The sequence below is a fragment of the Streptomyces sp. 5-10 genome, from assembly GCF_014712245.1.
Lineage (GTDB): Bacteria > Actinomycetota > Actinomycetes > Streptomycetales > Streptomycetaceae > Streptomyces > Streptomyces violaceusniger.
On the sequence record NZ_JACVYG010000051.1, the window covers coordinates 1 to 55,728 of the forward strand.

The following is a 55,728-nucleotide window of genomic DNA, read 5'->3' on the forward strand; positions in this document are numbered from 1 at the left end:
CCGGACCGGGGCGGCGCGGGGCCGGACCGGGCGCCGGTCTAGCCGAGCCCGGCGCCCAGGAGGATGCCGCCGTCCACCACCAGCGTCTGGCCGGTGACCCACGCCGACTGGTCGGAGGTGAGGAACGCGGCCGCGCCCCCGATGTCCTCCGGCACGCCGAGCCGCTTCAGCGGATAGGCCGCGGCGGCCTCCTCCTCCCGTCCCTCGTACAGGGCGGTGGCGAACTTGGTCTTCACCACCGCCGGCGATATGGCGTTGACCCGCACCCGCGGGGCGAACTCCTGGGCGAGCTGCACCGTGAGGTTGATCATGGCGGCCTTGCTGACGCCGTACGCCGCGATGAACGGCGAGGACGACATTCCGGCGAGCGAGGCGATGTTGACGATCGTGCCGCCGTTCTCCCGCTGCCAGGCCTTCCAGGTCCGCTGGGCGAAGCCCAGCGCCGAGACGACATTGGTCTCGAAGACCTTGCGGATCACATCGAGGTCGAGATCGGCGATGGGCGAGTAGACCGGGTTGGTGCCGGCGTTGTTCACCAGGTGGTCGACGCGTCCGAACGCCTCCATCGCCCGCTCGACGGCGGCCGCCTGGTGCGCCTGGTCATGGGCCTTCCCGGCGACGTAGACCGCGCGGTCGGCCCCGAGCCGCTCCACGGCCTCCTTGAGCGCGTCCTCGTTGCGCCCGGTGATGCACACCTTGTCGCCACGGGCCACCATCGCCTCGGCGATGGCGTAGCCGATCCCCCGGCTCGCCCCGGTGATGAGCGCGGCCTTGCCGCTGTCCTGTATCTGCGCGGTCATGTGGTGCGTGACTCCTGATCAGTTGAGCGGGCCGCCGGCCACGTACAGGACCTGGCCGGAGACGAAACCGGCCGCCTCGCCGGTGAAGAAGGCGATCGCGTTGGCGATGTCGGCGGGCTCCCCGACGCGCTGGACCGGGATCTGGCTCGCGGCCGCCTTCTGGAAGTCCTCGAAGCCCATGCCGACGCGCTCGGCGGTCGCGGCGGTCATGTCGGTGGCGATGAAGCCGGGCGCCACGGCGTTGGCGGTGACCCCGAACTTGCCGAGCTCGATGGCGAGGGTCTTGGTGAAGCCCTGCATGCCGGCCTTGGCCGCGGAGTAGTTGACCTGGCCGCGGTTGCCCAGCGCCGAGCTGCTGGAGAGGTTGACGATCCGGCCGAAGCCCGCGTCCACCATGTGCTTCTGGCAGGCGCGCGACATCAGGAACGCGCCGCGCAGATGCACGTTCAGCACGGTGTCCCAGTCGGACTCGCTCATCTTGAACAGCAGGTTGTCGCGGAGCACACCCGCGTTGTTGACCAGGATCGTCGGCGCGCCGAGCTCCTCGGCGACGCGCGCGACGGCGGCCTCGACCTGTTCGGCGTCCGACACATCGCAGCCCACGGCGATGGCCTTGCCGCCCGCCTCGGTGATCTTCTCCACGGTGGCCGCACAGGCCCCCTCGTCGAGGTCGAGCACGGCGACGACGCGGCCCTCCTCGGCCAGGCGCACGGCGGTCGCCGCGCCGATGCCGCGGGCCGCGCCGGTCACGATGGCAACGCGCTGCTCGGTGGTGGACATGCGGGTTCTCCCTCGCATCGATGGCGGCTCACGGTCCCGGCCCCGGGAGTGAGCAACCGCTTAGTCTCTCCTGCGCACGAGACGCTATGAGGCCCGCCACCGCCTGTCAACGACCGCCCTTATGTACTCGCTCACCTCCGCGTGCTGTGAGCCGGATGCGTCATCGCACCAGCAGGTCGAGCAACCGCTCGACCTCCGCCTCCGCGTCCGCCGTCAGCCCCGTGTGCACCGGCCCCGGCTGGACGACCGTGGAGCGCGGCGCCACGAGCCAGCGGAAGCGCCTCCCCGCGTCCTCCCCGGCCGCCTGACCGGCCCGCTCCCCCCCGCCGCAGACGCACTCCACCGCGCGCAGCGCGGCCCGTACCGCGGGCACGTCCGCTTCAGGGTCCAGGGCGCGCAGCCGGTCCTCGTCCAGATGGACCCGGGCCGCCACGAAGGACGTGGCGCGGCAGTAGACGACCACGCCCGCGTTGATCTGCTCGCCCCGCTCGACCCGGGGGACGACCCGCAGCACGGCGTATTCGAAGACATCCCGGCCGTTGTGGAACCCGCTCACTGCGACGCCTTTCCGTCGACCCACACCCGCAGCCACTCCGGGGCCTTGGACGGGGCCTTGGACGGGGCCTTGGACGGCCCCTCACCGGTGCGCTCCCCGAGCGTGATCCTCTGCTCCACCGTGGCCGCCCGCTCCAGCAGCACCTCGACATAGGCGCGGCGCACCGCGTCCGGGCCGTCGAAGCCCGGCTCGTCGGTCAGCCATTCGTCGGGGACGTCCGCCACCACCTCGGTGAGCAGCTCCTCGGTGATCCGCGGCGCCAGGGCCCGGCCGGCCGCGGCGATGTCCGGCGCGAACGGCGCGAGGACGTGGTCGGAGGCGTCGTACGCCTTGGTGGCGGCCTTGTCCAGCCCGCGCCAGCCGTGGTGCCAGATCATCGTGGCGCCGTGGTCGATGAGCCACAACTGTCCGTGCCAGACCAGCATGTTGGGGTTGCGCCAGGAGCGGTCCACATTGCCGATGAGCGCGTCGAACCACACGACCCGCCCGGCCTCCTCCGCGCCCACCTCGAAGGCGAGCGGGTCGAAGCCGAGCGACCCGGGGAGGTAGTCCATGCCGAGGTTGAGCCCGCCACTGGCCTTGAGCAGCTCCTGCACCTCCTGGTCCGGTTCGCTCAGACCGATCACCGGGTCCAGCTGGATCCGCACCAGATCCGGCACCCGCAGCCCCAGCCGGCGGCCCAGCTGACCGCAGACGACCTCGGCGACGAGGGTCTTGCGGCCCTGCCCGGCGCCGGTGAACTTCATGACGTAGGTGCCCAGATCGTCGGCCTCGACGATGCCCGGCAGCGATCCGCCCTCACGCAAGGGCGTGACATAGCGGATCGCGGTGACTTCGGTCAACATTTTCTCAGGCTATCGGACTTACTGACCTTGCAATCCTGCTGGTGAACGGGCCGGGCCGGGCGACGTCGAGCGCCCGAAGGCGCGGCGCATCCCGGTGGACCGCCGCCCCTGGGCCCGCTCGCGGGCCCAGGGGCCCGTCACGTGGGGTTCGTCATGAAGGCCGGGAACACGTCGGAGCCGCGCCGCTCCGGCGGGCCGACTCGGCGATCCGATCGGCCGCCGCCGGCTGCTCTTGCTGATCACCCGCTGATCGAGGGGCGCGAGCTCGGCTGGCCGTTCTAACCAGCCTGTACGTCCTGACCTTGCTGCTCGTCGGGCTCCTGCCCACACACTCCCAGCAGGCCCAGGAGTGAACCCCGGCCCGCCCCAGAAGCCCAAGGCGTGTGGTGTGATCGCCGTCACTGGGACGAGGGGCGCCGAGCGGACAGGGCCGTGTCGTGGAACTTTCCCTACGTGACCGGATACGGGCCGGTGACCCGGCGGCGTTCGCCGAGCTGTTCGGCGCGCATGCCCGAGCCGTGTACAGCCACGCCGCCCGGCTGACCGGAGACCGGGGCGCAGCGGAGGACGTGGTGTCCCTGACCTTCCTGGAGGCATGGCGGCTGCGGGAGAAGCTGAGACCCGATGCCGCACCCCTCGAAGGAGAGGCCGAGGGCGACGGGCTGCGGCCCTGGCTCTACGGCATCGCCGGCAACGTCCTGCGCAACACCCGCCGGGCCGCTCGCCGCCACAGCGCCGCACTCGCCCGGCTCCCGGACCGCCCGGCCGTCCACGAGACCGTGCCCGACTTCGCGGATGAACTCGTCGGCCGCATGGAGACCGCCGACCGGCTCGCCGCCGCCCGCACCGCGCTCGGCCGGCTCCGCAGGTCCGAGCGGGAGGTGTTCGCGCTGTGCGTCTGGTCGGGGCTGAGTTACGCGGCGGCGGGCGAGGCCCTGGGCGTACCGGCCAGCACTGTACGGTCGCGGCTCGCCCGGGCCAGGCAGCGCCTGCGGCGCTTGGCGGAGGCGGAGTTGGCCCGGCGCGCGACCGGCGGGCGGCCACCCGGCGGCCGGGGCGGCCCAGGTGCCCCCGGACCGGCGGGGATCCCACTCAATCCGGAAAAGCCGAGACTCGTCCCTCGCACCGGACAGGTACCGGGTGGCCGCCCCCAAGCGGCCCGGTCGACACAGGAGAAGCACCGATGAACCCCGAAGAGCGCGAAGCACTGGCCAGGCTGCTGCCGAGCCCGGGTGAACCGATCCTGCGGAACGACCGCCATGACCTGCTGCAGGAGCATCTGATGCGAGAGTTCACCCAGGAAGCACGGGAAGTACGGGACGCACTGGAAGCACGGGACGCGCTGGAAGCACGGGACGCACGGCGGACCCGCGAGGCGGCCACGGCGCCCGGGGCGCGCGGGCCCGCCCCCCGTCGCCGGTTCGCCCTGATCGCCGTGCCCCTCGCCACGGCCACAGCGGTCACCGCCGCGATCGTCATCGGCACCGCCGGATCCGAGCCTCCCGCTCCCGATCGAGAGGCGGTCGACCTTCTGAACCGCATTGCCACGGTCGCCGCCGAGAAGAAGCCCGTGCCCGTCCGCGACGACCAGTACGTCTGCGTCAGCACCCAGGGCTCCCAGGAGATCGAGGGCGCCGGAGCGGACGGCGGGACCCAGACCTTCCGCCGCTCGGACTGGACCGCCGTCAACGGCAAGCGCCCAGGGCTGGCCCGGATCACCAGGCTGTCGGGTCCGCCCCTGCCGGGGCATGACGCCCCCAAGGGCACCCCGGAGGACATGACGCTCTCCGCCGATCCGAACGTCACCACGTACCGCGAGCTGGAGGCACTGCCCACCGACCCCGAAGCGCTGCTCAAGAAGGTCTACGCCGATACGGGGGACGAGGGCTCGGTCAACCGGGGTCAGGCGCTGGAGCGGATCGGTGAGATGCTCGCCGACGCGACGCTCCTGCCCGAGGTGAACGCCGCGCTCTACCGAGCCGCGGCGAAGATCCCGGGCGTCTCGGTGGTCGAGAACGCCAAGGACTTCGCGGGCCGCCCCGGCATCGGCCTGAGCTTCGAGGACCGGGACGACCGCGACACATGGGTCTTCGACAAGAAGTCCCTCCACTACCTGGGCTCGGACGAGGTGGCCCTGCTCGGCGTCGGAGTCGTGGACGAGGTCGGTCAGACACCGGGCGGCTGAGGGGCGTAGCGGCTCGGCCCCGGGCGGGCCGGGCACGGGTTCAGGACCGGGCGGTCAGGCGGAGCGTGGTGGCGCGGGCCTGCTCGGCGACCATGGGCTCGACGTAACCGCTGTAGCGGCCGTACTTGACCCGGTAGGCGCCGTCCACGCGGTCGTTGACCGCCGCGTCGTCCACGGGGGTGAAGGTGACATCGGCTTCTACCCCGCCGGCGCTGATGTGCCCGGCCCGGTGGGTGCGGGCGGTGTTCCACCAGGTGCCGGCCGTGCCGCGCCAGGAGCGGATGTACAGGTCGTCGCCGTCGCGTACGACCCAGATGGTGGTCGGCTCGCGCAGCGTTCCGTCGCCGCGGCGGGGCGCGATGCGCAGCTCGTCGGCGTCGGCGATCCGCTCCAGCGCCTCAGGACTCCAGGTGGCCATGGGCGCTCTCCTTCCTGTGGGGGTGTGTACAGGCTCTGCTCCGACACCACTCCCATGAAGTTACGGGAGGCGGCGGCGTTCCGCGCGGCGGCGGGGGCGCGGCGGCGAGGGTGGCGAGGGCCTTCGGGCGAGGTCGGGGCCGGTGTCAGTCCGTGGGCGGAGCGGCGGCGTACTCGTCGTCCGTGACGGGGGTCAGCCAGTGCACGACGTCGTGGTCGGCATCGGCTTCGTTGATGGCCAGGTGGACCATCAGCCGGTTCGGCGCGGCGCCGTGCCAGTGCTCCTCGTCGGCCTCGAACAGGACGCGGTCGCCGGGGCGGATGACCTCGATGGGTCCACCGCGGCGCTGGCACAGGCCGATCCCCTCGGTGACGAAGACGGTCTGGCCCAGCGGATGGCGGTGCCAGTGGGTGCGGGCCCCGGGCATGAAGTGCACCAGGGCGGCGCTGACCCGGGACGGGGCAGGGGCCGCGGCGACGGCGTCGATGTAGACCTCGCCGGTGAACCAGTCGGCGGGCCCCTTGACGGTGTTGATCGAACTTCGGGTGATCTGCACGGTCGTTTCCTTCTCCGGTAGGTGTCGGGCTCGCGTCAGGGCTTGAGGAGGGTCTTGATGGCGCGGCGTTCGTCCATGGCCCGGTAGCCCTCGGCGACCTGGTCCAGGGGCAGGGTGAGGTCGAAGACCTTGCCCGGGTCGATCCGTCCGGTCAGCACGCGCTCGATCAGGTCGGGCAGGTACCGGCGCACGGGGGCGGGCCCGCCGCGCAGGCCGACGTGGGAGAAGAACAGCTCCCGGCCGTCGACGGCCACCTCGTGCGGGACGCCGACGAAGCCGACGCCGCCGCCGGGCCGGGCCGAGTGCAGCGCCTGCCGCATGGCCTGGGCGGTGCCCACGCACTCCAGGACCGAGTCCGCGCCGATCCCGTTCGTCAGCTCCTTGATCCGGGCCACGCCCTCCTCGCCGCGCTCCGTGACGATGTCGGTGGCGCCGAACTCGCGGGCGAGCTTCTGCCGGGGCTCGTGGCGGGACATGACGATGATCCGCTCCGCGCCCATCTCCTTGGCCGCGATCACCGCGCACAGGCCGACCGCGCCGTCGCCGACGACGACGGCGGTGGAGCCGGGCCTGACCTCGGCGGCCTCGGCGGCCCACCAGCCGGTGCCCATGACGTCGGAGACGGCCAGCAGGCCGGGCCAGAACTTCTCGTCGGGCGTCCCGTCGGTGGCGACCAGGGTGCCCTGGGCGTTGGGGATGCGTACGTACTCGGCCTGGCAGGTGCTCATGAACTCACGGTTCAGACAGCTCGACGGGAAGCCGTTGCGGCAGTTCGCGCAGGTGTTGTCCGAGGTGGCGAACGAACCGACGACGAACTGGCCCGGCTCGACCGCGGTGACCTCGGCTCCTACCTCTTCCACGAAGCCGACGTACTCGTGCCCCATGGGATGCGCCTGCTCGGTCGGCTCCGCGCCGCGATACGGCCACAGGTCCGATCCGCACACGCAGGTGACGGCGGTGCGGATGACCGCGTCGGTCGGCTTGAGGATCTTCGCGTCGTCCACGGTCTCGAAACGCATGTCGCCGGGGGCGTGAATCACTGCTCCACGCATGAAATGAGGCTCCTTGCCTGCTGAGGCCTCCGGTACCGGGGTGCACCGGACGCCGCTGTGTGATGGCGGTCCCGGCGCGGCGACGAAGCCGCGGCCCGGGACCGAGCGCCGTGCCTGCCCGCTCCCACGGGCCGGCGTCGAGCGCCACGTCCCCCAGGAGAACCCCATCTCGCGCGGGCAACGAGTCACCAGTGAGGGGTGTACTGCTGGTACATCGCTCCGGTGGCGTGCGCGTCGTACGGTCGGAGGCATGGACCACCGTGAGGAGGCCCGCGAGTTCCTGACCTCGCGGCGAGCGAAGATCACCCCGGAGCGGGCCGGCCTGCCCGCCGGGTCCCGGCGGCGCGTGCCGGGGCTGCGCAGGAGCGAGGTCGCCGCGCTGGCCGACATGAGCGTCGAGTACTACGCGAAACTGGAGCGCGGCAACCTCGCCGGCGTCTCCCCGGCCGTCCTCGAAGCCGTCGCCCGCGCGCTGCAGCTGGACGACGCCGAACGCGCCCATCTCCTGCACCTGGCCCAGGCCGCCGACGGCTCCGACGCCCTCACCCGCCCCCGGCGCCGCACCACCCGGCAGTCGACCTTGCACCGCAGCCTGCAATGGACCCTGGACGCGATCACGGCGGGGCCCGCGGTCGTGACCAACGGCCGGATGGACATCCTGGCCGCCAACCCCCTCGCCCGCGCCTTCTACACCGATCTCTTCGCCAACGCGGACAACCAGCGGAACCTGGCCCGCTTCAACTTCCTCGACCCGGCCTCCCGCCGGTTCTACCCCGACTGGGAGCTGTTCGGGGACATGGCGGTGGCCATCCTGCGCCGCGAGGCCGGCCGTGACGCCCACGACAAGGATCTGCAGGACCTCGTCGGGGAGCTGTCCACCCGCAGCGAGGACTTCCGCACCCGCTGGGGCGCCCACGACGTGCGACGCCACGGGACCGGCACCAAGCGGTTCCGCCACCCCGCGGTCGGCGACCTCACCCTCGCCTACGAGGCCCTGGACCTGGCCGCCGAGCCCGGGCTCCACATGACCATCTACACCGCCGAACCCGGCTCCCCCTCGGAAGAGGGACTGCGCCTCCTCGCCTCCTGGGCCGCCACCGAAGACGTCAGCCCGCCGGCCCGGCACCCCATGGGCTGAAGCCACCGCCTCACCGGGTCACCGCGCCACCATCGGGTAGTCCCCGATAGCCATCCGATCACTCCCGTCGTACCATTTCAGACCGAGGCCAAGCGGACATTACGGGCAGACCGAACGGTCCGCGAGCGGACACACCGCCGGTCGGAGTGCCCGGGCAGCCGCGCCTCACACCTGCCGCGACGCGACTGAGGAGAGGGAAACGGGGTACCCGGCAGGGCACCGAGCACGATCGGAAGGGAAGGGCAGACGGCATGGGCGTACGCACATGGATCGCCTCCTGGCCGGTCTACCGCCAGCTCACGGGGACGGACCCGCTGGGCCGCGGGGCCGCCGCCACGAGCGCCGGTGCGCGGCCCACCGCCCGGACCGCCTCGGCGGACCGGGTGGTGAAGTCCGTCTGCCCGTACTGCGCGGTGGGCTGCGGCCAGAACGTGTACGTCGAGGACGACCGCGTCACCCAGATCGAGGGCGACCCCGACTCCCCCGTCTCCCGCGGCCGGCTGTGCCCCAAGGGCTCGGCCAGCCTCCAGCTCACCACCGGCGGCGCCCGCGAGCACCACGTGCTCTACCGGCGCCCGCACGGCACCGCGTGGGAGCGCCTGGACCTCGACACGGCCATGGACATGATCGCCGACCGGGTGCTCGAGGCGCGCCGGGCGGGCTGGCAGTGGGAGGTCGACGAGACCCGCACCCGGCGCACGCTCGGCTTCGCCAGCCTGGGCGGGGCCACGCTCGACAACGAAGAGAACTACCTGATCAAGAAGCTGTTCACCGCCCTGGGAGCCGTGCAGATCGAGAACCAGGCGCGGGTTTGACACTCCTCCACCGTTCCCGGTCTGGGAACCTCGTTCGGCCGCGGCGGCGCGACCACCTTCCAGCAGGACCTCCAGAACTCCGACTGCATCGTCATCCAGGGCTCGAACATGGCCGAGTGCCATCCGGTCGGGTTCCAGTGGGTGATGGAGGCCAAGGCCCGTGGCGCGAAGGTGATCCACGTCGACCCGCGCTTCACCCGCACCAGCGCGCTGGCCGATCTGCACGTGCCGCTGCGCGCGGGCTCGGACATCGCCTTCCTCGGCGGGATCATCAACCACGTCCTGCGGAACGACGCGTACTTCCGCGACTACGTCGTGGCGTACACCAACGGCCCCGTCGTGCTGCGCGAGGACTTCCGCGACACCGAGGACCTCGACGGCGTCTTCTCCGGCCTCGACCCCGAAACCCGCGCCTACGACAACGGCAGCTGGAGTTACGAGGGCATGGAGGTGCAGTCGGCCTCCGGTGAGCGCGACCAGGAGTACGCCAAGCGCACCGGCCGCGGACGGACGGTGACCGAGGCCGCGCGCGGTGAGGCGCACGGCGCCGGTGGCGCCGAGGTCGGCGAGGGCGAACCCGAGCGGGACGAGACGCTCAGCCATCCGCGCTGCGTCTTCCAGGTCCTCAAGCGGCACTACGCCCGCTACACGCCCGAGGTGGTGGAGCGGATCTGCGGCGTCCCGCGGGACCTCTTCCACCAGGTGTGCGAGCTCGTCACGGAGAACTCCGGACGCGACCGCACCACCGCCTTCGCCTACGCGGTCGGGTGGACCCAGCACACGGTGGGCGTGCAGTACATCCGCGCGGCCTCCGTCCTGCAGAGCCTGCTCGGCAACATCGGCCGGCCCGGCGGCGGCATCCTCGCCCTGCGGGGACACGCCTCCATCCAGGGCTCGACGGACATCCCCACCCTGTTCAACCTGCTGCCCGGCTACATCCCGATGCCGCACGCCCACCAGAGGCAGGACCTGGACACCTTCGTCCAGGTCGAGGCGGCCCGCAAGGGCTACTGGGGGAACATGCGGTCCTATCTGGTCAGCCTGCTCAAGGCCTACTGGGGCGAGGCCGCGCGGCCGGAGAACGACTTCTGCTTCGACTACCTGCCCCGGCTGACCGGCTCCCACTCCACCTACGAGACGGTCATGGCCCAGCTGGAGGGGGTCTGCAAGGGCTACTTCCTGATGGGCGAGAACCCCGCCGTGGGCTCGGCCAACACCAAGATGCAGCGGCTGGGCATGGCCAACCTGGACTGGCTGGTGGTCCGCGACTTCTCCCTCATCGAGTCCGCCACCTGGTGGAAGGACGGCCCGGAGATCGAGACCGGCGAGCTGCGCACCGAGGACATCGCCACCGAGGTGTTCTTCCTGCCGGCCGCCGCGCACACCGAGAAGGACGGCAGCTTCACCAACACCCAGCGGCTGCTGCAGTGGCACCACCAGGCCGTCGAACCGCCCGGCGAGGCGCGCAGCGACCTGTGGTTCATGTACCACCTGGGCCGCAGGATCCGGGCGAAGCTGGCCGGGTCGGCCGATCCGATGGACCGGCCGGTGCTCGACCTGACCTGGGACTACCCCACCAGGGGCGAGCACGCCGAACCGGAGGCGGAGGCGGTCCTCGCCGAGATCAACGGCCACGACGCCGAGGGCGCCCCGCTCTCGTCGTACGAGCAGCTGGCCGGGGACGGCTCCACGTCCTGCGGCTGCTGGATCTACTGCGGCGTCTACGCCGACGGCGTCAACCAGGCCGCCCGCCGCGAGCCCGGCACCCGGCAGAACTGGGTGGCGGCCGAGTGGGGCTGGGCCTGGCCCGCCAACCGCCGCATCCTGTACAACCGGGCCTCGGCCGACCCGGACGGCAGGCCGTGGAGCGAACGCAAGGCCCTGGTGTGGTGGGACGAGGAGCGGGCCCGGTGGTCCGGCCATGACGTGCCCGACTTCCCGCCCGGCAAGGCGCCTTCGTACCGGCCGCCGCCGGACGCGACGGCCGGGGCGGCGCTGTCGGGCACCGACCCGTTCATCATGCAGGCCGACGGAAAGGCGTGGCTGTACGTGCCGTCCGGCCTCACCGACGGCCCCTTGCCCACCCACTACGAGCCGCAGGACTCGCCCTTCCCCAACCTGCTGTACGGCCAGTGGCGCAACCCGGTACGGCACCTGATGCCGTCACGCCCGGACAACCGCTACCAGCCCGGCGGCGGCGAACCCGGCTCGGAGGTGTTCCCGTTCGTCGCCACCACCTACCGGCTCACCGAACACCACACCGCGGGCGGCATGTCCCGCTGGCAGCCCTACCTGGCGGAGCTCCAGCCCGAGTTCTTCTGCGAGGTCTCCCCCGAACTCGCCGCCGAGCGCGGCCTCGAGCACACCGGCTGGGCGACGATCGTCAGCGCCCGCGGGGTGATCGAGGCGCGGGTCCTGGTCACCGACCGGGTACCGCCCCTGACCGTGCACGGGCGCACCCTGCACCAGGTCGGCCTGCCGTACCACTGGGGGCCGAACGGCTACAGCACGGGGGACGCGGCCAACGAGTTGCTGCACATGTCCCTCGACCCCAACACCCACATCCAGGAGACCAAGGCGTTCGCCGTCGACATCCGGCTGGGCCGCCGGCCCAGGGGCCCGGCCGCCGTGGAGCTGGTGCGGGCCTACCGGACGCGGGCGGGCATCGACGACCGCACCGGTACGGAACTGTGAGCCACCCCCGGGGTTCACCAGAGGGCGGTCTCACCTCAGGACGAGGGAGTGCTCCCCCTTCGGGACCAGTTCTCCCACCACCGGCGCTCCGGGCACCTCCCCCGCCACGAGCAGCCCACCGGAGGTCTGGGCGTCGGCCAGGAGCAGCCTGGTCCCGGGGTCGGTGTCCCCGAAGTCGGTGAACGGCGCCACCCACTCCAGGTTCCGCCGGGTGCCGCCGCTGACGTACCCGTCCCGGACCGCCTCCCGCGCGCCGTCCAGGTACGGCACGGCGGCGGTGTCGACCACCGCGGTCACCGCCGAGGCCCGCGCCAGCTTGTGCAGATGGCCGAGGAGGCCGAAGCCGGTGATGTCGGTGGCGCAGGTGGCACCGGCCTCCAGGGCCGCGGCCGACGCGTCCCGGTTGAGCGCCACCATCGTGGCCACCGCCTGCTCGAACCGTTCGCCGGTGGCCTTGTGGCGGTTGTTCAGCACCCCCAGCCCGAGGGGCTTGGTCAGTGACAGCGGCATGCCCGGCCGGCCGGCGTCGTTGCGCAGCAGGCGCGCCGGATCGGCGAGGCCGGTGACGGCCATGCCGTACTTGGGCTCGGGATCGTCCACGCTGTGGCCACCGCCCACGTGGCAGCCCGCCTCGGCGGCGATGTCGAGCCCGCCGCGCAGCACCTCGCGGGCCAGGTCGAACGGCAGCACATCGCGCGGCCAGGCCAGGAGGTTGACGGCGAGCACCGGGCGGCCGCCCATCGCGTACACGTCCGACAGGGCGTTGGCCGCGGCGATGCGCCCCCAGTCGTACGGGTCGTCCACGACGGGTGTGAAGAAGTCCGCGGTGGACACCACCGCCCGGGCCGGGCCGCCGGCCGGGGCGGGCAGGGCGACCACGGCGGCGTCGTCCCCGGTGGCCAGCCCGACGAGCAGCGGGCTGTCGCTCGCGGCCGTCGTCGGCCCGGCCAGTCCGCTGAGCACGTCCTCCAGCTCACCGGGCGGAATCTTGCAGGCGCAGCCGCCGCCGTGGGCGAACTGCGTGAGCCGTACGGGCGTTTCGCGGGTCGTGGTCATGCCGGTCCTCTCGGTCGATGGTGGTCGGCGGCGGGTAGCCTTGAGCGGGCGAGGGAGGCGTGTGGGTGCCTGGTGGCCCTCCCGGTCTTCAAAACCGAGGTGCCCGAGGATCTCGGGCAGGCGGGTTCGATTCCCGTCCGCCTCCGCTCTCCGTACCGGCCCGGCAGCGACGGTGCTGGTCGTCCACGCGTTCGGTGAGCCCCTGGGCATCGAGGTACTCCAGCAGCGGTACGGCCACCCGGCGTGTCGTGTCGAGGGCCCGGCGCGCCTGGCTGAGCGTGAACGGCTGTGGGAGTTCGCGGAGCACGGCCGCGGCCCGGGCGTCCGCGCCCGGAAGCAGCAGGATGCCGTCGCCGACCCGCAGCAGCGCGCCCGCAGCGACGGCGGCGGCCACCGTCCTGCGCGTCAGCCCCAGTTCGGTCAGCCGGTCGGCCTCGGGGGCGCGGAACGGCGCCCGCAGCAGGTCTCGCCGCACGTCGTCCACGGCCGCCTGGACGGGCGGCGGCAGGGTGGGCCGGGCGTCCGCGCCGCCGTACAGCCGCCCCTGGTCGCCGTGCACCTTCTCCGAGGTCTCGGCGAGGGCGTCGACCAGGGACCGGTCGGGCAGGCCGAGCAGGCGGCGGGCCGCCTCCGGGGGCAGGCCGGGCTCCAGCGGGTGACGCGCCGCATGGCGTTCGACCTCGGCCTCCAGGCGGTCCCGCAGCGCCGCCCAGTGGGCCGCGTCGGCCAGCCAGTCCCCGGCCACCGGCGCGGTGGGGGCGGGCAGCCCCATGGCCGCCAGCTCCGAGCGGCGGACGAGTCCGCGCCGCCGCAGTTCCGCCGCGCCGTCGGGCGCGCCGGTCAGGTCCGCCAGCTCGGCCGCCCTCGCCCGGGCCGCCCCGCGCCGGGTCAGCCGGGGCGGCCGTACGTCCAGGACGGTCACCCCGCACGGCGGGCGCCGCCCGCCCGGTTCCCGCAGGACCGCCCGGTCGCCCACCCGCAGCGGCAGCTCCCGGGGCAGGGTCAGCCTGGCCGTGTCCTCGCCCAGCGGGCGGACGGTCACCGGCACCGCGGCGGTGCCGATGTGGAGGGTGACCGTCCGGGGCAGGTCCCGGGCCGGCGCGCCGCGGACCCGGACGTCGATCAGGCCGGTGAGCAGCCAGCGGCCCGGCGTCAGCAGCACCTGGCCCCGGCCCAGCACACCGTCGGGCGCGCCGTGCACATTGACCGCCACCCGCGCCACGCCGCTGACCGCGGACCGGTCCTCCCGCAGGCACTGCAGCCCGCGCACCCGCAGCGCGGTCCTGCCGTCCCCCGCCACCAGCCGGTCGCCTGCGCGCAGGGTGCCCGCCCCCAGGGTGCCGGTGACGACCGTGCCCTGGCCGCGCACGGTGAAGGCGCGGTCCAGCCACAGCCGTACGTCCGCACCGGCGGGCGGAACGGGCAGCGAGCGGCCCAACCGGGCCAGTTTCCGGCGCAGTTCGGCAAGCCCCGCGCCGGTCACCGCGCTCACGGCGACGGACGGCACGGTGCCGAGGGACGTGGCCGCCATGCGCTCGACGGCGTCCGCCCGTACGGGCTCGGGGTCGGCCAGGTCACCGCGGCTCACCGCGAGCACGGCGTGCCGCACCCCGAGCGCGTCCAGGATCTCCAGGTGCTCCTGCGACTGCGGCTGCCAGCCCTGGTCGGCGGCCACCACGAACAGAACGGCGGGCACGGGCCCGACACCGGCCAGCATGGTGGCGACGAAGCGCTCGTGTCCGGGCACGTCCACGAAGGCGATGTGCTCGCCGCCGGGGCCGCCGTGTCCGTCCGGGCCTCCCTCCGGGTTTGCGCCCGTGTCTCCGTCCGGTCCCAGGCGGGTCCAGACGAACCCGAGGTCGAGGGTCAGACCGCGGCGCCGCTCCTCCTCGAAACGGTCGGGCTCCATCCCGGTCAGCGCCCGCACCAGCGTCGACTTGCCGTGGTCGACATGCCCGGCGGTGGCCAGTACCCGCATGCCCCGCCCCTACCTTTCCGCGGCCGGATCCACGGTGGCCGGATCCACGGCCGACCGCACGGCATCCGCCAGCCGCTCGTCGTCCTCCCGTGGCACCGCCCGCAGGTCGAGCAGGCACCGGCCCGCCTCCAGCCGCCCCACCACGGGGACCGGGCCGGTCCGCAGGGCCGCGGCGTACCGCTCGGGCAGCGACAGCGCGGCGCTGGGCAGCTCCACCCCGGGGGCGCCGCCACCGCCCACCGACGCGGCGCTCTCGACGGCCCGGGCATCGATGCCGTCGGCGCCCAGGGCGGAGGCGAGCCGCTCGGCACGGTGGAGGAGCCCCGCCGGGTCGACGGCCAGTGCCGCGGCGGTCGGAGTCTCGGGCCCGGTCAGCGTCGCCTCCAACGCGGCCAGGGTCAGCTTGTCCACGCGCAGCGCACGGGCGAGCGGATGCCGGGACACGGTCCGCACCAGCTCCTCCTCCCCGAGCAGCAGTCCGCACTGCGGTCCGCCGAGCAGCTTGTCGCCGCTCGCGGTGACCAGCGACGCTCCGGCCCGGAGCCGGGTCTCGGCGTCGGGCTCGTCCGGCAGCAGCGGATGCGGGGCGAGCAGCCCGGAGCCGATGTCGACGACCACCGGAACGCCGAGCGCCGCCAGTTCCCCGGTCTCCGCGGCGCGGGTGAACCCCGTGACGCGGAAGTTGGAGGGGTGCACCTTCAGCACGAAGGCCGTCTCCGGGCCGATCGCGGCCGCGTAGTCGGCGACGGACGTGCGGTTGGTCGTTCCCACCTCGCGCAGCCGGGCTCCGGTGGACACCAGCAGGTCCGGCAGGCGGAAGCCGTCCCCGATCTCCACCATCTCGCCCCGGCTGATGACGATCTCCTTCCCCGCGGCGAGCGCCGTCGCCACCAGGACCAGCGCCGCCGCGCCGTTGTTCACCACATGCGCGGCGGCGGCCGAGGGCACCCGCTCGCGCAGCGCGGCCAGTGCGGTCCGCCCGCGGCGGGCCCGGACCCCGGTGCGCAGGTCCAGCTCGACGTCCGTCGGCCCGGCGGCCTCCCGCACCGCCCTCCGGGCCGCCGCCGACAGCGACGCCCGGCCGAGGTTGGTGTGCAGCACCACCCCGGTGGCGTTGATGACCGGCCGCAGCCCGCCGGCCGTGCGGGGCAGCAGGGCGACCGCCGTGTCCGCCACCTCGTCCGGCGCGATGTCACCGGCCCGCGCCCGCTCCTGGGCCTGCCGCACCGCCGCCTTCACCGCTCCGGACCCCAGCCGGTGTGCCGCCTCGATCAGCCGTGCGTCACCCAGGACGGCGTCGGTGCGGGGAATCCGCCGCCGTGCGTCGGTGGTGGTGACCCGCTGGTCCATGCGGCCCCTCCCTTCCGCCCGCTCTCGTGGCTGCCCGGGAACGCCCATCGTCTCTCAGTGCCCCGCACCGGCGGCACGACACGCCCGGCGGGCCGAGCGCCGTCCGATCGGCGCGGTGTCGGCGGTCTTCGAGGGCGCGGACCCCGGGGTGCCGGCGCCCGTCGAACCCGCTGTGCGCTTCGGGTTCGGATCGGTGCCCCGGAAGCCCGGCGTCACCGGGTCACCACGACGGTGGAGCTGGACCGGGGCGGCCCTCCGCCCGGTCTCAGCCTGCCCGGTCGTCGCTGAGCCGCACCGCCGCCTCGAGGAGTTGCGCGTGGACGAACGCCTGGGGCAGGTTGCCCCTCAGCTGGCGCTGGCCGACGTCGTACTCCTCGGCGAACAGCCCCGGTGAGCCACAGGCGGCCCGGGTGCGCTCGAACCAGCGGAACGCGGTGACGGGATCCCGCTGGTGGTGGGCGGCGAGCGCCATCATGAAGCCGCACAGCAGGAGGGCTCCCTCCGCCTCGCCCAGGGGCCGGTCGCCGTGGCCGAAGCGGTAGAGGTAGCCGTCCTCGGACAGCCGTTCCGCGATGAACCGGCGGGTGCGTGGCCCGCTGGGGTCGTCCGGGGGGAGGCAGCCGCGGGCGAGCGGCAGCAGCAGGGCGGCCTCCGGCCCGTCGTCGCCCTCGGCGCGGCGCCAGAGGCCCCGGGGGCTCAGACAGCGGCGGCGGGTCTCGCGCAGGATGGTGTCGGCGAGGCCGTCCCAGTCGCGTGCCGCCCGGCCCCCCACCGCGTGGGCCGCGGCGCGCAGACCGGCCACCGCGCACAGGCGGGAATGGGTCCACCAGTGGTTTTCCAGCTCCCACAGCCCCGCGTCCGGACGCGTCCAGTTGCGCTCGACGGCGTCCACGGCCACGTCGAGGGCGCGGCGGGCGTCCGTGTCGAGCCGGTCCAGCCGTGCGGCGGCGGCGTACAGCTGGAGGATCTCGCCGAAGGAATCCAGCTGGAACTGGCGGCCGGCGCGGTTGCCCACCCGGTCGGTGCCGCCCGGATAGCCGGGCAGCGGCAGGGCGCGCTCCCGGGCCACCGGATCCCCGGTGACGGTGTAGGCGGGGCGCAGTTCGCCGCCGTCGGCCAGCAGACGCTCGGTCATGAAGCTCAGGCCCGCGTCCAGGAGGGGATGCGGGCCGTGCGCCGCCACCGCCAGACCGGCGTAGCACTGGTCGCGGATCCATGCGAAGCGGTAGTCGTAGTTGCGCTCGCCGTTGGCGCGCTCCGGGAGCGAGGTGGTGGCGGCGGCCACCATGGCGCCGGAGGCGCTGGTCAGCCCGTGGAGGATGGCGTAGGCGTGCCGGGCGTCGCGCGGGGCGGCCAGCCCGGAGCAGTCGGGTGCGACCCCGGCCCAGTGGCGTTCGGTCGCCCGCCACAGCCGTCCCGGGTCCAGCTCCTCCGCTCCCGCCCGGGTGCCGATCTCCAGGACGAGGTCACGCGCTTCCCCGGCGGCCACCGTGAAGCGCGCCTCCAGCAGGCCCTGCCCGTCGGGGGTGGCGTCGGCCGCTCCGGCGAGGCGCAGGCGCAGTCCGCCGCCCTGGGCGGACCAGGTGCCGTCGTCCTCCAGCCGCAGGCCGGTCATGGGGTGGGTGCCGAAGCCGGGGCGGGCGTCGAGCCTGAGCCTTATGCGGGCGTCGCCGCGCACCGCCCGGATCCGGCGCAGCACGACCAGCCGGTCGGGGGCGGCGGGCCCGGCCAGGGCCTCCCGGCATTCGATCTCGCTGTCCCCGGTGATCCAGCGGCCGACGTGGATGAGGGTGCCTTCCTCGTAGTAGCCGCCCCAGACGTTCCAGTGGTCGTCGGGGCCGAGGACGTACTCCCCCGGTCCGCCGATCAGGGTCGAGAACACCGCGTCGCTGTCCCAGCGGGGCGCGCACAGCCACACCATCTCGCCACGCGGCCCCACCAGGGCGCCGCGCTCGCCGTCCCCGAGGAAGGCGTACTCGCGGAGGGTCCACGGCGACGACGCGTGGGTGGTGGGTGGCGTCGGGCCGCCCTGCCGGTCCGGGGGCGTGTCGTTCATCCTCCTCCTTCTTCCGGGTCCTTCCGCCGGGCTCGCGGTTTCCCGTGCCGCGCGGCCCATGGGGTCTTTTCGTACGGCGGCCCCCGGGTACCCGGCTCAGCCCTGGCAACCACTGGAGGCACGGAAGCGGGAGGTCACGATGGGCAGGAAGCGACACGGTCCCCAGATCGTCGTCGTGACCGGCGCCAGCGCCGGTGTCGGCCGCGCCACGGCTCACGCCTTCGCCGCCCGGGGCGCGACGGTCGCGCTGCTGGCGCGCGGGGCGCGCGGCCTGGAAGCCGCCGCACAGGATGTGCGGGCGGCCGGTGGCCGTCCGCTGCCCATCGGCGTCGACGTGTCCGACGCACAGGCCGTCGACGCGGCGGCCGCGCGGGTGGAGCGGGAGCTGGGACCGATCGACGTGTGGGTGAACGCCGCCTTCGCCACGGTCTTCGCGCCCGTCCAGGAGGTCGAGGCCGAGGAGTTCGACAGGGTCACGCGCGTCACGTACCTGGGATTCGTCCATGGCACACAGGCGGCCCTGCGCCACATGGTGCCCAGGAACCGCGGCACCATCGTGCAGGTGGGCTCCGCCCTCGCCCATCGGGGCGTCCCACTGCAGTCCGCCTATTGCGCGGCCAAGCACGCCATCCAGGGCTTCCACGAATCGCTGCGCTGCGAGCTCCTGCACGACCGCAGCCGGGTGCGGGTCACCATGGTGCACCTGCCGGGCGTCAACACGCCGCAGTTCAGCTGGGTGCTCTCCCGGCTGCCCCGGCACCCCCAACCCATGCCGCCGATCTACCAGCCGGAGGTGGCCGCGCGGGGCATCCTCTACGCCGCCGACCACCCCGGGCGGCGCGAGTACTGGGTGGGCGGCTCCACCGCCGCGACGCTGATCGGGAACAGGTTCGCCCCTGGGCTGATCGACCGGTACCTCGCCCGCACCGGCTACTCCTCCCAGCAGACGGACCGGCCGCGTGACCCGGACCGGCCGACGAACCTCTGGGCCCCCGCCGACAGCGCCGACGGCCGTGACTACGGCTCGCACGGCGCCTTCGACGACCGGACGACGAGCCGCAGCACCCAGCTGTGGGCCTCCCAGCACCGCGGGCTCCTGGCCGCCGTCGGGGCGGCCGCCGGGGCCGTCGGGTGCGCCCTGGCCGTGCGGAGCGCACGGAGCTGACCGGCCCGCCCGGGGCCGCGGTCCACCCGGCCGGTGGCACCGGCCGGGTGGGGTCCGTCAGTCTCTCTCCACCGGGGGCGGGAGCATGTCCAGCTCGGCGGCGAGCAGCCCGGCCTCGAAGCGCGAGCGCGCGTCGAGCCGTTCCATGATGTCCGCGACATGTCTGCGGTAGGTCCGCACGGAGATGGACAGCGCCCGGGCGGCGACCTCGTCGGTGGCTCCGACGCGCAGCATCCCGAGGATCTCGGCGACCAGCCGGGTGCGGCGGCGGTCGCCGAAGTCGGGCCGCGCCGAGAGCGGGGCCGACCTCTTCCAGATGGAGTTGAACAGCGTGTGCAACGCCTGGACGGGCAGGGCCTCCTGGGTGGTGAGGATCTGCGGGCCGGCTTCCGCCCGCAGATTGGCCAGGGCCGTACGGCCGTCCGCCATGACCGCCTCGATCGGATCGAGACGGGCCAGTCTCACCTCCGGCCCGGCGCCGCCGCCGATGGTGTGCAGCAGACGGCGGTCATAGGTGTGGCGGGTGCACAGGACCCGCACCCGGACGTCCGGTTTCGCCTGGTCCAGGAGCATCGGGAGGAGCGACCGCAGCACCTCGCGCTGCGTCCCTTGGGGCAACGCGAGAATGATGGACACATGCTGCCCGGCCCCGCGCACGATCGCCCGGGCGTCCTCGGCCGGGCCGGGATCCCGGCTCCCCGGTGCGGCGGGCGGCCGCGGAGGAGAGCCGATCGGCAGCGGGGCGGCCGCGGGAAGGGGAAGAGCCGTCATTGGGCCTCCTCCAGCTGCGACAGCAGTCCGAGCTCACTGGCCCGTACCCCGGCCTGGAAGCGGGACTCCGCGCCCAGCCCCTCCAGGATCTCCGCGACCCGGCGGCGATAGGTGCGATAGGAGATGCCCATCTTCTGCGCCGCGACCCGGTCCGTGTGCCCGTCCCGCAGATGCCCCAGGACCTGCCGCTGGTCCTCGTGCCGGACCAGCTCCCGCCGCTTCAGGAATTCGGCCAGCGGTATGGCACTTCCCCACGCGCCGAGGAAGAGAGAGCCCAGTGCGCCGATCTCCGCGGATTTGTCGAAAAGCGCCACACTTCCGCCCTTGAGGGCGATCGGCGACCACAGCAACGCGCTGCGGAAGTCGGCCATCGCCACGCCCTGCAGTGGACTCTCGGCAATTCGGACAGCGACGTTCGCCCGCTCGGTGGTCAGCCGTCGCAGCACCTCGACGTCAAAAGCGCGAGAGGGGAAGAGAACCCGGAATTCGACGTCCGGGCGCACCGTCTTCGCCATGGCGTGGAGCGCCGGGCCGAATTCCGACAAACCTCGTCGATCACTGGGAATCGTGACGTTCACACTACTCGTGGCCTGCTCGGCCACGGCCGTGGCGGTGGCCACCAGAAGTTCGGTGTCCAGCCGCTGGATCGCGGCGGCCCGCCGCGTCCCCGTTTCCAGCGGATCGGTCGTCACCGCGTGCGCCAAGGGCGGAACTCCGCCCGTATTTCTTGTCAATGTGGAACCCCCGTGCCACTTCTTACACCCGGACTCAGGCAACTCCGGGAACGTGCCGAGGAGTCTACGTCTCGGTACTTTTCACGCGCTTTCACTTTGCTTACATGCGCGCCACACAGGCCGTTTCGGCTTCGTGGGCGGGGCGTTTTCCGCGCATTCGGGCACGGTGGGGCTCCTGTGGCACTTCAGGAGGGTGTCATGGCCGCTGTCCGCCGGCTACCTGAGCACGCAAGGCCGCTTTGTCCACCTTTCCGCTGCCATTGCGGGGCAGTACGTCGACGTGGTGAACGGCCGTGGGGAGTTTGTACCGGGCCAGCCGTTGCCCGGTGAACGCCCGGATCTCCTCCAGGGTGGCCCGGCCGTCCCCGTCCTGGCACAGCACCGCCACCGGGCTCTCGCCCCACCGCGGATGCTCCACCCCGACCACGGCCGCCTCGCGCACGCCGGGGTACTCGGCCAGATGCCGCTCCAGTTCGGCGGGGTAGATGTTCTCCCCGCCGCTGATGATGACGTCCTTGAGCCGGTCCACGATGAACAGCAGACCGTTCTTGTCGACGCGGCCGATGTCCCCGGACCGGAACCATCCGGCGTCGTCCAGCACCCGCCGGGTCGCCTCCGGGTCGTTCCAGTAGCCCGCGAAGACATTGGGTCCCCGGACATGGATCTCCGCGGCCACCTCCGGTTCGGTGACATCGGCGCCGGTGGCCGGATCGACCAGCCGTATCTCGGTGTGGGGCAGCGGGAATCCGGCCGCGCCGGGGTGGGCGGCCACCAGCTGTGTCGGCAGATGGCTGGCCAGTGGCGCGGTCTCGGTCATCCCCCACGCCTGGTGCAGGGGGATGCCGTGGGCGAGGTAGTCGCGGACCAGGGCGGGGGGCACCGGGGCCCCGCCGACGATCGCGGCGCGCAGCGCGGAGAGGTCGGCGCGCGGGAAACCGGCCGTCGCGGCGATGGCCGCGAACATCGTCGGCACCGCGATGAGATTGGCCACCCGGTGCTCGACCAGGTCCTCCAGGCACTGCTCGGGAGAGAAGGAGCGCCGGATCACCAGGGTGCCGCCGCAGCAGAGGGCGCCCAGGGTGAAGCCGCTGAGCCCGGCGATGTGGAACATGGGCGCGAGCACCAGCGTGGTGTCGCCCAGCCGGGTGCGGATCACGGCGGCGGTGTTGATGTGGTTCCACCACAGATTGCCGTGGGTGAGTACCGCGCCCTTGGGCCGCCCTGTGGTGCCCGAGGTGTACATGATGACCGCGGGGTCGGTGGGCCGGACCGCGACCGGCGGCGCGGCGTCCGCCGCCTCCGGCGTCTCCCCCGGCTCCGCCACCTCCCCCGTCGGCAGCGGTTCCCAGCGCGGGTGCGCCTCGGGAGCGGCGGGGTCGCTGTCGGCGAGCAGGAACCGCTGGACGGGCACGGTGTCCGCGATGCCGTCGATCAGCGGCCGGCCCGCGTCCTCGGCGATGAGGGTGTGCGGGCGGCAGTCGCCGAGGAGGTACGCCACCTCGCTTGCCGCCAGCCGGACGTTGAGCGGCACGAAGACCGCTCCGAGGTGGGCCGCGGCCAGCGCCGCCTCCAGCAGCGCCGGGCCGTTGCGCCCCAGGAAGGCGATCCGGTCGCCCGCGCGCACCCCGCCGCCGGACAGGGCCGCCGCCAGCGATCGCACCCGGGCGGACAGCGTCCCGTAGCTGATCCGGGCGCCCTCGTACACGATGGCGGTGGCATCCCTGGTGGTTCGGGCCCAGTAGTGGACCGCCGCCGCCGAGCCAAGGTTCTGTTCGTTCATCGGTTCCTCTTCGCCGATCGTCGGGTCGCGGTCAGCCGCAGCCGCCCGCGTGCCCCTGGTCCCCGCCCCGGCCCGGCGCCGCGGCGGACGGTGCGGTGTCCGATGGTCCGGTGGCCGACGGTCCGGTGTCCGGACGTCCCGGCGAGGCGCCCGTCACCGACGCGATGAACGGGGCGAGCCGGTCCACACCCCAGAACTTGTGGAAGCCGTGGATGAAGAACGGCACGCCGAACACGCCGTCCGCGTCGACCCGCAGCAGCGCCTCGACCCCGCGTTGCCGCAGTTCGTCGTCGTCCGCGGCGCCGGCCAGGCGGTCCTCGGGCAGCCCCAGTTCGGCGGCCACCTCCGCGATGGTGGCGGGCGCGCAGATGTCCCTGCCCTCCTCCCAGCGGGCCCGGTAGACGCGTTCGATGAACTCCGGGCCCTTCCCCTCGTCCACCGCGGCGAGATGCGCCAGGTGCGGGACCTCCCACACCGGGTCCCGGTCGACCGGCCACGCGGGTTCGAGCCCGCGCTCGGAGCACAGCCGGCGCACGTCCTGGAGGATGTAGAGGTGCTTGGCGCGGGACATGCCGACGTACGGGAAGCCGCCGCCCGCCTTTTCCAGCATCAGCAGGCTGCGGGCGTCCGGTTCCCAGAAGGGCCGCCAGGTGATGGCGTCGGCCACCTCCGGGTGGTCGTCGCGCAGTTGGCGGTGAGCGAGCCAGGAGTACGGGCTGCGCAGCGAGAAGTAGAAGCGGGGCGTACGGTCCCTCCGGGGCATGGCCGGCCTTTCCTCAGATGACGATGCCGCCGTCGATCTGCAGCACGCTTCCGGTCACGTACTCGGCCGAGGCCAGGTACGCGACCATGTCCGCGACCTCTTCGGGGCGTCCGAAGCGCTGCAGCGGGATCTTCTTCGCGGCGTCCGCGCGGGCGCTGTCGGCCAGCGCGGCGGTCATGTCGGTCTCGATGAATCCGGGCGCCACCACGTTGGCGCGGATGCCGTATCTGCCGACCTCCTTGGCCAGCGCCTTGGTGAACCCGATGATCCCGGCCTTGGAGGCCGAGTAGTTGGTCTGGGTGGGGTGTCCGTGGACTCCGGCGACCGAGGAGATGTTCACGATGCAGCCCCGTCGGCGCTTCATCATCTCGAAGACGGCCGCACGGCACACGTGGTAGGTGCCGTCGAGGTTGGTGTCCAGGACCTGGTGCCACTCCTCGTCCTTCATGAGCAGCAGCGGGTTGTCGCGGACGATGCCCGCGGAGGTGACCGTGACGTCGATGGGGCCGAGTTCCTCCTGGACGGCGGCCATGAACCGGCGCACCTCGTCCGCGTCCGAGACATCGGTCCGCAGGGCCATCGCCCGCCGGTCCAGCTCCTGGACCTGCTTCGCCAGCAGTGCGCCGGGCTCCGGATCGGGTGAGGCGTGGCAGAACGCCACGTCGTACCCCTCGCGCGCCAGGCGCAGCACCGTGGCCCGTCCGATGCCGCGCGTACCGCCGGTGACCACGGCCACCCGGTTGTCGGTCTCGGTCATGTCGTCCGCCTCCCCTCAAGCCCGGTCCGCCGTGGCCGGGGCGGCCGTGGCCAGCCCGGATCCCGGCCGGAACGCGATGACCAGCTGTTCGATCTCCATGACGGTCTCGTCCCCGACCGTGCTCCGCCCCTCGAAGATCACGGTGTCCGCGAAGCTCCGGGTCAGCCGCACCCGGTGTTCCACCACATCGCCCGGGCGCACCCGCCCGGTGAACCGGACCCCGGAGATGCCGCCGAACAGCATCACGCGGTCGCCCCGCGCGTCGGGGACCGGGGCGTCCCAGGTGGCGAGGAGGCCGGCGGCCTGGCAGCAGGACTCCACGAGCAGCACCGCCGGGTAGTCGTGGTCCCGCTCGGCCGCGTCGTCGGCCAGGCGCTCGTACCACGGCTCGTTGCAGGTGACGGCCTTCCGGGCGATGAGCCGCGCGCCCGGCTCCACCTGGACGACCCGGTCGAGCAGCAGCATCGGGTGGCGGTGCGGAAGCCGTCGCTTGAGTTCGGCGACACCGGCGGGCATCTCGGTCACCGCGCCCCCTCGTCCTCGAAGCGGAGCGCGATCCGGGCGATGGTGCCGCGCGGGCCGGTGACCGAGGCGGAGCAGCGCCCGCTCGCGCCGTCGCGGCGCCAGGTCAGATCGGCGGTGACCGCGTCGCCCGGGAGGACGGGGTTCATGAACCGCGCGCTGTCGATGCCGGACAGCACCCAGGTGTGGTCCGGTTCGGGGGCGGCGGCCAGCGCTCCGCGGTGCAGGAACTCGATGACACAGACGCCGGGGAAGATCGGGAAACCGGGGTAGTGGCCGGGGAACACCGGCTCCTCGGGCCCGACGGTCATCGACACGCGCGTGGTCCCGTCCGGGCCCGTGCCGTGCTCGATCCGGCCCGCCACCGGAGTGCACACCGGGCTCATCCCCGGGCTCCGAGTCCCGGGGTCCCGAGCTTGTCCGCGAGCACGTCGTAGGTCCGCGGCAGCGTGGTGAGCCCGCGCACATCCGACTCCGCGAACCGCACGGCGTACTTCTTCTCCAGGGCGACGACCACCTCGAGCGCCAGCAGCGAATCGCCGCCCAGATCCTCCACGAAGCGGGTTTCGTCGGTCACCTCGCCCGGGTCCACGCAGAACACCTCGGCGATGGTGCGCCGCAGGTCCTCCAGGTCGAGGGGGGTCGGTTGGGTGTCGGGCATCGTGCCTCGCCTCTCCATCGGTTGCGGTTCGCCATCAGTTGCGGTGCGCCATCGGACAGGGCGCACGGGGTCAGGAACCCGCGAGCCTCAGCAGGGCGGCTCCGACCATGCCGTTCGCCTCGGCGGATGTGATCAGGACGGTCCGGGCCCCGGCGTCGGCCTCCCCGGAGCCGGCGCGGGCGAGCACCGCGGCGATCTGGAAGGCGGCGGAGGCCGCGAACGTGTCGCCGATGGAATCGGCGCAGGCCACCCGGGGCGGCAGGCGGGTGCCGAGCACCTCGGCGACGGCGGCGCGCTCCGCGTCGCCGTCGGGCCCGGCCAGCTGGGTGTCGGCGAGCGCCCCGATGCCGTCCGCGGCCAGGCCCGACCGGTCCAGCAGCCGGCGCAGACAGTCCGCCAGCACCGGCCGGATCGCCGAGCGGTCCTCGGCGAAGCCGAACTCCAGCCCCAGGACCTCCGCGATACCGCGCCGGCCGTGGGCCCGGGCGTCCTCGGCGTCTTCGAGCAGCCACACCGCGGCGCCCTCGCCGAGGACCGCGTCGCACCGCCCGTCGTCGCCGGTGACTTCCCGCGCGTGCCAGGCGAGCCAGGCACGGGCCGTGGAGAACTCCTCGACCGCGCCGCACAGCAGGGTCCGGGCGCGGCCCGCCCGGTGCAGGCGCAGCGCGTACCGCAGGGCCAGCAGTCCGGTGGCCCTGCCCCCGGCGATCGTGGTGTTGGGGCCCTTGAGCCGGTGCCAGATGGCCGACTGCCCGGCGGCGCAGTTCATCACGGTGTTGGGGAAGCGCGCCGGGTCGACCAGATAGGGGCGGTCCCCCACCAGGGAGTCCCGGGTGAAGTCCATCATGCTCTGGGCGCTTCCGGTGCTGGTGCCGAGCACCAGGCCGGTGCCCTCGTCGACCCCCGGCAGCCGCCCGGCGTCACCGGTGGCGAGCAGCCGGCCGAGCGCGACGACGGCCAGTGCGGTGATCCGGTCCATCGAGCGGGTGCCCTTGCGGCCCAGCAGCCCCCGGATGTCGAAGCCGGGCACCAGGCACGCCTCCTGATACGGCACCTGCCACTCCTCGCGGTCCAGCCGGACCGCGGCCCGGCGGCCGGAGCCGAGACCCCGGGAGAACTCGGTGCCGCCCAGGCCGAGCGGGGAGATCGCGGACCAGGCGGAGATGACCGGGCTGCCGGCCGTGTCGGTGGAGACCATGGACGGATGTTTCCTTCGGGCGCGGGCGGGGGGCGGATGGGGGTGGGCGCGGGCGGGGGTCAGAAGAACCACACCCGTGCGTAGTCGGACCAGCGGCTCACCAGCTCGGCCCCGGTCACGCGGCGCACGCCGGGGAGCAACCGCTCCCGCGCGCGGGCGCCCAGCGCGGACAGATCGGCCTCCTCCACGAACACGGTGGCGCCGTCGTCGAGGAGTTGCCGGAGCAGCCGGCGCGGGTCGGGGAGCGTGTCGAGCGTCCGCCCGGCGATGCGCAGGGCCGCCTCGTACGTGGTGTCCACCGCGTACGAGGCCGCGAGCCCGCGCAGCGCCACATGGACGCCTCCGCTCTGCCGGTGCAGCTCACGGACGAAGAACAGGGTGTCGGCGAACTGGGTCTCGACCGCGCCCCGATGGGCGCGCTCGATGATCAGCAGGGTGTTGTCGGTCGTGGCCACGGTTCAGCAGACCCCCATCGCCACGACCTTGCCGGTGGCCCGTACGTGCTGCCAGAACTGGCTCGGCGGGCGCTTGAGCACCTCGGCGATCTGCTCGGACCTGCCGCGCTCCGCACAGCAGAAGCGGCAGACGTACCAGTCCAGGCGGTCGGGGTAGGCGGTGAGCAGCTCCCGTATCACCGTCGCGGTGGAGGGGTGGTCCACCGTGCGCTCGGCGACGTTGACGGGTTTGCTGTCGCCGAAGGCGGCGCAGGTGAGCGCGGTGGCGTCGCCGCAGGCCCAGACCTGTACGGCGGCGCCCTCGTCCAGCAGGGCCTGCGCCAGCCGGAGCGCGCTGGTCACCAGATCGGTCCGGTGGGGCGCGCCCAGCAGCTTCAGCATCACATCGGTGGGTCGGACGGCGAAGACCATGTCAGTGCCACACCACTCGTACCGCGGGACTCAGCAGCTTCCGCGCCACGTCCCGCATCTCCACCAGCCGGGCGCCGGGCACCAGGTCCTCGGCGTCAACGGCCCGCTGGCGCAGGGAGAACGCGTCCACCCACAGCTCGCCGCCGTCTCCCAGCAGGGCGTCGAGTTCGGGCATGGCTCCCCGCACCGCCCCGGCCACGCCGTTCTCGACCAGGAACAGCGCGACGTCCGCGCCCTCCCGCACCAGTTGGGCGGCGTCGCCGGCGAACCGGTGGCTGCCCGGGCCGGCCGGCGGGCCGCCGCTCTCGATCAGCAGGTATGCGTGCATGGCTTCAGATGTCTCCGGGTCCGTCGGCGTCCGGTCCGTCAGCGTGGAGTCCGTGCCCTGGCCGATCAGCCGGCGGCCGGCTTGCCGCCGAGGGCGCGCAGGACGCGGTCGTCGAAGGTGACCAGGGACCAGTCGTGGCGGTTCTCGATCTCCGCGTAGCCGTGGGTGATGGTGCCGGTGGCGGTCCGCACGAGCCGGCCCTCACGCACCACGTAGCAGTCCATGCGGGAGGTGTAGGTGAAGTCCTTGAACACGTCCTCGACCGTGTAGACGGTGTAGAGGTCCTCCTCCATCAGCGCCTCGTCGAGGACGTGGACGCAGGAGTGCGGAACGACGGGGATCCACTTGCGGTCCTCGAGCAGCTGCTTGATGGAGATGCCCCGGTCGGCCAGGAAGAGGTCGACCACCTCCTCCATCTGGCGCAGATAGCCGGACATCTGGATGCGCTCGCTGAAGTGGCAGTACGGGTAGGGGATGCGCCACTTCCAGCCGAAGGCGTTCTCCCCGGAGGTCAGCTGGTCCAGCACCGGGTCGTCGCCGGTCGTGCCCCGGCCGAGGGAGAGGGCGCGGTCGTCGGCGGGCACGGCGGCGGGGGGTGACTGCGCCTGCCCGGTGCCCAGCCTGGACACCACGAACCGGGCGAGTTCGGCCGGCGGCTCCCCCTCGGGGGGCAGGAAGTCGCTGCGCCGCAGGGAGACCGCGACCTTGGAGGTGGCCGCCTTGAGCCGCTGCCCGCCCCGCTCCAGGGTCAGCGTGACCCGGAAGCGGAGGACGTCGTCGGTGTCCTTGGTCGCCGGTTCGACCCGGGTCTGGACGAGGTCGTCCATGTGCAGGGCGTGCAGGATGCGGGTGTCCAGGCCGACGAGGTCCACCCCCAGGCCGTAGTCCTCGAACAGGGCCCGGGCGGGCATCCCCGCGCTGCGGAAGTGCTCGAGAACGGCCTCCTCGATCAGGTAGTTGACGTGCTTGAACCCGATCCAGGTGCAGATGTTCGAGCCCTCGTACCGGGGCCGCAGGGCCACCTGCGTGCTCTTGGCGAGCAGCGGTTCCAGCACGGGCTCGGTGTCGGTGGTCATCGGTTGTGCTCCATGGTGAGGTGAGGGGATCGTGGCGGCGGGCCCGGCAGCCGGGTCCGCAGGAACGCGTTGGTGAGGTCGGCGAACTCCTCGGCCGCGGTGACCATCGGGAAGTGTCCGTGGCACGGCAGGACGTGCACGGAGGCGTCGGGCAGCGACGTGGCGAGCGCCTTCGCGTCGGAGGGGGCGGCCACCATGTCCTCGCCGCCGCTGACGAGGAGGAACGGCATCGTCATCCGTTCGGTGCGCATCTGCGGCATCCGCAGGTACGTGCCGAAGAAGTGGAACCACCCGTAGGGGCTGACCAGATCGCGGATCTTCATGGCGATGGTGTGCCGGCGCTCTTCGGGGAGACGCCTGCTGGGCCCCATGTGCATGCCCTCGATGAGGATCCGGTCGAAGTTGTTGACGTAGTAGGCGAGCGAGTTCCAGTCGAACTCCTCGGCCGTGGCCCGGTACAGCGGGGAGACGAGCACCACGGCGCTCGGCCCCCTTGTGTCCGCGCCGCCGGTGCTCCACCGGTCCAGCCAGGTCAGCGCGGCGCTGGTGCCGAAGGAGTGCGCGATGACGACGTCGGGCCCGCCCGGTACGGCGGCCACCGCCTGATCGGCCCAGGTCTCGACGGGGAGGCCGGTCCAGCCGTGCACCCCGGTGCCCCGCCACGGCAGGTCGGCGGTCCACAGCTCGCACCGCGGATCGGCCAGCGGCAGGAAGGGGTCCCAGACACCGGCGTTGCTGCACAGCCCGTGCAGCAGCAGGACCCGCAGCGGGTCGGGGGCCAGTGCCCGCCGGGCGCACCGCACGATCACCGGCCGCTGCTCCGCCTCGCCGCCGGACCGGCGTACCGGGGTGGCGTACGGGCCGGGGTCCACGCTCACGGGCGCTCCTCCCGGGCGGAGTGCAGCAGCAGGCCCGCGACCGCGTCATCGGTGTCATCACCCGTGGTGATCAGCGCCGTTCCGGTGGGGTAGGAGCCGAACCGGCCGACGGCGGCGGCGCACTGGAGCACTCCGAGGGCGCCGTCGGCCCGTCCGAACGCGCCGGTCGGGTCGTGGCGCGGCGCGTCGGGGAAGCCGGGCGTACCGGGGGCCGGGGGCTTCTCCTGGGAGGTGAGCCAGATGCCGGGCGCGGGGCGCCCTTCGGGGAGCACCCGCTCGACCACGGCCCGGACACTTCCCCGCCGGGTGTACGGCCCCAGGGCGGCCATCGGCCGCGCGCCGCGGGCGCGGGCGGCCGGCCCGCTCTCGACGACGAGGGCGACGGCGCCGTCCAGCAGTCGCTCCGCCACCTCGCCGAGCAGCCCTGCCACCACGGGGTTGGCGGTCTCGACGCCGATGACGACCACCCGGTCGCACCGGCCGGCGGCGACCAGGGTCGCGGCCCAGTACACCGCGTCGAGCCCCGAGGTCGGCCCGTTGCAGAACATCAGGTTGGGGCCGCGCAGCCCGTGCCGCATCGCCACCGAGGAGGCGATCACGTTGCTCGACGCGTTGGGCAGCGCCATGGGGCTGATGCGCGAGGTCGTCTCCGCCGCGATGGCCGAGGCCACCTCGCAGACGGTGTCCAGATTGCCGAGGTTGGAGCTGACGGCGACGCCGACCGAGTCCCCGGGAACGGTCAGTCCGCCCTCGCCGTCGGCCGGCAGCAGCCCGGAGGAGCGCAGGACGTCCTGTGCGGCGCACAGGGCGAGCTGGGTGGCCCGGTCCTTGTAGCGCAGGCCCCGGCGGCCGATCAGGGTGCCGGGGTCCACCGGCTCGGCGGGCTCCCGGGTGGTGCGCAGCAGGTCCGCGGGGTGGCGGGCGCCCGGCAGCGCCAGGCCGACGCCGGTCACGACGGCGTCAGGTGCGGTCACGGCGGCGCCGGACGCGGTCACGACGGCGTCAGGTGCGGGTGTCACGCGGCGGCTCCTTCCACGATGGCGACCGCGTTGACCCCACCGAAGCCGAACGCGTCGACCTGCGCGATCCGCAGCCGCTCCGTCTCTTCCGGCGGGGTGAGCCCGGTCGCGAAGCGGAACCGCCCGGCGACCCCGGCCGGGGTGTCCAGGGCGATGGTCGGCGGGACCCGGCCCGCGGCCAGGGCCCGGGCGGCGACGATCAGGCCGAGCAGTCCCGAGCCGCCCGAGGTGTGCCCGGTCATGGACTTCACCGCGGTCATCAGCGGCCGGCCGATCGCGCTGCCGAAGACGTCGCACAGGGCCGTGGCCTCCGCCTCGTCGTTGAGGGAGGTTCCGGTGCCGTGCAGCAGGATCAGGTCGACGTCGCCGGCCTTGATGCCGGCCTGCTCGTGCGCCAGGCGGATGGCCTGGGCGATGCCGGCCGGGTCGGGTGCGGTCGGGTGGGAGGCGTCGCAGTTCATGCTCGCGGCCCGGAGCCGGCCCCTGGCCCGGCGGGCCGCGGGGTGGTCCTCCCGGGTGAGCACCACGGCCGCCGCGCCGTCGCCCATGAGGGTGCCCCGGCGGTTCCGGTCGAAGGGCCGCACCCGGTCCGGGGGGTCCAGCTGCACCCGGTCCAGCAGCCCGAACATGCTCGCCGTGATGGTGTCCACGCCGGCCACCACCACCGCCTCGGCGGTGCCCGCGGTGAGCAGGTCGCTCCCCATGGCCAGGGCGTGCAGGGACGCCGAACACGCGTTGGAGATCGTGTAGGTCCAGGTGGCCCCGAAGCGCTCCCGCAGCGCGGTCCCGAAGTGGAGGCCGCCGAGGTCGAAGTCGGCGTCCTCGCACCACTTGAGCTCGACGGACCGCAGCTCCCGCAGTCCGGTGCCGACGATCACCGGGGTGGCGGAGAGGTCCTCGTCGAGACCGGCGTCGCGCAGCGCCTCGGCCACCGCCCGCAGCAACCAGGCGGTCGCGCGGGACGGCACATCGGTGCCGTCCGCGGGGCGGTCGTCGATCTCGTAGGCGTGTGCGGCCCGGTAGGCGCGGCTGTCGAAGCCGCGCAGCGGAGCGCGTCCACTGCGTCCCGCGCAGAGGGCGTCGAAGACCTCGTCGGCGTCCCGTCCGATGCTGGCCACCGCGCCGGTGCCGGTTATCGCCCAGTTCATCGGGACCGTCGCGTGCGGTCGATCACCCGTGCCACGCCTATTCCTCCTCATATTTGCCCAAGATCAGCACAGCGTTGTTTCCTCCGAAGGCGAGGCCGTTGTTCTGCACGACTCTCGGTCGGGCGGCGACGGCCTCATTGGGCACACAGTCGAGGCCGCATTCGGGGTCGGTCTCGACATGGTTGATCGTGGGCGGGATAAACCCCTCGACGATGGCGAGCACACAGCCGATCGAGGCCAGCGCGCTCGCGGCGCCCATGCTGTGCCCGAGCATCGACTTCATGGAAATCGTGCGCGGGGCCGTGTCCGCCCCGAACACCCGGCGCACGGCGGCGGCCTCGGTCACGTCATTGGCCCGGGTCCCGGTGCCGTGTGCGGAGATGAAATCGACATCACCCGGCCCCACTCCGGCATTCTCCAGCGCGAGCCGCATACAGTCGGCCACGCTGTCCTCATCGGGTGCGACCGGATGGTGCGCATCGCAGTTCAAGGCGAACCCGAGCACTTCTGCGTGGATACGCGCGCCCCGCGCCCGGGCGGACTCCAGATTCTCCAGGACCAGAACGCCCGCGCCCTCGCCGGTGAGTATTCCCTGACGGTCCTTGTCGAAGGGCCGGCACTTCTCGGGTGCGATGGTGCCGATCCGGTAGAAGCCGGTGAACGTCTTGCGGCAGAGCGCGTCGGCGCCGCCGCACAGCGCGTAGTCCACGTCCCCGGAGCTGATGGCGTCGTACCCGTAGCCGATGGCGTAGTTCCCGGCGGCGCAGGCGGTGGGCAGGGTGACCGCCTCCACCGAGCGCAGCCCCAACTCGCGCGCCACCGCCGACGACAGCCGGCCCGCGGTGACCCGCTCGGCCACCACCGGGTCCATCGCCTCGGGCCCCTTCGCCAGCTCGGTCTCGACCAGCCGGTCCATGTCCCTGGCCTCGCCGTCGGTGGTGCCGATCGCGGTCAGACCCCGGCGGGCCCGCAGGTCCGCCTCCTCGAGCCCGGCGTCCTCGACCGCCATCCGGGCGGCCGACACCGAGAGCTGGCCCGCCCGGCCCAGCGTGTGCAGGGGGACGTTGCGGATGTGGTCCTCGGGGGCGAAGCCCGTCACCTCGCACCCCATGGCGTGGGCGAATCCGTCGGTGTCGAACGCCGTGATGGGCCGCACCGCGCTGCGCCCGGAGCGCAGCCCGGTGCTGAAGTCGGCCGTTCCGATGCCGATGCTGGATATCGCTCCCATACCGGTGACGACGACTCGGTGAGGGGCCTCACTCCGCATGATCCCGCTCTCTCCTCAACTCCCGGCCGGCCGATCGAAGTCCCGTTCCGCTCTTATTTTTCGCTCGCCTCGGCGACCACCGCGTAAATGCCGTCGAGATTCACCATGCGCGACATCTCCGCCTGGTCGATGGAGATTCCGAACGTCTTCTCCAGGGCGGCCAGGATCTCGATGGCCCGCAGCGAGTCGGCGTCGTGGTCCTCCTTCAGAAGGCTGCTGTCCTTCAATTCATCGGGATCGATTTCGAGGATGTCGCAGACGATTTCCTTGATGTCATCGCGGCGCTCCTGCACAAGTGCGCTCATGTGCTCTTCCTCTGCCTTCTTCGCATTTTTTGGGGCCGACGCTTCAGGACATTACGTTCGGCCGAGCAAGGGATTCAAGAGTTGCGGACACATGCTGCCAACAACGCCCCGCCAACAGCGGTGAGTTGTCCATGTTCCGGCTTATGCCATGCGCAGCGGCAGGCTTTCCAAGCCGCGCATCAGGGTGCTGCTGCGCCATTCCAGTTGGGCCACCGGAGTGGCGAGTTCGATCGTCTCGAAGCGGTCGAGCAGTTTGGTGAAGACGACTTCGGCCTCCAGCCGGGCCAGCGGCGCGCCGAGGCAGAAGTGGATGCCGTGCCCGAAGGAGACATGGCCCCTGGCGTCCCGCTTCAGATCCAGCCGGCCGGGCTGGGGGAACCGCTCGGGGTCGTGGTTGGCGGAGTCGACGTTCACCATCACGAACTCGTCCTCGGGGATGAGCACGCCGCCGATCTCGACCGGTTCCTTGGTGAAGCGCAGGGTCGCCTGGTTGACCGGGCTCTCGTAGCGCAGGAACTCCTCGATGGCCCCGGGCAGCAGGGAGCGGTCGGCGCGCAGGGCGGCGAACTGGTCGGGGTGGGTCACCAGGGCCAGCGCGCCGTTGCCGATGAGGTTGACGGTGGTCTCGTGGCCGGCCGCGAGCAGCAGTACGGCCATGGCCGCGATCTCCTCGTCGTCCAGCGCCGACTCGCTGTCCTCGGTGGCGAGGGCCGAGATCATGTCGTCCCCGGGCGTCGCCCGTTTGGCGGCCACCAGCTCACGGATGTACGCGTCCATGGAGACGCTCGCGTCCCTGAAGACCTCGGGCTCGACGGCCAGGACGAAGGCGTTGGTCCAGGCCCTGAAGGTGCGGCGGTCCTCCTCGGGCACGCCGAGCAGTTCGCACATCACGGTGATGGGCAGCGGGAAGGCCAGGGCCTCGATGAGGTCGACCGAGTCCTGCCCCTGGACGGCGTCCAGCAGTTGATCGGTGATCTGCTCGATGCGGGGCCGCAGCCGCCGCACCCGGCGCTGGGTGAAGCCCTTGTTCACCATGTGCCGCAGCCGGTGGTGCTCGGGGGGATCGGTGTTGAGCATGTGGTGGCTGAGCGCCTGGCTGAAGATCTCCTGGTGGGCCTGGATCCGGCGGTCCCGCAGGATCCGCATGATCTGCCAGGAGTCCTTGGCGAACCGGGGGTCCGACAGCGCCTGGCGCACCGGCGCGTATCCGGTGACGAGCCACAGTCTGGTGCCGTTCGCCATCTCGAGCGGATGGACGGTGCGGGGGGCGGACGCCGCCCCCGGCACCGGTGCCGGCCGCTCGGCGGCGTGAGGGGGTTGGTGCACGGTGTTCTCCTGGACGTAACGGTGTTCTCCTGGGCGTATGGGTGGCCCGATCAGGCAGGCAGGGTGTTCATGCCGCGCTCGGGGGCGTTGACGAGGACGGACATGTTGCCGCCCGGGTGGGTGTTGTCGTGCATCAGCTGGTGCAGCCGGCCGACTCCCTCGAAGTCGTCGCAGCGGGTGAGACAGGGGTCGAGGACGCCCTCGCTCACCAGCTTGGTCACCTCGCGGAACTCCCGGGTGTTGGCGCCGTGCGAACCCTGGAGCCGCTTGGACCGCATCCAGAGGTGGCGCAGGTCGATGTCCCCGTTGTAGCCGGAGGTGCCGCCGCAGATCACCACCATGCCGCCGGTGGCGCACAGATAGACGGAGGTGGGCAGGGTCGCCTGGCCGCTGTGCTCGAAGACGATCTTCGGTGAGGCGCGCTCGCCCAGGATCTCCCAGATCTTCTTGCCGAAGGCCCGCGCGCCGCGCAGGAAGCGGGCCATGCCCTCCTCGTCGTCCGCGTCGGGGAGCCGGCCCCAGTGGTCGAAGTCATTGCGGTTGATGACCCCCCGGGCGCCGAGTTCGAGGCAGAACTCCGCACGCCGGTCGTCGGACACCACGGCGATGGGGATGCCGCCGACCATCCGGGTCAGCTGGATCGCGCTGGAGCCGAGGCCGCCCGCGCCGCCCCAGATGAGCACCGGGTCGCCGGGGCGCACCGTATTGCCCGCCCAGCCGAAGAGCTGGCGGTACGCGGTGGGCGCCGAGAGCATGAAGCAGGCCGCCGCCTCCCAGGAGAGGTTCTCCGGCTTGGGGTGGCACTGGACCTCGTTGACCAGGCAGAACTGGGCGAAGGAGCCGTAGTTGGTCTCATACCCCCAGGCCAGGGCGGAGCTGGAGAACGGGGGCTCGCCGCTGAGGCGGATGTCCTCGGCCGTCTCGTCCCACTGCCCTCCGGAGAGGACCACGTGGTCTCCGGGCCGGACGTGGCGGACGCCGGGGCCGACCGCCCACACCACCCCGGAGCCCTCCGAACCGCCGATGTGGAAGTCCTCGGGGAGCCCGAACTTCTGCCGTGCGGCGATGACGTCGACGGGCTGGCCGCTGGCGGCCCAGACGTTGTTGTAGTTGATGCCCGCGGCCATCACGTAGACCAGCACCTGGCCGGGCCCGACGGCGGGGACGTCGACCACCTCGGTGCGGAACGCCTTGATCGGCTCGCCGAAGCGATCCTGGCGGATGAGGGAGGCGTACATCTGCTGGGGGACCTCGCCCAGCGGGGGCAGTTCACCGAGCTCGTAGAGGGATTTGACCATGAAAGAGGCTCCTCATTCACATGCGTTCATGTGTTGCGTTCACGTGCCGCATTCACGTTGCGGACGACAGGGCGCGGGCCGGGTGCGGGCTCATCGGGCGGCGAAGGTGTCCACCAGCCATGTCAGGACGGCCTCGGCGGTGCGCGGGGCGTGTTCCTGCATCATCGAGTAGTGGTTGCCGGGGGTCGGAACGGTGATGTCCACGTGCTCCGGCGGCGGTGTGACGGCCCCGGTCTCGGGGTCGAGCACGGCCTGCTCCTCGGCCCGTACCAGCAGGGTGGGCACGGAGAGGGCGGGGATGTCGCTCCACTGGTGGAACATCGGCAGGTAGCGGCCCATGGCCGTGAGCTCCTCGGGCGGGACCTCCAGGTCCCCCTCCCGCTCGTGGTGCTGGTTCATCATCGTGGAGAAGACCCGGTTGTCCTCGCGGTGGCGCAGGCTGAAGCTGTCCAGCATCACCACCGCGGCGGGCGGCCGGCCGAGTTCCTCGAGCCGGGCCGCCGTGCCGTGGGCGACCCAGCCACCGGAGGAGTAGCCGAGCAGGACGAACGGCGTGTCCCCCGCGGTGTCGAGCACCGTCCGCGCCTGGGTGGCGAAGAGCGTGTCGAGGTCGGCGGGGAGCGGCTCGCCCTTGGTGAAACCCGGGTGGGAGAGCGCCCACAGGTCCCTGACGCCCCGGAAGGGCGCGGCGAAGCGCGCGTACTGGTGGGCGCCCGCGGGTGCGACGTAGGGGGTGAGACAGATGAGCGCGGGCCGGTCCGGGCCCTCCGCCAGACGCATCGGTACGGGGCGGGAGCCCGGCTCGTCCGGGGCGGAGTAGGTGGGGCGCAGCCGTCCCGCGACGTGCAGCATCTTCACCGCCTCGGCCACGTGGCCGTGGGCGCAGGCGTAGTTGTAGAGCTGGACCAGGGTGTCGTCGGACGCCGCGGTGGGCGCGGCGGCGGGGGCTTCGGCGGGGGTGTCCTCCGCGGCGGCGGCCTCGGCGGCGGGCGGCGCCACGTTGGACCATACGTATCCGGCGAGTTCGCGCGGGGTCGGGTGGTTGAAGGCGATGGTCGCGGGCAGCCGCAGCCCCACCGCGGTGCCGAGGCTGTTGCGCAGCTGGACCGCCGAGACGGAGTCGAGGCCCATCTCGAGGAACGGGCGGTCGGGGTCGACGTCCTCGGGCGAGCCGTGCCCCAGGACCTCGGCGAGCCGGTCGCGTACCAGCTCCAGGACCCGGGCCCGCTGTTCCTCCGGGGTGGCGGAGGCCAGGGCGCGCTGCCAGTCCTCGGGCGTCCGCGGCGCGCCGGAGCCGTCGCCCTCGCCGGTCGGCTCGGTGGCCGGGGCGTCGAGGCGCTCCATCAGCGCCAGTGCCTCCGGGATCCCGGCCAGCAGCGGCCGGCGGCGCGCGGACGCGTATCCGGTGGTGAACCGTTCCCAGTCCACGTCGGCCACCATGGTGACCGCGTCGCCGCGGTCCAGAGCCGCGCGCAGGACCTCCAGCTGGGTCCGCGGGTCGATGCCGCGCAGCCCCCAGAGCTCGCCGGTCTCGGCCGCGGCCTCCTCCTTGGACATGCCGAGGCGGTCGAAGGCGCCGTCGGGCAGGCCGTGCCGCCGCAGGGTCTCCTGCGAGGCGTCCTCCACGGCCATACCGCCACCGGTCCAGCCGGTCCAGGCGACCGCGGTGGCGGCGAGGCCCCGGCTCCGGCGGTGCTCCGCGAGCGCGAGCAGATAGGCGTTGGCCGCCCCGTAGTGGCCCTGACGGCCGACGCCCCACACCGCGGAGACGGCCGAGAAGAGGATGAAGGCGTCCAGGCGGATGCCCATCTCCTCGGTGAGTTCGTGCAGATGGCGCGCGCCCTCGGCCTTCGCGGCGAAGACGTCGGAGAAGTCCTGTGGTGTGGTGTCGGACAGGGCCTGGAGGCGGCCGATCCCCGCGCAGTGCACGACGGCGGTCAGCGGGTGGCGCCCGGGGACGGCGGCGAGCAGGTCGCGTACCGCCTCCCGGTCGCGCACGTCGCAGGCGACCACGGTGACCTCGGTGCCGCGCGCCCTGAGCTCGGCCACGCGTTCCGCCACGCCCGGGGCCTCGGGGCCGCGCCGGCCAGCGAGTATCAGGTGCCCGGCGCCCTGGTCGGCCAGCCAGGTGGCGACATGACCGGCCAGCGCGCCGGTGCCCCCGGTGATGAGGACCGTGCCGTCGGCGTCCGGGTGCCATCCGGCGGCGCCCGGTGCGGCGTCCGCCGCGCGCGTCAGGCGGCGGGTGAACACACCGGCGTCCCGGACGGCGAGCTGATCGTCGTCGCCGCCGGCGAGCAGGGCGGTGAGGGTGCGCACCGCGGCCGGGCCCGGCTCGGCGGGCAGGTCGATCACGCCGCCCCACCGGTCGGGGTGTTCCAGGGCGAGCACCCGGCCCAGGGCCCAGGTCTGCGCCTGGACGGGGTGGGTCACCGGGTCGCCGTCGCCGGTGGCGACGGCACCCCGCGTGATCAGCCACAGGGGTACGTCCGTCCCCGCGTCCCCGAGCGCCTGCATCAGCGCGGCGGTGTGCGCGGTGCCCGCCGGTACGCCGGGGGCGGCCTCGGACGGCGTGTCGTCGTCCAGCGCGAGGAGGGACACCACCCCGGAGAGCGGCCGGCCGGGAAGGAGGTCGTGGATCCGGTCGGTGAGGGACGCCCGGTCGTCCTTGGCCTCGACCGACAGGGTCAGCACCGTGTCGGTGCGCCCGCGCACCGCGTCCACCACGGCCCGGGTGACGACGTGCTCGGCGTGTTCCGCCGGTACGGCCACGAGCCAGGGGCCGCGGTCGCCCGCGGGGGCCGGGCGCGCCGACCCGAGGGGTTCCCAGGCGATCCGGTAGCGCCAGTGGTCGGTGCGGTGGCGCCGGTGCCAGGTGGCCATGGCCGGGAGGACGTCCGCGAGGGCGACGGCCCGGCCGTCACCGGCCATGCCGAGGACACCGGTGAGCGCGGTGAGGTCCTCGTCCTCGACGGCGCGCCAGAAGGAATCCCGTGCCGGATCCGAGGTCGCGGGGGGCGGTCCCGCCACCGGTGCCGGGGTGGGAGCCGCCGCCTTGAGCCAGAAGCGCCGCCGCTGGAAGGGGTAGGTGGGCAGCTCCACCCGGGTGCCGGGCGGGTCGGGGAAGGCCGTGGTCCAGTCGACGTCGACACCGGCCGTATACAGCTCGGCCGCGGCGCGCCGGAAGCACATGGGCCCGTCCTCGTTCCGGCGCAGTGAGCCACCGGCCACCGCCGGGACCTGGGCGTCGAACGCCAGGTCCTGCACGGCCGCGGTGAGGAGGGGATGCGGACCGGCCTCCAGGAACGCCGCGTGTCCCTCGGCCATCGCGGCCCGTACGGCCAGGTCGAAGCGCACGGTCCGGCGGGCGTTGCCGTACCAGTACCCGGCGTCCAGCCGCGCGGTGTCCACCGGCTCCCCGGTCACCGAGGAGTAGAACGGCACGTGCGTCGAACGCGGCGTCACGGCGGCCAGTCCCGAGACCAGTTCCTCGCGCAACGCCTCGACCTGGGCGGAGTGGCCCGCACCGTCGGCGCCGCGGATCCTGCGCACCCGGACGCCTTCCGCGCGCGCCTCCTCCAGCAGGGCGTCGACGGCCTCGGGGGTGCCGGAGACGGTGATCTGGGTGGGACCGTTGACGGCCGCGACGGAGATCTCGCCGTCGTAGCCGCCGAGCCGCCGTTCCACCTCGTCCAGGGGCAGGTCCAGCGCCGCCATGGCTCCGTTGCCGAGCAGCCGCATCAGGGCCCGGGTGCGGACGACCATGATCAGGGCGGCGTCCTCCAGGCCGAGGGCTCCGGCGACCACGGCGGCGGCCACCTCGCCCTGGGAGTGGCCGATGACGGCGGCCGGTTCCACTCCGTGGGCCCGCCAGAGCTCGGCCAGGGCCACCGACACCGCGAACGACACCGGCTGGAGCACTTCGGGCTCGTCCAGCGACGGCGCGCCGGGGCGCTGCCGCAGGATGTCCTCCACCGACCAGGTCACCAGGGGCGCGAAGGCGGCGTCGACCGCGCGGAGGGCGCGGGCGAAGGCGGGCGACCAGTCGAGGAGGTCGGCGCCCATCCCGGGCCACTGGGCGCCCTGCCCGGGGAAGACGAACACGGGGCGGCCAAGGCCGGGGCGGGCGGCGCCGGTCACCGCGTGCTCGGCCGCCTCCCCCCGCTCGACGGCCGCGAGGAGGTCCAGATGAGCCTCCCGGTCCGATCCGACGAGCACCGCCCGGTGGGTGAAGGGCGATCGGGTGGTGGCCAGGGCCGCTCCGATGTCGGTGACGGAGGCCGCGGTGTTCCGCGCCACCGTGGTCCGCAGCCGCGCGGCCTGTTCCCGCAGGGCGCCCGCGGACCGGGCGGACAGCACCCATGGCACCGCGGTGGCGGACGCGGGGTCGGCGTCGGCGGTGGGCTCCGCGGCGGTCACCGGCGGTGGCTGCTCGACGACGAGGTGGGCGTTGGTCCCGGAGACGCCGAAGGACGACACGCCGGCCCGCATCGGCTCCTCGCCTTCGGGCCAGGCGCGGCCGCTGTCCAGCACCCGCACCGCGCCGGTGTCCCACGGGACACGCCGGGAGGGGGTGTCGACGTGCAGGGTCTTCGGCAGCCACCGGTGCTCCATGGCCTTGACCATCTTGATGAGGCCGGCGACGCCGGAGGCCGCCTGGGTGTGCCCGATGTTGGACTTGATCGACCCCAGCCACAGCGGCCGGTCCCCGTCCCTGCCCTGGCCGTAGGTGGCCAGCAGCGCCTGCGCCTCGATGGTGTCGCCGAGGGGCGTACCGGTGCCGTGGCCGTCGACCGCGTCCACCTGGCCCGGCTTCAGCCCGGCGTCGGCGAGCGCCTGCCGGATGACCCGTTCCTGGGAGGGCCCGTTGGGCGCGGAGAGCCCGTTGGAGGCGCCGTCCTGGTTCACCGCGGTGCCGCGGATCAGGGCGAGGACACGGTGACCGGCACGGCGGGCGTCGGCCAGCCGCTCCAGTACCAGGACCCCCACTCCCTCGCCCCAGCCGGTGCCGTCGGCGGTGTCCGCGTACGCCTTGCACCTGCCGTCGGCGGCGTGCACCCGTTTGCGGGCGAAGTCGATGAAGGCGCCGGGTGAGGACATCAGCGCCACTCCCCCGCCGAGCGCCAGGTCGCACTCCCCGTCGCGCAGCGACCGGCACGCCTGGTGCAGGGCCACGAGGGAGGAGGAGCACGCGGTGTCCACGCTCACCGACGGGCCCTGGAGGCCCAGCACATACGAGACGCGGCCGGACAGGACGCTCGCCGCGTTGCCGGAGATGAGGAATCCCTCGCTCTCCTCGGGGGGCTGGAAGAAGCGCGACAGGTAGTCCTGCTCATTGGTGCCGATGAAGACCCCGGTCGAACTTCCGCGCAGGGTGTGCGGTGCTATTCCGGTCCGCTCCACCGCTTCCCAGGCCACTTCCAGCAGCAGACGCTGCTGCGGGTCCATGGCCACGGCCTCGCGGGGTGAAATGCCGAAGAAATCCGCGTCGAAGTCGGCGACATCGCCGATGAAGGCTCCGGAACGGGTGTAGGAGGTGCCTGTGTGCTCCGGGTCGGGGTGATAGATGCCCGCCAGGTCCCATTCCCGGTCCACCGGGAAGCCGGTGACGGCGTCACCGCCCCGCTCGAGGAACTCCCACAGCTCTTCGGGAGAGGTGATCCCGGCGGGGAAGCGGCAGGCCATTCCCACGATGGCGATGGGGTCTTCGTCCCGGCCGCCGCTGTGGTCGCGCGCCACCGGCCGACGCTCCGGCCTCGTCTCTTCCGCCCTCTCCCCTTCCGTCCTCTCCTCTCCCGCCGGTTCCTCTTCCGGGCCGGTGAGCCGGGTGAGCAGATGAGCGGCGAGCGCGGCGGGATCGGGGTGGTCGAAGACGGCGACGGAGGAGAGCGGAACACCGGTGGCCGCGGTGAGACTCCGCAGCAGGGCCGCCGCCTTGTCACGGACGAGCCCGAGCGCGCGGAAGGGGGTGTGGGCGTCGATGGACCGCGCGTCGCCGGTTTCCCGTTGTTCGGCGACCTTGCTGCACACGAGCCCGAGGAGAATCTCCAGCCGCTCGTGCCGCGGCAGCGGAGCCAGACGTTCCCGCAGTTCGTCCGGGGTTATTCCAGAACGGCTCACAGTAGCACTCCGAAAGAAGACAGCAAGACGGTTCCTGGCGATATGAGCCCGCGCTCTCCGCTTCCGGGAACCCTGGGAGACAACGGCGCGCGGCCATAGGAATTGCGGCAGCGCCGACGACCGACGAACACCGAACCGCGAGGGGCGACAAGAGGGAACAAGCCGGTTGGCTTTACCCGGAGATCGCTCCTTGCCCGGCGGGCACGTGTTCCTCCGGAGTCGCGGATGTCATACGGCCGAAATTAGCACCGGCGGTGCGGGGATCACGAGCGCGGCGATCAACGTGACCGGTAGTGTCCACGGGGCTTGCTGCGCAATTGGGCGTGGCGTAGCGTCAATCGCCGTGCGCGGCGGGTGCGGGGCATTTCCCTGGTCGACTTGCGCGGTCGACTTCCGGAGCAAGTTCCCGGTCAACTCCCCCATCAGCAAGGATGGTTTTCGGGCGAGTGCCGTGCAACGATCGCGCCGTGAAGTTCTACGTTCTGGGATCCTTGCGAGTCTCCGATGGGGAAGGTCCGCCGATACCCCTGGTCGGGAGGCGAGACAGGGTGTTCTTGGCCGAACTCTTAGCCCATGCGGGACAATCGGTGTCGACCGATCACATTGTCGAGGCGACAACGCCGGATCCGCCTCCGACCAAGCGGGCCAACGCGGTGCATGTCAGGGTGTCCCGGCTCCGGTCGCTTTTCCGGTCCCTGGCCGGACCGGACACCGTCACGTCCGTGATATCGACCCAGCCGGGCGGATATCGGCTGGTGCCCGCCGAAGTCGACTCCGAGCAGTTCGAGAAGCTGCTCGCCGCCGCCATGCGGGAACGGGACAAGGGTTATCTCGACGGGGCGGCGGTGAGGCTCGAGCGCGCGCTGTCCCTCTGGGAAGGGGACGCGTTCAGCGATGCCGACGCGGGCGACTGCGTCGGGGCGGAGGCCGACCGGCTGGCCGAACTGCGGCTGGTCGCCCTGGAGGAGCAGACCGACGTCATGCTGGCCATGGGCGCCCACGCCCAGGTGGTGAGCAGGCTGAAGCCGCTCATCGAGCGGTATCCGCTGCGCGAGACCCTGTACCGCCACCTGATGTCGGCCCTCCACCAGTCGGGCCGGCCGGCCGAGGCGCTGGCCGTCTACGCCGATCTGCGGGCCAAGCTCGCCGAAGAGCTCGGCACCGAGCCGACCCCCGATGTGCAGCGCCTGTACCGGGCCCTGCTGTCCCCGCAGCCGAAGCACCACGGCTCGACCGCCGTATGGCCGCCGTTCGCGGTGCCGGCGAGCCGCCGGGCGCCCTCCCAACTCCCCGGTGACATCGCCGACTTCGTGCCCTGTGAGACCACGGACGTACTGGCGCCCGCCCTGACGGCGAGCGACCGCACCACCACGGCCGTCACCGCCATCACCGGCCAGGGCGGAGCGGGAAAGACGGCGACCGCCGTCCACCTGGCGCACCGGCTGCGCCCCTGGTTCCCGGACGGCCAGCTCTACGTCGATCTCGGGGGCAGCACCAGGCACCCCACGGACCCCGCGGCCGCGCTCGCCCAGATGCTCCTCGCGCTGGACCACCCGATGTCGGCGCTGCCCGAGGGGATCGGGGCCCAGGCCGCCTGCTTCCGTGACAGCCTCCGCGGCCGGCGCCTCCTGACGGTGCTCGACGACGCGGCCGACGAGGCGCAGATCCGGCATCTGCTGCCGGGCAACGTGGAGAGCGCGGTCATCATCACCAGCCGGGCGCGGCTCACCAGCCTCCCCTTCACCTCCCGGGTCGAGCACGACGAGATGAGCCTGCACCAGGCCCTGATGCTCTTCCGGCGGGTCCTGGGCACCTCGAGGGTGGACCGGGACCTCGCGGCGGCCCGCGAGGTGGCCCGGCGGTGCGGCTGTCTGCCGCTCGCCCTGCGCATCGCCGCGGCCAGGCTCGCGGCCCGGCCCCATTGGAGTTTCGGTGACCTCGCCCACCGGCTGACGCACCGGTCCAGGCCGCTGGACGAGCTCACCCACGGCCCGCTGAGCGTGCGCTCCTGCTTCGCCCCGGCCTACCACCGGCTGGCCGAGGACGATCGCCGCCTGTTCCGCATGCTCGGGCTGTCCGGTGTCCGGGTGCTGTCCGCGCCCCCGGGGACCGAGCTGCCGAGCCTCGCCGTTGCGGATGTGGCGGAGGCGCTGGAACGGCTGACGGACACCCGGCTGCTGAAGGTCGTCCACACGGGCGCCCCCGGCGCCGTGCCGCGGTTCTGGCTGCCCGGCCTGGTCTCCGCCTACGCCCGGGAGCGGGCGGAAGCGGAGGCGTCGGAGATCGAACGCGCGGCGGCCCAGGAGCTGCGGCGCCTGGAGGACCGGGAAGCCGCCGTCCCGGTCCTTCCGGCGGCGATCGGCCGGGCCCGCTCCGGCCGGCCCGGGTCATGGGGTCCGATGGGGAGGGAGCCTCTGTAGCCACGACGGCGCCGCAGACGATCGAAACGGTAGGTCAGGGCACTTCCAGCGGAGCGCTCAGCGGACCCGGTCGACGCGGCGCTCGTCCCAGACCGGCTCCGCCGTCTCGCGGACGACGCCGTCCGACCCGAAGACCAGGAAGCGGTCGAAGGACCGCGCGAACCAGCGGTCGTGGGTGACCGCGAGCACCGTGCCCTCGTAGGCTCCGAGCCCGTCCTGGAGTGCCTCGGCCGACTCCAGGTCCAGGTTGTCGGTGGGCTCGTCCAGCAGCAGCGCCGTCGTCCCGGCCAGTTCGAGCAGCAGGATCTGGAACCGGGCCTGCTGACCGCCCGAGAGCCGGTCGAAGGTCTGGTCGCCCTGGCGGTCGAGCTCATAGCGGCGTAGCGCGCTCATCGCGCGTCCCCGGTCCCGGGCGTGTTCGGTCCACAGGATGTCGACCAGCGTGCGCCCGAAGAGCTCCGGATGGGCGTGGGTCTGGGCGAAGTGGCCGGGCACGACCCGCGCGCCCAGCTTCCACTCCCCCCGGTGGGCGACGTCCTGCCCCGCCAGGAGCCGCAGGAAGTGGGACTTGCCCGAGCCGTTGGAGCCCAGTACGGCCACCCGCTCGCCGTAGAAGACCTCCAGGTCGAAGGGGCGCATCAGCCCCTCGAGCTCCAGCGCCCGGCAGGTCAGCGCCCGCACCCCGGTGCGTCCGCCCGCGAGCCGCATGGTGATGTCCTGTTTGCGCGGCGGCTCCGGCGGCGGCCCGGCCTCCTCGAACTTCCGCAGCCGGGTCTTGGCGGCCTGGTAGCGGGAGGCCATCTCGTCGCTGCGGGCCGCGTACCGCTGCATGTCCAGCACCAGCCGTTTGAGCTGGGCGTGCTTCTCGTCCCAGCGCCGCCGGAGCTCCTCGAAGCGCTCGAACCGCTCCTCGCGGGCGTCGTGGTAGGTGGTGAAGCCGCCGCCGTGGACCCACACATCGCTGCCCGCCGGGCTCGGCTCGACGCTGACGATCCGGTCTGCCGCGCGGGCCAGCAGCTCCCGGTCGTGGCTGATGAACAGCACGGTCTTACGGGTCTCGCGCAGCCGCTCCTCCAGCCACTGCTTGCCCGGCACGTCCAGGTAGTTGTCCGGCTCGTCCAGCAGCAGCACCTCGTCGGGCCCGCGCAGCAGCGCCTCCAGCACCAGCCGCTTCTGCTCGCCGCCGCTGAGCGTGCGCACCTCGCGCCACTGGGCCCGTTCGTACGGCACCCCGAGCGCCGCGGTGGTGCACATGTCCCACACCGTCTCGGCCTCGTAGCCGCGCGCCTCTGCCCAGTCGCTCAGGCTCTGGGCGTAGGCCATCTGGGCGGCCTCGTCGTCCCGCTCCATGATCGCCAGCTCGGCCTCGTCCACCGCGCGGGCGGCCTCGCGGATCCGGGGCTGGGCCACCGACACCAGCAGGTCGCGCACCGTCCGCTCATCGCGCACCGAGCCGATGAACTGCGGCATCACCCCCAGGGAGCCGCTGACCGTGACCGTGCCGCCGTGCGGCTCCACCTCGCCGGAGACCAGCCGCAGCAGCGTGGTCTTGCCCGCCCCGTTGGGCCCGACCAGGGCGGCCACGGTGCCCTCGGCGACGCGGAACGACACATCGCCGAGCAGCAGCCGTCCGTCGGGCAGGAAGTAGGCGAGGTGCGCGGCCTCCAGATGTCCCATGGTCCGGCATTCTCACGGCACGGCCGGGCGATCGGCAAAGCGATTTTCCGGCCCGGCGCGAGGATGCCCGGGTACGGCTGAACGCGGCGGCCCCGCCGTCCGTATGGAACGGTGAAACGTCCCCCGAGCAGGAGGCACCACCATGACGCAGTCGGCAATCCCCGGGCAGGGCACCACCCGCCGTGCCGTCGTCACCGCGGCCGGAGCGGCCGGGCTGGCCGCCACGCTTGCCGCATGCGGCAAGGACGACGACGGCGGGTCGGGCGGTGGCAGCGCGGACAGCGCCCAGAACGCCGGGAGCTCGCAGCCGTCGCAGGGCGCGGAGGCCGGCCAGTCGGGCGGCGCCGAGGGCGGCAAGTCGGGCGGCGGGGACGGCATGGAGCTGGCCAAGACCTCCCAGATCCCCGAGGGCGGCGGCATGGTCTTCAAGGACCACAAGGTCGTGGTGACCCAGCCCAAGGCCGGTGATTTCAAGGCGTTCTCGTCGATCTGTACGCACCAGGGCTGCTCGGTCGGCGATGTGAGCGGCGGCACCATCAACTGCCCCTGCCACCAGAGCAAGTTCGACATCACCGACGGCAGTGTGAAGGGCGGCCCGGCGCAGAAGCCGCTGCCGGGCGCGCAGATCAAGGTGCAGGGAAGCTCGATCTGGATGGCGTGACGGCCGCCGTCTGCCTGGATGGCGTGACGGCCGTCCGCCGCCAGCAGGCGGCCACCTCGTCGGCCGTGGTGACGGCGGCCACGAGGGCGAGGGTGTGGCGGACCATCGCCGGGGTGTACGAGGCGGGCACCCCGGCGATCGCGTCCTCGGGCACCACCGCCGCATAGCCGAGGTTGACGGCGTCGAAGACGGCGGCCGGGATCGCCACATTGGCCGACACGCCGATGATGACCAGCGTGCGGCGGCCCAGATTGCGCAGCAGCGCGTCCACCTCGGTCCCGGCGATCGGCGAGAGACCGTGCAGCCGCCGTACGACCAGGTCCTCGGCCGCCACCGGAACCGGTTCGGCGATCTCCACCGCCGCGCTTCCGGTGAGCTGCCGGACCGGCAGCCGCTCGACGGCCCGGAACAGCGGTGCGTTGCGGCTCGCGCCGCGTCCGTCGGCGCGCCGCTCGGCCACCGCGTGCAGCACCTGGACGCCCGTGTCGTGGGCGGCCGTCACCAGCTGGGCGACACGCCCGAGCGCACCGGACTCCTGGGCCACGGCGGCCAGTTCGGGCAGCGCGCCGTCCGGGCCCACCACACCGCGCTGGCATTCGACGGTGAGCAGGGCGCAGCCTTCCGGCCGGAGCAGTTCCACGAGGTCTTCGCGGGGGCGCGGGGGCGCGGCATCTTCGCGCGGGGGCGCGGCATCTTCGCGCGGGGTCACGGCGTCTTCGCGGGGGGTCACGGCGTCTTCGCGGGGGCGCGGGGTCACGGCGCGGGAGAGTAGCGTCCCTTGCGTCATCAAGGAAGAGCCAGCATCCTGTGCCGCACCACACGTTACCGGGAGGTACGGGTCGGATGACCGTCACCCAGCGGCGGGGGCGCCGCATCATGATGAGCCAGGACGAGCTGGACGCCTTCCTCGCCGAACAGCGCACCTGCCGGGTGGCGACCGTGTCCGCGGACGGGCGGCCGCATGTCAGCCCGCTGTGGTTCTGCTGGGACGGCACCGCCCTGTGGCTGTACTCCCTGACCCGCAGCCGCCGCTGGGCGGAGCTGCGCCGCGATCCGCGGATCGCGGTGGTGGTCGACGACGGGCACGACTACGGCGAACTGCGCGGGGTGGAACTCTCCGGTGAGGCGGTCCCCGTCGGCGAGGAGCCGCGCACCGGCGTGTCGTGCCCCGAACTCGACACGCCGGAGTGGATGTTCGCGGCGAAGTACTTCGGCCTGGACGCCATGCCGCACGACGGTCGGCACGCCTGGCTGCGCCTGGCCCCCGAGGCGATCCGTTCCTGGGACTTCCGCAAGATGCCGCAGGGCTGAGCGGCCCAGGTCGGTCGATGATCAGCCGGTGATCAGTCGATGATCTTCTCGCCGACCGACCGCAGCACCTCGACCGCCGCCCGGATCGAGGGCCTGCGGTCGGCGTCGGCGCGCCAGATCGCGTAGATGTGCCGCCGCATCGTGGGCTGGCTGACGGGCACCATCCGCACCCCCTCGGGCACCGGGCCGCGGCCCAGCCGGGGCACCACGGCGATGCCCAGCCCGGCGGCGATCAGCGAGAGCTGGGTGTGGTGCTCATGCGCGGTGTGCCGGATCCTCGGCTCGATGCCCTTGCCGCGCAGGGTCACCATCAGCCAGTCGTAGCAGAACCCGCCCTTGGGCCAGGAGATCCACTCGTCGTCCACGAAGTCCTCGGGCTCGACCGCGTGGCGGTCGGCGAGGGGGTGGTCGGCGGGCATCGCGACATCCACCGGGTCGTCCAGCAGGGCGGCCTTCACCAGCCCGCCGGGCATCGGCAGCGGTTTGTTGTACCAGTCCAGGACCACGGCCAGATCGATGTCGCCGCGCACCACCGAGGGCACCGACTCATCGGGCTCCATCTCCTGCAGCCGCACGTTCAGCTGCGGATGCTCGGTGCGCAGCCGGCTCAGCGCGTCCGGGAAGAGACCGCGGACGGCGGTCGGGAACGCGCCCAGCAACAGCTCGCCGACGGCGTGGCCGCGCTGCGCCTCCAGATCCGCCTGGGCCAGCTCCACCTGGGAGAGGATGCGCGCCGCGTGGTCGGAGAGCAGCCGCCCGGCGTCGGTGAGGCGGATCCCGCGCCCGTTCTTGGCGAGCAGTTGCTGACCGGTCTCCCGCTCCAGCTTGGCGAGTTGCTGCGAGACGGCGGAGGTGGTGACATGCAGCCCCTCGGCCGCCCCGCTCACGGATCCGTGGCGGGCCACGGCGTGCAGCGTGCGGAGGCGATCCAGGTTCATATAAGCGATACTACGCGATATCGCGAACGAATTCTCGCTTGTCCTAAGAGGTTGCAGACCACATCGTAAGGGCATGACCTCAGCCGCCGCCTCGGCACCCCCTGCCGCCGCCTCCACCGCGGAGCCCTCCTCCGAACCCGCCCGCCGACCGCTCCTCGACTGGCGCATCCGCTTCGGCGCGCTCTCCCTGGTCTGGGGTTTCAGCTTTCTCTTCATCAAGGTGGGCAATGAGGCGTTCGCCCCCTTGTACGTCACGCTCGGGCGGATGCTGTTCGGCACCGCCGTGCTGCTGGTGACGCTGGTGGTGAAGCGGGAGCGGCTGCCGCGCGGGGCGCGGGTCTGGGGTCATCTGGCGGTGGCCGCGTTCTTCCTCAACGCGCTGCCGTTCTCGCTGTTCGCCTACGCCGAGCTGACCATCCCCTCCACCCTGGCCGGGATCTGCAACGCCGCCTCGCCGCTGTGGGGGATGCTGCTGGCGGTGGTCGTGGTCTCCGACGACCGGCCGACCCGTCAGCGTGTCGCGGGCCTCGGGCTCGGCTTCATCGGCGTGTTGATCGTGCTGGGCGCCTGGCAGGGCTTCTCCGGCCAGGACCCGCTGGGCACGGCGCTGGCGCTGATCGCCTCGGCCAGCTACGCGGTCGGCTGGCAGTACGTCCGGCGCACGCTGAGCGAGACGGGCCACTCCCATCTGTCGATGTCCGGCGGGCAGCTGCTGCTCGGCACGGTGCAACTCGCGCTCGTGGCACCGGTGTTCGCGCCGACGCCCACCTCGTTCCCGGCCCTGCCCCTGCTCTCCGTGCTCGCCCTGGGCGCGCTGGGCACCGGGGTGGCGTTCCTGGTCCAGTACGGGCTCGTCGACGAGGTGGGCCCGACGACGGCGATGATGGTCACGTACTTCGTCCCGGTGATCGCCACCACCGCGGGCGTGGCGATCCTCGGGGAGCACCTCACCTGGAACACGCCGGTGGGCGCCGTGATCGTCCTCATCGGCGCGGCCCTGACCCAGCGGCGCTCCGGCACGCCCCGGGCCCCGTCCGGCGGACGTACCCGGACCGTACGGATCCATCGCACAGGCTCCTGAGCGCGTCGGGCGAAGTCCGCTACGGTTCGGCAGCGCCCCGAAGGGGCGCGGGGCGGTGTCGATGTGCGGCTCCGCCGCGGCTGTGTCGACGTGCGGCTCCGCCGCGTGGGCGACCGGCCACGATGGCGCCGCGGACGGCCGACGACGCATCGCGGCGCTTCCAGCGGAGCGCTCAGTCCAGCCGTCCCGACAGCNGCTTCCAGCGGAGCGCTCAGTCCAGCCGTCCCGACAGCGTCGCCCCCGCCGCCGCGGCCACCGCGTCGGCGACCGTGCCGATCTCGTCGGCGGCCAGCGGCGAGACCGTCAGCCGCACCGCCGGTGGCGAGGCCAGGCGGAAGCGCGCCCCGGGGGCGACGGCCCAGCCCGCCGCCAGCAGCCGGGCGACCGCGCCGGTCTCGTCCGGGACCGGCACCCACACATTCATCCCGCTGCGCCCGTGCGCGGCGATCCCTCGCTCGCGCAGCGCCCGCACCAGCGCCGCGCGCCGCGTGTCGTACGACGCCGCCACCGCCGCCGGGTCGACCGCGCCCGCCCGCCACAGCCGGGCGACCGCGCCCTGCAGCAGATGACTGACCCAGCCCGGACCCAGCCGCTGGCGGCCGCGCACCCGGTCCAGGGTGACGGCGTCGCCGGTGAGCACGGCGAGCCGCAGATCGGGGCCGTACGCCTTGGCGGTGGAGCGGACCAGCGCCCAGTGGTCGGTGCCCCCGGCCAGGGGGCGCAGGGGGATGTCCACGATGCCGTGCCCGTGGTCGTCCTCGATCAGCAGCACATCGGGGTGGGCGGCGAGGACACTCCGCAGCTCACGCGCGCGTGTCGCGCTCACCGCCGCGCCCGTCGGGTTCTGCGCCCGGTCGGTGACCACCAGCGCCCGCGCGCCCTGGGCCAGCGCGTGCTCCACCCGCTCGGGCAGCGGTCCGTCGTCGTCGACCCCTACGGGTACGGCGCGCAGTCCGAGCGCCGGGATCAGGTCGAGCAGGCTGCCCCAGCCGGGGTCCTCGACCGCGACCGCGTCACCGGGCCGCAGATGGGCGGCCAGGACCCGCTCGATCGCGTCGAGCGAGCCGGAGGTGACGGCGACCGGCCCGGGCGGCACCCCGTCCGCGTCGAGGGCGGCCCGGGCGAGCTCGGCCACCTCGGGGACGATGTCCGGCGCGCCGTACAGCGTGGGGCGCTCCGCCGCGCGCGCCGCGGCCGCCGCGAGCGGCGCGCCGAGCGGGGGCAGCAGGGCGGGGTCGGGGTTGCCGCTGGACAGGTCGCGCGCGCCGGCGGCGTCGACGCCGATCCACTCGCGGGGCGTGCTGGACGGGCGGGAGCGCACCCGGCTGCCCCGGCGCCCCGCCGTCTCGATCACGCCCCGTTCGCGCAGCACGCGATAGGCGGCCGCGACCGTATTGGGATTCACGCCCAGCCGCATGGCCAACTCGCGCAGGGGCGGCAGCAGTTGGCCCGGGGGCAGCTCACCGGCGCCGACCGCGCGCTCCACACTGGCCGCGATCTCGGCTGCGCGACGACCTGCGATCGGATATTCTCCTAGCACAAACGCTATTTTGCACTAGTGCAATGGAGGACGCAAATGCCCGCCCCGGACGCCACCGCCGCGACCAACGCGCCCGACAGCGCCTACACGCCGACCGACCGCACCGTGCCCACCCGCTCCCGCGAGCGCGCCTCGTACGACCGGGAGGTGGTGCACGCGATCCTCGACGAGGGCTACGTCTGCCATCTGGGCTTCATACGCGAGGGCGCCCCCGTCGTGCTGCCGACCCTCTACGGCCGGGTCGGGGAGCGGCTGTACGTCCACGGCTCGACGGGAGCGCGGCCGCTGCGCATGGCGGGCGGGGCGGGCACCGAGGAGCCGGGGCTGCCGGTGTGTCTCACCGTGACCCATGTCGACGGGCTGGTCCTGGCCCGCTCGGCGTTCCACCACTCCATCAACTACCGCTCGGTGGTGGTGCACGGCATCGCCCGCCCGGTGACCGATCCGGCCGAGCGCACCGCGGCCCTGGACGCCCTGGTGGACCATGTGGTGCCGGGCCGTGCCGCCGACTCCCGGCCCGCCAACGCCAAGGAGCTGGCCGCCACCGCCGTACTCCGCCTCGACCTCGAAGAGGTCTCCGCGAAGCTCCGCACCGGCGGGCCCAACGACGACGACGAGGACCTGGAACTCCCCCACTGGAGCGGCGTGGTGCCGGTCGCCCGCGCTTACGGCGCGCCGATCCCCGCCGACGACCTCGCGCCCGACACGCCGGTGCCCGGCTACCTCACCCGGCTCTGACCGGGCCGCCCCGCCGCCCTCCGGGGCTTCGTTCACGACGTCGCAGGAAGGGCGGCGGGCCGGTCATCCACCCGCCGTGAACTCCCGCTCCCCCTCCACCGGCGCCGAGGCCGCCACCGGCTCGGCCGCGGCGGCCTTCGGGGTGGAGGTCTGGGCGATCAGGGCGCCCGCCAGCACCACCGCACCGCCGACGACCTGCGCCACGCCCAGGCGCTCATCGAGCAGCACCCAGGCCAGAACGGTCGCGATGACCGCCTCCAGACAGGCCACCACCCCGGCCACCTGCGGTGAGAGCCGGCGCACCGACACCACCCCGGCGAGATACGCGAGCGCCGTCGCCACCAGCACGATCCAGGCGAGCAGCGCCGACGCGGGGACACGGGCGCCCGCCAGGTCGGCGCGCCCGGCGAGAACCGTCCAGTCCATGCCCCAGGGGCGGCTGACCACGGTCATCGCCACGGCCCCGATCAGCAGTCCGTAGGCGATGACACCGAGCGGATCCGCCGGGTCCTTGCCGTCGCTGCCGTGGTCGGAGAGGACGAAGTAACCCACCTGGCAGAACGCCGCGCAGAAGGCGAGCAGCACTCCGAGGGGGTTGAAGCTCAGCCCGGACCAGACCTCCACCACACAGGTGAGCCCGCCGACGGCCAGGACGACCCCGACCGCGGCGGCCCGGCTCACCGGCCGGCGCTGGACGAACCGCACCCACCCCAGCACCAGCGCGGGCGCGAAGTACTCGATGAGCAGCGCCACGCCCACGGGGATCCGGGAGAGCGCCGCGAAGTAGCAGGCCTGCACCCCCGCGACGGCCAGCAGGCCGAACCCCACCAGCAGTCCGGGGCGACGGGCCGGCAGCCCGCGATGGCGCCAGGCCAGGGGCAGCAGGACCAGGGCCGCGCCCGTCACCCGCAGCCAGGTGACCTCGAGCGGCGCGAGCCCCGCCTCGATCAGCGGTTTGGCGGCGACGCCCGATCCGCCGAACGCGAACGCCGACAGCAGGGCGAGCCCCAGGCCGACGTTCCTTTGCCGTGAGTGATCTCCGGATACGCGCACCCGGCCATCATGTCAGCTCACGTCAGCAGCGTCACCCCATTGACTACTGTCAGATTTCCCCCTCCAACGCGGTGCCCAGCGGCGGGACGGCGACACTCGCGCGCCGCGGCACCTCCATGGCACGACACTCCCGGTCCCGGACGACGTTCTCCTCCTCGGGGAGGGGAGGCGCGGAGAGCGGCCCTGATGGACGGGAACTGATGACCCGTCAGTATTGAATGTTCCGCTGCCCGGGGCTACGTTGCCCGGCACCGTCGCACCACACCCCGCAGCAACGCGCCGAAGGGACTTCCCCATGGCCGAGGTCAGCGCGCAGACACGCATCGAGGCACCGGCCGAGAAGGTCTGGGCCCGGCTGACGGACTTCTCCACGTACGGCGACTGGAACGCCACCCACACCAGCTTCCCGCAGGGCGGACCGGCCACATTGGAGGTGGGGGCCACCTATCAGGAGAACATGAAGCTGATGGGCTTTCCGGCCGAGGTGACCTGGGCCGTCGAGGAGTGCGAACCGGCCCGGCTGCTGACCACCCGGGGCAAGGGCCCGATGGGCGTGAACCTCGCCATGCGCTACTCGCTGACACCGGACGGCGATGCCACGACGGTGCGCGTCGACGGCGAGTTCACGGGGGCGGCGGTCTCCTTGATGGCCGGGAAGCTGAAGGACTCGGCCACCACCGCGCTCAATGAGTCGCTGCGCAAGCTGAGCGCACTGGTCGCCTGAATCCCCCCTCGGTTTCCCCTCGCCCCCGAGTCCCGCTCCGCCGCCCCCGTGCGGCCGCGCCCCCGTCCGACGGGGCTCAGCTCTCGCCGCCGCGCTCGGCGCCGCCGTCCGCCTCCTCCTGCTCGGCGAGGATGAGGTACAGCCGCTTGCGCGACTCATTGATGACGGAGACGGCCTTCTGCCGCTGCTCCGCGTTGCCCGTCCGCCAGACCTGGGCGAACGCCTCCATCAGCCCGAAGCCCGCCTGGCGGACCTCCTGCATGGCCTCCCAGTCGATACCGCGTCCGGCCTCCTCCCACGGGGCGGCGGGCCCCGCCTCGACCTCGGCGCGGCCGGCGTCGGTGAGCGCGAACAGCTTCTTGCCGCCCTCGCTCTCGCTGCCGATCAGCCCCTCGTCCTCGAGCAGTTGGAGGGTCGGGTACACCGAGCCGGGGCTGGGCCGCCAGGCTCCCCCGCTGCGCTCGGTGATCTCCTGGATCATCTCGTAGCCGTGCATGGGACGGTCCTTCAGCAGGGCCAGGATCGAGGCGCGCACATCGCCGCGCCGCGCCCGCCCGCGCATCCCCCGGCCACCCGGTCCGCCGCGGCCACGGCCGCCGAACGGGGGGCCACCGAACAGGGGGCCGCCGAAGGGCGGACCGTCGAAACCGGGGCCGAACGGGCCGAACGCCGCGCGCCGCCCCTCACGCCCCTCACCTTCGCCCCAGCCACGGCGGCCGGGTCCGCAGTGCTCACGTCCGTGTCCATGTCCATGAGAACGCATCGTGACGCTCCTTTCTATCGTCGATCCATCACGACACTTCAACGATATATCGGAACCGATCGGATGCCAGCCCCTTCTTCCGCCTCCCCGAGATCCCCGATCACCCAGAGAGCCGATTCCCGCACTGCGGCTCCCTCTCTGTCGGTTTCGTCCACCCCCAGAAGGAGCCACATCCGGCCGATTGGCCATGGCTCACCCGCCGCCCGCCGCCTATGGTCGGCTCATGCGGATACGAATCGTCGACGCGTTCACCGACCGCCCCTTCGCCGGCAACCCGGCCGGGGTCGTCCTCCTCGACTCCGACGCCTTCCCGGACGACCACTGGCTCCAGCAGGTCGCCGCCGAGGTCAACCTCGCCGAGACCGCCTTCGCCCACCCCCTCCCCCGGGCCGCGGAGGCGGACTGGGCGCTGCGCTGGTTCACCCCGGTCACCGAGGCGCCCCTGTGCGGCCATGCCACGCTCGCCACCACCCATGTCCTGAAGACCACGGGGGCCGCGACCGGCACGGTCCGCTTCGCCACCCTCAGCGGGGTGATGTCGGCGACGGCCGACGACGGCGG

49 protein-coding genes, 1 tRNA gene and 1 pseudogene (1 of these 51 only partly in view) are annotated in these 55,728 nt (G+C 73.1%); 13 read left to right on the forward strand and 38 right to left on the reverse strand.

Annotation, left to right across the window (positions count from 1 at the left end; translation table 11 throughout):
* Positions 1-38: 38 nt before the first annotated feature.
* The 4 genes from IEJ02_RS37975 to IEJ02_RS37990 form a co-directional block, all read right to left on the reverse strand.
* Positions 39-800, reverse strand: a complete 762-nt coding sequence (locus IEJ02_RS37975; protein WP_191068960.1) for an SDR family oxidoreductase — start codon at positions 798-800, stop codon at positions 39-41.
* An 18-nt stretch (positions 801-818) separates the two neighbouring features.
* Positions 819-1,580: a 3-oxoacyl-ACP reductase FabG gene (fabG, locus tag IEJ02_RS37980; RefSeq protein ID WP_191068961.1), complete on the reverse strand. Its 762-nt coding sequence runs from the start codon at positions 1,578-1,580 to the stop codon at positions 819-821.
* Between the two features lie 160 nt (positions 1,581-1,740).
* A complete protein-coding gene (locus IEJ02_RS37985) occupies positions 1,741-2,136 on the reverse strand; it encodes a DUF3037 domain-containing protein (protein ID WP_191068962.1) in 396 nt (131 codons plus the stop codon).
* A complete protein-coding gene (locus tag IEJ02_RS37990; RefSeq protein WP_191068963.1) occupies positions 2,133-2,981 on the reverse strand; it encodes a HipA family kinase in 849 nt (282 codons plus the stop codon). The genes IEJ02_RS37985 and IEJ02_RS37990 overlap by 4 nt, the downstream gene beginning before the upstream one ends.
* 437 nt (positions 2,982-3,418) lie before the next feature.
* Between IEJ02_RS37990 and IEJ02_RS37995 the strand changes: the two genes are divergently transcribed.
* Entirely contained in the window at positions 3,419-4,168 is a 750-nt protein-coding gene (locus IEJ02_RS37995; RefSeq protein ID WP_191068964.1) for an RNA polymerase sigma factor, read from the forward strand.
* Complete coding sequence (locus IEJ02_RS38000; RefSeq protein ID WP_191068965.1) at positions 4,165-5,166, forward strand: CU044_5270 family protein; 1,002 nt, start codon at positions 4,165-4,167, stop codon at positions 5,164-5,166. Before IEJ02_RS37995 ends, IEJ02_RS38000 begins: the two co-directional genes overlap by 4 nt.
* A gap of 40 nt (positions 5,167-5,206) precedes the next feature.
* Here IEJ02_RS38000 and IEJ02_RS38005 read toward each other — a convergent pair whose 3' ends face one another.
* The 3 genes from IEJ02_RS38005 to IEJ02_RS38015 form a co-directional block, all read right to left on the reverse strand.
* The gene (locus tag IEJ02_RS38005; RefSeq protein ID WP_191068966.1) at positions 5,207-5,584 is read right to left on the reverse strand and encodes a DUF2255 family protein; all 378 of its coding nucleotides are present in this window, start codon (positions 5,582-5,584) and stop codon (positions 5,207-5,209) included.
* A 145-nt stretch (positions 5,585-5,729) separates the two neighbouring features.
* Positions 5,730-6,140 carry a (R)-mandelonitrile lyase gene (locus tag IEJ02_RS38010; protein ID WP_191068967.1) on the reverse strand — a complete coding sequence of 137 codons (411 nt, stop codon included), beginning with the start codon at positions 6,138-6,140 and terminating at the stop codon, positions 5,730-5,732.
* 35 nt (positions 6,141-6,175) lie between these two features.
* Positions 6,176-7,192 carry a zinc-dependent alcohol dehydrogenase family protein gene (locus IEJ02_RS38015; RefSeq protein WP_191068968.1) on the reverse strand — a complete coding sequence of 339 codons (1,017 nt, stop codon included), beginning with the start codon at positions 7,190-7,192 and terminating at the stop codon, positions 6,176-6,178.
* Between the two features lie 250 nt (positions 7,193-7,442).
* On the opposite strand from IEJ02_RS38015, the gene IEJ02_RS38020 reads away from it, so the two are divergent.
* Both IEJ02_RS38020 and fdh read left to right on the forward strand, forming a co-directional pair.
* Complete coding sequence (locus tag IEJ02_RS38020) at positions 7,443-8,330, forward strand: helix-turn-helix transcriptional regulator (RefSeq protein ID WP_191068969.1); 888 nt, start codon at positions 7,443-7,445, stop codon at positions 8,328-8,330.
* A 251-nt stretch (positions 8,331-8,581) separates the two neighbouring features.
* A complete protein-coding gene (gene fdh / locus IEJ02_RS38030; RefSeq protein ID WP_223865138.1) occupies positions 8,582-11,839 on the forward strand; it encodes a formate dehydrogenase in 3,258 nt (1,085 codons plus the stop codon).
* A gap of 30 nt (positions 11,840-11,869) precedes the next feature.
* Here the strand turns inward: fdh and selD are convergent, their stop codons facing one another.
* Positions 11,870-12,895, reverse strand: coding sequence for a selenide, water dikinase SelD (gene selD, locus IEJ02_RS38035; RefSeq protein ID WP_191068971.1), 1,026 nt, complete (start codon positions 12,893-12,895; stop codon positions 11,870-11,872).
* Positions 12,896-12,948: 53 nt separating this feature from the next.
* Here selD and IEJ02_RS38040 point away from each other — a divergent pair.
* Positions 12,949-13,041: transfer RNA gene (locus tag IEJ02_RS38040), tRNA-Sec, on the forward strand.
* 35 nt (positions 13,042-13,076) lie between these two features.
* On the opposite strand, the pseudogene IEJ02_RS38045 reads toward IEJ02_RS38040, so the two are convergent.
* The 3 genes and pseudogenes from IEJ02_RS38045 to IEJ02_RS38055 form a co-directional block, all read right to left on the reverse strand.
* Positions 13,077-14,873 (reverse strand): annotated as a pseudogene (locus IEJ02_RS38045) (SelB domain-containing protein); the annotation flags it as partial.
* A gap of 9 nt (positions 14,874-14,882) precedes the next feature.
* Positions 14,883-16,223 (reverse strand): L-seryl-tRNA(Sec) selenium transferase, encoded by a 1,341-nt coding sequence (gene selA / locus IEJ02_RS38050; RefSeq protein WP_191068972.1) that lies wholly within the window; start codon positions 16,221-16,223, stop codon positions 14,883-14,885.
* Positions 16,224-16,488: 265 nt separating this feature from the next.
* Entirely contained in the window at positions 16,489-18,279 is a 1,791-nt protein-coding gene (locus tag IEJ02_RS38055) for a glycoside hydrolase family 15 protein (RefSeq protein WP_191068973.1), read from the reverse strand.
* Positions 18,280-18,418: 139 nt separating this feature from the next.
* Here IEJ02_RS38055 and IEJ02_RS38060 point away from each other — a divergent pair, with 139 nt between their 5' ends.
* Positions 18,419-19,444: an SDR family oxidoreductase gene (locus IEJ02_RS38060; protein WP_191068974.1), complete on the forward strand. Its 1,026-nt coding sequence runs from the start codon at positions 18,419-18,421 to the stop codon at positions 19,442-19,444.
* A gap of 57 nt (positions 19,445-19,501) precedes the next feature.
* Here the strand turns inward: IEJ02_RS38060 and IEJ02_RS38065 are convergent, their stop codons facing one another.
* From IEJ02_RS38065 to IEJ02_RS38165, 21 genes are all read right to left on the reverse strand, one after another.
* Positions 19,502-20,215, reverse strand: coding sequence for a helix-turn-helix transcriptional regulator (locus IEJ02_RS38065; RefSeq protein ID WP_191068975.1), 714 nt, complete (start codon positions 20,213-20,215; stop codon positions 19,502-19,504).
* Positions 20,212-20,919: a helix-turn-helix transcriptional regulator gene (locus IEJ02_RS38070; protein ID WP_191068976.1), complete on the reverse strand. Its 708-nt coding sequence runs from the start codon at positions 20,917-20,919 to the stop codon at positions 20,212-20,214. The genes IEJ02_RS38065 and IEJ02_RS38070 overlap by 4 nt, the downstream gene beginning before the upstream one ends.
* 226 nt (positions 20,920-21,145) lie before the next feature.
* Complete coding sequence (locus tag IEJ02_RS38075) at positions 21,146-22,729, reverse strand: class I adenylate-forming enzyme family protein (RefSeq protein WP_191068977.1); 1,584 nt, start codon at positions 22,727-22,729, stop codon at positions 21,146-21,148.
* 31 nt (positions 22,730-22,760) lie between these two features.
* A complete protein-coding gene (locus IEJ02_RS38080) occupies positions 22,761-23,492 on the reverse strand; it encodes a 2-hydroxychromene-2-carboxylate isomerase (protein ID WP_191068978.1) in 732 nt (243 codons plus the stop codon).
* 13 nt (positions 23,493-23,505) lie between these two features.
* Positions 23,506-24,249 carry a 3-oxoacyl-[acyl-carrier-protein] reductase gene (gene fabG / locus IEJ02_RS38085; RefSeq protein WP_191068979.1) on the reverse strand — a complete coding sequence of 248 codons (744 nt, stop codon included), beginning with the start codon at positions 24,247-24,249 and terminating at the stop codon, positions 23,506-23,508.
* Between the two features lie 15 nt (positions 24,250-24,264).
* Positions 24,265-24,765 (reverse strand): 3-hydroxyacyl-ACP dehydratase FabZ family protein, encoded by a 501-nt coding sequence (locus tag IEJ02_RS38090; protein WP_137980567.1) that lies wholly within the window; start codon positions 24,763-24,765, stop codon positions 24,265-24,267.
* Between the two features lie 5 nt (positions 24,766-24,770).
* Positions 24,771-25,157: a 3-hydroxyacyl-ACP dehydratase FabZ family protein gene (locus IEJ02_RS38095; RefSeq protein WP_191068980.1), complete on the reverse strand. Its 387-nt coding sequence runs from the start codon at positions 25,155-25,157 to the stop codon at positions 24,771-24,773.
* Positions 25,154-25,432: an acyl carrier protein gene (locus IEJ02_RS38100; RefSeq protein WP_191068981.1), complete on the reverse strand. Its 279-nt coding sequence runs from the start codon at positions 25,430-25,432 to the stop codon at positions 25,154-25,156. Before IEJ02_RS38100 ends, IEJ02_RS38095 begins: the two co-directional genes overlap by 4 nt.
* A 70-nt stretch (positions 25,433-25,502) precedes the next feature.
* Positions 25,503-26,630: a beta-ketoacyl synthase N-terminal-like domain-containing protein gene (locus IEJ02_RS38105; protein ID WP_191068982.1), complete on the reverse strand. Its 1,128-nt coding sequence runs from the start codon at positions 26,628-26,630 to the stop codon at positions 25,503-25,505.
* A gap of 59 nt (positions 26,631-26,689) precedes the next feature.
* Positions 26,690-27,085, reverse strand: coding sequence for a hypothetical protein (locus IEJ02_RS38110; protein ID WP_191068983.1), 396 nt, complete (start codon positions 27,083-27,085; stop codon positions 26,690-26,692).
* Positions 27,086-27,088: 3 nt separating this feature from the next.
* Positions 27,089-27,496: a hypothetical protein gene (locus tag IEJ02_RS38115; RefSeq protein ID WP_191068984.1), complete on the reverse strand. Its 408-nt coding sequence runs from the start codon at positions 27,494-27,496 to the stop codon at positions 27,089-27,091.
* 1 nt (position 27,497) lies between these two features.
* Complete coding sequence (locus IEJ02_RS38120; protein ID WP_191068985.1) at positions 27,498-27,824, reverse strand: DsrE family protein; 327 nt, start codon at positions 27,822-27,824, stop codon at positions 27,498-27,500.
* A 65-nt stretch (positions 27,825-27,889) separates the two neighbouring features.
* Positions 27,890-28,900: an acyl-CoA thioesterase family protein gene (locus IEJ02_RS38125; RefSeq protein WP_191068986.1), complete on the reverse strand. Its 1,011-nt coding sequence runs from the start codon at positions 28,898-28,900 to the stop codon at positions 27,890-27,892.
* A complete protein-coding gene (locus tag IEJ02_RS38130; RefSeq protein WP_191068987.1) occupies positions 28,897-29,778 on the reverse strand; it encodes an alpha/beta fold hydrolase in 882 nt (293 codons plus the stop codon). The genes IEJ02_RS38125 and IEJ02_RS38130 overlap by 4 nt, the downstream gene beginning before the upstream one ends.
* Positions 29,775-30,797 carry a beta-ketoacyl synthase N-terminal-like domain-containing protein gene (locus IEJ02_RS38135; RefSeq protein ID WP_275562041.1) on the reverse strand — a complete coding sequence of 341 codons (1,023 nt, stop codon included), beginning with the start codon at positions 30,795-30,797 and terminating at the stop codon, positions 29,775-29,777. Before IEJ02_RS38135 ends, IEJ02_RS38130 begins: the two co-directional genes overlap by 4 nt.
* A complete protein-coding gene (locus IEJ02_RS38140) occupies positions 30,794-31,945 on the reverse strand; it encodes a beta-ketoacyl synthase N-terminal-like domain-containing protein (RefSeq protein WP_191068988.1) in 1,152 nt (383 codons plus the stop codon). Before IEJ02_RS38140 ends, IEJ02_RS38135 begins: the two co-directional genes overlap by 4 nt.
* Before the next feature lie 37 nt (positions 31,946-31,982).
* On the reverse strand, positions 31,983-33,212 hold the full coding sequence (locus IEJ02_RS38145; RefSeq protein ID WP_191068989.1) for a beta-ketoacyl-[acyl-carrier-protein] synthase family protein: 1,230 nt from the start codon (positions 33,210-33,212) through the stop codon (positions 31,983-31,985).
* A 53-nt stretch (positions 33,213-33,265) separates the two neighbouring features.
* Complete coding sequence (locus IEJ02_RS38150; protein WP_137976654.1) at positions 33,266-33,517, reverse strand: acyl carrier protein; 252 nt, start codon at positions 33,515-33,517, stop codon at positions 33,266-33,268.
* A gap of 141 nt (positions 33,518-33,658) precedes the next feature.
* The gene (locus tag IEJ02_RS50565; protein ID WP_191068990.1) at positions 33,659-34,843 is read right to left on the reverse strand and encodes a cytochrome P450 family protein; all 1,185 of its coding nucleotides are present in this window, start codon (positions 34,841-34,843) and stop codon (positions 33,659-33,661) included.
* Positions 34,844-34,893: 50 nt separating this feature from the next.
* Complete coding sequence (ccrA, locus tag IEJ02_RS38160) at positions 34,894-36,141, reverse strand: crotonyl-CoA carboxylase/reductase (protein WP_191068991.1); 1,248 nt, start codon at positions 36,139-36,141, stop codon at positions 34,894-34,896.
* 90 nt (positions 36,142-36,231) lie between these two features.
* Positions 36,232-42,261: a type I polyketide synthase gene (locus IEJ02_RS38165; RefSeq protein ID WP_191068992.1), complete on the reverse strand. Its 6,030-nt coding sequence runs from the start codon at positions 42,259-42,261 to the stop codon at positions 36,232-36,234.
* Between the two features lie 722 nt (positions 42,262-42,983).
* On the opposite strand from IEJ02_RS38165, the gene IEJ02_RS38170 reads away from it, so the two are divergent.
* Entirely contained in the window at positions 42,984-44,681 is a 1,698-nt protein-coding gene (locus IEJ02_RS38170) for an AfsR/SARP family transcriptional regulator (protein ID WP_191068993.1), read from the forward strand.
* Positions 44,682-44,738: 57 nt separating this feature from the next.
* On the opposite strand, the gene IEJ02_RS38175 is transcribed toward IEJ02_RS38170, so the two are convergent.
* Positions 44,739-46,358: an ATP-binding cassette domain-containing protein gene (locus tag IEJ02_RS38175; RefSeq protein WP_191068994.1), complete on the reverse strand. Its 1,620-nt coding sequence runs from the start codon at positions 46,356-46,358 to the stop codon at positions 44,739-44,741.
* 142 nt (positions 46,359-46,500) lie between these two features.
* Between IEJ02_RS38175 and IEJ02_RS38180 the strand changes: the two genes are divergently transcribed.
* Entirely contained in the window at positions 46,501-47,019 is a 519-nt protein-coding gene (locus IEJ02_RS38180) for a Rieske (2Fe-2S) protein (RefSeq protein WP_137976662.1), read from the forward strand.
* Here IEJ02_RS38180 and IEJ02_RS38185 read toward each other — a convergent pair.
* Positions 46,985-47,806, reverse strand: coding sequence for a cysteine hydrolase family protein (locus IEJ02_RS38185; RefSeq protein WP_370467185.1), 822 nt, complete (start codon positions 47,804-47,806; stop codon positions 46,985-46,987). The two genes, IEJ02_RS38180 and IEJ02_RS38185, sit on opposite strands and share 35 nt — an antisense overlap.
* Before the next feature lie 56 nt (positions 47,807-47,862).
* Here IEJ02_RS38185 and IEJ02_RS38190 point away from each other — a divergent pair, with 56 nt between their 5' ends.
* Positions 47,863-48,330, forward strand: a complete 468-nt coding sequence (locus IEJ02_RS38190) for a pyridoxamine 5'-phosphate oxidase family protein (RefSeq protein ID WP_191068995.1) — start codon at positions 47,863-47,865, stop codon at positions 48,328-48,330.
* A gap of 32 nt (positions 48,331-48,362) precedes the next feature.
* On the opposite strand, the gene IEJ02_RS38195 is transcribed toward IEJ02_RS38190, so the two are convergent.
* On the reverse strand, positions 48,363-49,268 hold the full coding sequence (locus IEJ02_RS38195) for a LysR family transcriptional regulator (RefSeq protein ID WP_137976665.1): 906 nt from the start codon (positions 49,266-49,268) through the stop codon (positions 48,363-48,365).
* Positions 49,269-49,341: 73 nt separating this feature from the next.
* On the opposite strand from IEJ02_RS38195, the gene IEJ02_RS38200 reads away from it, so the two are divergent.
* Positions 49,342-50,349 carry a DMT family transporter gene (locus IEJ02_RS38200; protein ID WP_191068996.1) on the forward strand — a complete coding sequence of 336 codons (1,008 nt, stop codon included), beginning with the start codon at positions 49,342-49,344 and terminating at the stop codon, positions 50,347-50,349.
* Between the two features lie 211 nt (positions 50,350-50,560).
* On the opposite strand, the gene IEJ02_RS38205 is transcribed toward IEJ02_RS38200, so the two are convergent.
* Entirely contained in the window at positions 50,561-51,889 is a 1,329-nt protein-coding gene (locus IEJ02_RS38205) for an aminotransferase class I/II-fold pyridoxal phosphate-dependent enzyme (RefSeq protein ID WP_191068997.1), read from the reverse strand.
* Between the two features lie 36 nt (positions 51,890-51,925).
* On the opposite strand from IEJ02_RS38205, the gene IEJ02_RS38210 reads away from it, so the two are divergent.
* On the forward strand, positions 51,926-52,627 hold the full coding sequence (locus tag IEJ02_RS38210; RefSeq protein ID WP_191068998.1) for a pyridoxamine 5'-phosphate oxidase family protein: 702 nt from the start codon (positions 51,926-51,928) through the stop codon (positions 52,625-52,627).
* 63 nt (positions 52,628-52,690) lie between these two features.
* Here the strand turns inward: IEJ02_RS38210 and IEJ02_RS38215 are convergent, their stop codons facing one another.
* Entirely contained in the window at positions 52,691-53,680 is a 990-nt protein-coding gene (locus IEJ02_RS38215; protein WP_191068999.1) for an EamA family transporter, read from the reverse strand.
* Positions 53,681-53,975: 295 nt separating this feature from the next.
* Here IEJ02_RS38215 and IEJ02_RS38220 point away from each other — a divergent pair, with 295 nt between their 5' ends.
* The gene (locus IEJ02_RS38220; protein ID WP_137976669.1) at positions 53,976-54,404 is read left to right on the forward strand and encodes a type II toxin-antitoxin system Rv0910 family toxin; all 429 of its coding nucleotides are present in this window, start codon (positions 53,976-53,978) and stop codon (positions 54,402-54,404) included.
* Positions 54,405-54,480: 76 nt separating this feature from the next.
* Here the strand turns inward: IEJ02_RS38220 and IEJ02_RS38225 are convergent, their stop codons facing one another.
* Complete coding sequence (locus tag IEJ02_RS38225) at positions 54,481-55,167, reverse strand: PadR family transcriptional regulator (RefSeq protein WP_191069000.1); 687 nt, start codon at positions 55,165-55,167, stop codon at positions 54,481-54,483.
* A gap of 223 nt (positions 55,168-55,390) precedes the next feature.
* On the opposite strand from IEJ02_RS38225, the gene IEJ02_RS38230 reads away from it, so the two are divergent.
* Positions 55,391-55,728, forward strand: the 5' portion of a protein-coding gene (locus tag IEJ02_RS38230) for a PhzF family phenazine biosynthesis protein (protein WP_191069001.1). Its footprint extends 487 nt past the window's final position; the window shows 338 of its 825 coding nt (coding positions 1-338); the start codon lies at positions 55,391-55,393; the stop codon falls past the right edge of the window.

What these genes read in the sequence shown, in the direction of transcription:
- IEJ02_RS37975 (WP_191068960.1), bottom strand. Translation starts at nt 800, where the DNA reads ATGACCGCGCAGATACAGGACAGCGGCAAGGCCGCGCTCATCACCGGG.
- fabG (WP_191068961.1), bottom strand. Translation starts at nt 1,580, where the DNA reads ATGTCCACCACCGAGCAGCGCGTTGCCATCGTGACCGGCGCGGCCCGC.
- IEJ02_RS37990 (WP_191068963.1), bottom strand. Translation starts at nt 2,981, where the DNA reads ATGTTGACCGAAGTCACCGCGATCCGCTATGTCACGCCCTTGCGTGAG.
- IEJ02_RS38000 (WP_191068965.1), top strand. Translation starts at nt 4,165, where the DNA reads ATGAACCCCGAAGAGCGCGAAGCACTGGCCAGGCTGCTGCCGAGCCCG.
- IEJ02_RS38005 (WP_191068966.1), bottom strand. Translation starts at nt 5,584, where the DNA reads ATGGCCACCTGGAGTCCTGAGGCGCTGGAGCGGATCGCCGACGCCGAC.
- IEJ02_RS38015 (WP_191068968.1), bottom strand. Translation starts at nt 7,192, where the DNA reads ATGCGTGGAGCAGTGATTCACGCCCCCGGCGACATGCGTTTCGAGACC.
- IEJ02_RS38020 (WP_191068969.1), top strand. Translation starts at nt 7,443, where the DNA reads ATGGACCACCGTGAGGAGGCCCGCGAGTTCCTGACCTCGCGGCGAGCG.
- selD (WP_191068971.1), bottom strand. Translation starts at nt 12,895, where the DNA reads ATGACCACGACCCGCGAAACGCCCGTACGGCTCACGCAGTTCGCCCAC.
- selA (WP_191068972.1), bottom strand. Translation starts at nt 16,223, where the DNA reads ATGGACCAGCGGGTCACCACCACCGACGCACGGCGGCGGATTCCCCGC.
- IEJ02_RS38055 (WP_191068973.1), bottom strand. Translation starts at nt 18,279, where the DNA reads ATGAACGACACGCCCCCGGACCGGCAGGGCGGCCCGACGCCACCCACC.
- IEJ02_RS38060 (WP_191068974.1), top strand. Translation starts at nt 18,419, where the DNA reads ATGGGCAGGAAGCGACACGGTCCCCAGATCGTCGTCGTGACCGGCGCC.
- IEJ02_RS38065 (WP_191068975.1), bottom strand. Translation starts at nt 20,215, where the DNA reads ATGACGGCTCTTCCCCTTCCCGCGGCCGCCCCGCTGCCGATCGGCTCT.
- IEJ02_RS38075 (WP_191068977.1), bottom strand. Translation starts at nt 22,729, where the DNA reads ATGAACGAACAGAACCTTGGCTCGGCGGCGGCGGTCCACTACTGGGCC.
- IEJ02_RS38080 (WP_191068978.1), bottom strand. Translation starts at nt 23,492, where the DNA reads ATGCCCCGGAGGGACCGTACGCCCCGCTTCTACTTCTCGCTGCGCAGC.
- fabG (WP_191068979.1), bottom strand. Translation starts at nt 24,249, where the DNA reads ATGACCGAGACCGACAACCGGGTGGCCGTGGTCACCGGCGGTACGCGC.
- IEJ02_RS38090 (WP_137980567.1), bottom strand. Translation starts at nt 24,765, where the DNA reads ATGCCCGCCGGTGTCGCCGAACTCAAGCGACGGCTTCCGCACCGCCAC.
- IEJ02_RS38095 (WP_191068980.1), bottom strand. Translation starts at nt 25,157, where the DNA reads ATGAGCCCGGTGTGCACTCCGGTGGCGGGCCGGATCGAGCACGGCACG.
- IEJ02_RS38100 (WP_191068981.1), bottom strand. Translation starts at nt 25,432, where the DNA reads ATGCCCGACACCCAACCGACCCCCCTCGACCTGGAGGACCTGCGGCGC.
- IEJ02_RS38105 (WP_191068982.1), bottom strand. Translation starts at nt 26,630, where the DNA reads ATGGTCTCCACCGACACGGCCGGCAGCCCGGTCATCTCCGCCTGGTCC.
- IEJ02_RS38115 (WP_191068984.1), bottom strand. Translation starts at nt 27,496, where the DNA reads ATGGTCTTCGCCGTCCGACCCACCGATGTGATGCTGAAGCTGCTGGGC.
- IEJ02_RS38120 (WP_191068985.1), bottom strand. Translation starts at nt 27,824, where the DNA reads ATGCACGCATACCTGCTGATCGAGAGCGGCGGCCCGCCGGCCGGCCCG.
- IEJ02_RS38125 (WP_191068986.1), bottom strand. Translation starts at nt 28,900, where the DNA reads ATGACCACCGACACCGAGCCCGTGCTGGAACCGCTGCTCGCCAAGAGC.
- IEJ02_RS38140 (WP_191068988.1), bottom strand. Translation starts at nt 31,945, where the DNA reads ATGAACTGGGCGATAACCGGCACCGGCGCGGTGGCCAGCATCGGACGG.
- IEJ02_RS38145 (WP_191068989.1), bottom strand. Translation starts at nt 33,212, where the DNA reads ATGCGGAGTGAGGCCCCTCACCGAGTCGTCGTCACCGGTATGGGAGCG.
- IEJ02_RS38150 (WP_137976654.1), bottom strand. Translation starts at nt 33,517, where the DNA reads ATGAGCGCACTTGTGCAGGAGCGCCGCGATGACATCAAGGAAATCGTC.
- ccrA (WP_191068991.1), bottom strand. Translation starts at nt 36,141, where the DNA reads ATGGTCAAATCCCTCTACGAGCTCGGTGAACTGCCCCCGCTGGGCGAG.
- IEJ02_RS38175 (WP_191068994.1), bottom strand. Translation starts at nt 46,358, where the DNA reads ATGGGACATCTGGAGGCCGCGCACCTCGCCTACTTCCTGCCCGACGGA.
- IEJ02_RS38180 (WP_137976662.1), top strand. Translation starts at nt 46,501, where the DNA reads ATGACGCAGTCGGCAATCCCCGGGCAGGGCACCACCCGCCGTGCCGTC.
- IEJ02_RS38185 (WP_370467185.1), bottom strand. Translation starts at nt 47,806, where the DNA reads ATGACGCAAGGGACGCTACTCTCCCGCGCCGTGACCCCGCGCCCCCGC.
- IEJ02_RS38190 (WP_191068995.1), top strand. Translation starts at nt 47,863, where the DNA reads ATGACCGTCACCCAGCGGCGGGGGCGCCGCATCATGATGAGCCAGGAC.
- IEJ02_RS38195 (WP_137976665.1), bottom strand. Translation starts at nt 49,268, where the DNA reads ATGAACCTGGATCGCCTCCGCACGCTGCACGCCGTGGCCCGCCACGGA.
- IEJ02_RS38200 (WP_191068996.1), top strand. Translation starts at nt 49,342, where the DNA reads ATGACCTCAGCCGCCGCCTCGGCACCCCCTGCCGCCGCCTCCACCGCG.
- IEJ02_RS38210 (WP_191068998.1), top strand. Translation starts at nt 51,926, where the DNA reads ATGCCCGCCCCGGACGCCACCGCCGCGACCAACGCGCCCGACAGCGCC.
- IEJ02_RS38220 (WP_137976669.1), top strand. Translation starts at nt 53,976, where the DNA reads ATGGCCGAGGTCAGCGCGCAGACACGCATCGAGGCACCGGCCGAGAAG.
- IEJ02_RS38225 (WP_191069000.1), bottom strand. Translation starts at nt 55,167, where the DNA reads ATGCGTTCTCATGGACATGGACACGGACGTGAGCACTGCGGACCCGGC.